Origin of the sequence: Micromonospora sp. NPDC005553 (assembly GCF_042871765.1) — a bacterium.
Classification (GTDB): domain Bacteria; phylum Actinomycetota; class Actinomycetes; order Mycobacteriales; family Micromonosporaceae; genus Micromonospora.
Window position 1 is genome coordinate 227481 of the sequence record NZ_JBIAJD010000003.1, and the last position, 55542, is coordinate 283022.

At 71.7% G+C, this 55542-nt stretch carries 55 protein-coding genes and 1 riboswitch (2 of these 56 running past the window's edge); of the genes, 31 read left to right on the top strand and 24 right to left on the bottom strand.

Features of this window, described 5'->3' with window-relative positions; translation table 11 throughout:
- Window positions 1–161: the 3' end of a hypothetical protein gene (locus ACFYPG_RS13505; protein WP_387352060.1), read on the top strand. 355 nt of this gene lie to the left of the window's left edge; 161 of the gene's 516 nt are visible here — the last part of the coding sequence; its start codon lies off the left edge, out of view; the stop codon is at window positions 159–161.
- A 78-nt stretch (window positions 162–239) separates the two neighbouring features.
- Window positions 240–1850 (top strand): serine/threonine-protein kinase, encoded by a 1611-nt coding sequence (locus tag ACFYPG_RS13510; RefSeq protein ID WP_387352062.1) that lies wholly within the window; start codon window positions 240–242, stop codon window positions 1848–1850.
- Between the two features lie 70 nt (window positions 1851–1920).
- On the opposite strand, the gene ACFYPG_RS13515 is transcribed toward ACFYPG_RS13510, so the two are convergent.
- From ACFYPG_RS13515 to ACFYPG_RS13530, 4 genes are all read right to left on the bottom strand, one after another.
- The gene (locus tag ACFYPG_RS13515; protein ID WP_238676588.1) at window positions 1921–2364 is read right to left on the bottom strand and encodes an HNH endonuclease; all 444 of its coding nucleotides are present in this window, start codon (window positions 2362–2364) and stop codon (window positions 1921–1923) included.
- Window positions 2365–2576: 212 nt separating this feature from the next.
- Window positions 2577–3785: a hypothetical protein gene (locus ACFYPG_RS13520; protein WP_387352065.1), complete on the bottom strand. Its 1209-nt coding sequence runs from the start codon at window positions 3783–3785 to the stop codon at window positions 2577–2579.
- Window positions 3786–3852: 67 nt separating this feature from the next.
- On the bottom strand, window positions 3853–5406 hold the full coding sequence (locus tag ACFYPG_RS13525) for an FAD-dependent oxidoreductase (protein WP_355005890.1): 1554 nt from the start codon (window positions 5404–5406) through the stop codon (window positions 3853–3855).
- Between the two features lie 24 nt (window positions 5407–5430).
- A complete protein-coding gene (locus ACFYPG_RS13530; protein WP_238676590.1) occupies window positions 5431–5919 on the bottom strand; it encodes an MSMEG_6728 family protein in 489 nt (162 codons plus the stop codon).
- Between the two features lie 95 nt (window positions 5920–6014).
- Between ACFYPG_RS13530 and ACFYPG_RS13535 the strand changes: the two genes are divergently transcribed.
- The 6 genes from ACFYPG_RS13535 to ACFYPG_RS13560 all read left to right on the top strand — a co-directional run bounded on the left by ACFYPG_RS13535 (window position 6015) and on the right by ACFYPG_RS13560 (window position 13577).
- Entirely contained in the window at window positions 6015–7985 is a 1971-nt protein-coding gene (locus ACFYPG_RS13535) for a potassium channel family protein (RefSeq protein ID WP_387352067.1), read from the top strand.
- 82 nt (window positions 7986–8067) lie between these two features.
- Window positions 8068–8358: a DUF1778 domain-containing protein gene (locus tag ACFYPG_RS13540; protein ID WP_355005887.1), complete on the top strand. Its 291-nt coding sequence runs from the start codon at window positions 8068–8070 to the stop codon at window positions 8356–8358.
- The gene (locus ACFYPG_RS13545) at window positions 8355–8876 is read left to right on the top strand and encodes a GNAT family N-acetyltransferase (RefSeq protein ID WP_387352070.1); all 522 of its coding nucleotides are present in this window, start codon (window positions 8355–8357) and stop codon (window positions 8874–8876) included. The genes ACFYPG_RS13540 and ACFYPG_RS13545 overlap by 4 nt, the downstream gene beginning before the upstream one ends.
- 43 nt (window positions 8877–8919) lie before the next feature.
- Window positions 8920–11775 carry a BTAD domain-containing putative transcriptional regulator gene (locus tag ACFYPG_RS13550; protein ID WP_387352072.1) on the top strand — a complete coding sequence of 952 codons (2856 nt, stop codon included), beginning with the start codon at window positions 8920–8922 and terminating at the stop codon, window positions 11773–11775.
- A 30-nt stretch (window positions 11776–11805) separates the two neighbouring features.
- Window positions 11806–12795, top strand: a complete 990-nt coding sequence (locus tag ACFYPG_RS13555) for an ATP-binding cassette domain-containing protein (protein ID WP_387352074.1) — start codon at window positions 11806–11808, stop codon at window positions 12793–12795.
- Window positions 12792–13577: an ABC transporter permease gene (locus ACFYPG_RS13560; RefSeq protein WP_355005883.1), complete on the top strand. Its 786-nt coding sequence runs from the start codon at window positions 12792–12794 to the stop codon at window positions 13575–13577. The genes ACFYPG_RS13555 and ACFYPG_RS13560 overlap by 4 nt, the downstream gene beginning before the upstream one ends.
- A gap of 19 nt (window positions 13578–13596) precedes the next feature.
- Here the strand turns inward: ACFYPG_RS13560 and ACFYPG_RS13565 are convergent, their stop codons facing one another.
- Together ACFYPG_RS13565 and ACFYPG_RS13570 are read right to left on the bottom strand one after the other, a co-directional pair.
- Entirely contained in the window at window positions 13597–14832 is a 1236-nt protein-coding gene (locus tag ACFYPG_RS13565) for an APC family permease (RefSeq protein WP_355005882.1), read from the bottom strand.
- 10 nt (window positions 14833–14842) lie between these two features.
- Complete coding sequence (locus ACFYPG_RS13570) at window positions 14843–15580, bottom strand: phosphatase PAP2 family protein (protein ID WP_355006084.1); 738 nt, start codon at window positions 15578–15580, stop codon at window positions 14843–14845.
- 132 nt (window positions 15581–15712) lie between these two features.
- On the opposite strand from ACFYPG_RS13570, the gene ACFYPG_RS13575 reads away from it, so the two are divergent.
- Window positions 15713–16924: a DUF4032 domain-containing protein gene (locus ACFYPG_RS13575; RefSeq protein WP_387352077.1), complete on the top strand. Its 1212-nt coding sequence runs from the start codon at window positions 15713–15715 to the stop codon at window positions 16922–16924.
- Window positions 16925–16945: 21 nt separating this feature from the next.
- Here ACFYPG_RS13575 and nagA read toward each other — a convergent pair whose 3' ends face one another.
- From nagA to ACFYPG_RS13590, 3 genes are read right to left on the bottom strand one after another with little or no spacing between them, the layout of a single operon-like run.
- On the bottom strand, window positions 16946–18055 hold the full coding sequence (gene nagA, locus ACFYPG_RS13580) for an N-acetylglucosamine-6-phosphate deacetylase (protein WP_387352079.1): 1110 nt from the start codon (window positions 18053–18055) through the stop codon (window positions 16946–16948).
- Window positions 18052–19005, bottom strand: a complete 954-nt coding sequence (locus ACFYPG_RS13585; protein WP_387352081.1) for an ROK family protein — start codon at window positions 19003–19005, stop codon at window positions 18052–18054. Before ACFYPG_RS13585 ends, nagA begins: the two co-directional genes overlap by 4 nt.
- A gap of 55 nt (window positions 19006–19060) precedes the next feature.
- Entirely contained in the window at window positions 19061–19990 is a 930-nt protein-coding gene (locus ACFYPG_RS13590) for a sugar isomerase (RefSeq protein WP_357193935.1), read from the bottom strand.
- Window positions 19991–20190: 200 nt separating this feature from the next.
- Between ACFYPG_RS13590 and ACFYPG_RS13595 the strand changes: the two genes are divergently transcribed.
- The 9 genes from ACFYPG_RS13595 (at window position 20191) to ACFYPG_RS13635 (ending at window position 27025) form a co-directional block, all read left to right on the top strand.
- Window positions 20191–20976: a DeoR/GlpR family DNA-binding transcription regulator gene (locus ACFYPG_RS13595; protein WP_091403015.1), complete on the top strand. Its 786-nt coding sequence runs from the start codon at window positions 20191–20193 to the stop codon at window positions 20974–20976.
- A 121-nt stretch (window positions 20977–21097) separates the two neighbouring features.
- The gene (locus ACFYPG_RS13600) at window positions 21098–22108 is read left to right on the top strand and encodes an ATP-binding cassette domain-containing protein (protein ID WP_355005877.1); all 1011 of its coding nucleotides are present in this window, start codon (window positions 21098–21100) and stop codon (window positions 22106–22108) included.
- Complete coding sequence (locus tag ACFYPG_RS13605) at window positions 22105–23121, top strand: ABC transporter permease subunit (protein WP_355005876.1); 1017 nt, start codon at window positions 22105–22107, stop codon at window positions 23119–23121. The genes ACFYPG_RS13600 and ACFYPG_RS13605 overlap by 4 nt, the downstream gene beginning before the upstream one ends.
- Before the next feature lie 110 nt (window positions 23122–23231).
- Window positions 23232–23630 carry a DUF3263 domain-containing protein gene (locus ACFYPG_RS13610; RefSeq protein WP_387352084.1) on the top strand — a complete coding sequence of 133 codons (399 nt, stop codon included), beginning with the start codon at window positions 23232–23234 and terminating at the stop codon, window positions 23628–23630.
- Window positions 23631–23857: 227 nt separating this feature from the next.
- Entirely contained in the window at window positions 23858–24496 is a 639-nt protein-coding gene (locus ACFYPG_RS13615) for a hypothetical protein (RefSeq protein WP_387352086.1), read from the top strand.
- Entirely contained in the window at window positions 24493–24888 is a 396-nt protein-coding gene (locus tag ACFYPG_RS13620; RefSeq protein ID WP_355005873.1) for a phage holin family protein, read from the top strand. Before ACFYPG_RS13615 ends, ACFYPG_RS13620 begins: the two co-directional genes overlap by 4 nt.
- 22 nt (window positions 24889–24910) lie before the next feature.
- Window positions 24911–25510: a DUF3618 domain-containing protein gene (locus tag ACFYPG_RS13625; RefSeq protein ID WP_387352088.1), complete on the top strand. Its 600-nt coding sequence runs from the start codon at window positions 24911–24913 to the stop codon at window positions 25508–25510.
- On the top strand, window positions 25479–26366 hold the full coding sequence (locus ACFYPG_RS13630; protein ID WP_387352090.1) for a hypothetical protein: 888 nt from the start codon (window positions 25479–25481) through the stop codon (window positions 26364–26366). The genes ACFYPG_RS13625 and ACFYPG_RS13630 overlap by 32 nt, the downstream gene beginning before the upstream one ends.
- A 149-nt stretch (window positions 26367–26515) precedes the next feature.
- A complete protein-coding gene (locus tag ACFYPG_RS13635) occupies window positions 26516–27025 on the top strand; it encodes a GNAT family N-acetyltransferase (protein WP_355005870.1) in 510 nt (169 codons plus the stop codon).
- A gap of 52 nt (window positions 27026–27077) precedes the next feature.
- Here the strand turns inward: ACFYPG_RS13635 and ACFYPG_RS13640 are convergent, their stop codons facing one another.
- The 8 genes from ACFYPG_RS13640 to ACFYPG_RS13675 all read right to left on the bottom strand — a co-directional run bounded on the left by ACFYPG_RS13640 (window position 27078) and on the right by ACFYPG_RS13675 (window position 36364).
- A complete protein-coding gene (locus ACFYPG_RS13640) occupies window positions 27078–28010 on the bottom strand; it encodes an SMP-30/gluconolactonase/LRE family protein (protein ID WP_387352092.1) in 933 nt (310 codons plus the stop codon).
- 93 nt (window positions 28011–28103) lie between these two features.
- Complete coding sequence (locus ACFYPG_RS13645; RefSeq protein WP_387352094.1) at window positions 28104–30317, bottom strand: AAA family ATPase; 2214 nt, start codon at window positions 30315–30317, stop codon at window positions 28104–28106.
- Between the two features lie 36 nt (window positions 30318–30353).
- Window positions 30354–30854 (bottom strand): hypothetical protein, encoded by a 501-nt coding sequence (locus ACFYPG_RS13650; RefSeq protein ID WP_355005867.1) that lies wholly within the window; start codon window positions 30852–30854, stop codon window positions 30354–30356.
- Between the two features lie 38 nt (window positions 30855–30892).
- Window positions 30893–31648: an ATP/GTP-binding protein gene (locus ACFYPG_RS13655; protein WP_387352096.1), complete on the bottom strand. Its 756-nt coding sequence runs from the start codon at window positions 31646–31648 to the stop codon at window positions 30893–30895.
- Window positions 31626–32114 (bottom strand): DUF742 domain-containing protein, encoded by a 489-nt coding sequence (locus tag ACFYPG_RS13660; RefSeq protein WP_387352098.1) that lies wholly within the window; start codon window positions 32112–32114, stop codon window positions 31626–31628. The genes ACFYPG_RS13655 and ACFYPG_RS13660 overlap by 23 nt, the downstream gene beginning before the upstream one ends.
- Window positions 32111–32584: a roadblock/LC7 domain-containing protein gene (locus ACFYPG_RS13665; RefSeq protein ID WP_355005864.1), complete on the bottom strand. Its 474-nt coding sequence runs from the start codon at window positions 32582–32584 to the stop codon at window positions 32111–32113. Before ACFYPG_RS13665 ends, ACFYPG_RS13660 begins: the two co-directional genes overlap by 4 nt.
- On the bottom strand, window positions 32581–35199 hold the full coding sequence (locus ACFYPG_RS13670; protein WP_387352100.1) for a nitrate- and nitrite sensing domain-containing protein: 2619 nt from the start codon (window positions 35197–35199) through the stop codon (window positions 32581–32583). Before ACFYPG_RS13670 ends, ACFYPG_RS13665 begins: the two co-directional genes overlap by 4 nt.
- Entirely contained in the window at window positions 35186–36364 is a 1179-nt protein-coding gene (locus ACFYPG_RS13675; protein WP_387352102.1) for a hypothetical protein, read from the bottom strand. The genes ACFYPG_RS13670 and ACFYPG_RS13675 overlap by 14 nt, the downstream gene beginning before the upstream one ends.
- Window positions 36365–36736: 372 nt before the next feature.
- Here ACFYPG_RS13675 and ACFYPG_RS13680 point away from each other — a divergent pair, with 372 nt between their 5' ends.
- A complete protein-coding gene (locus tag ACFYPG_RS13680; RefSeq protein ID WP_387352104.1) occupies window positions 36737–39601 on the top strand; it encodes an alpha/beta fold hydrolase in 2865 nt (954 codons plus the stop codon).
- The gene (locus ACFYPG_RS13685) at window positions 39601–40467 is read left to right on the top strand and encodes an ABC transporter permease subunit (RefSeq protein ID WP_357193983.1); all 867 of its coding nucleotides are present in this window, start codon (window positions 39601–39603) and stop codon (window positions 40465–40467) included. Before ACFYPG_RS13680 ends, ACFYPG_RS13685 begins: the two co-directional genes overlap by 1 nt.
- Here the strand turns inward: ACFYPG_RS13685 and ACFYPG_RS13690 are convergent.
- From ACFYPG_RS13690 to ACFYPG_RS13705, 4 genes are all read right to left on the bottom strand, one after another.
- Window positions 40457–41062, bottom strand: coding sequence for a DUF4232 domain-containing protein (locus ACFYPG_RS13690; protein ID WP_387352106.1), 606 nt, complete (start codon window positions 41060–41062; stop codon window positions 40457–40459). The two genes, ACFYPG_RS13685 and ACFYPG_RS13690, sit on opposite strands and share 11 nt — an antisense overlap.
- A gap of 79 nt (window positions 41063–41141) precedes the next feature.
- A complete protein-coding gene (locus ACFYPG_RS13695; RefSeq protein ID WP_387352108.1) occupies window positions 41142–41396 on the bottom strand; it encodes a hypothetical protein in 255 nt (84 codons plus the stop codon).
- A complete protein-coding gene (locus tag ACFYPG_RS13700; RefSeq protein ID WP_387352693.1) occupies window positions 41384–41632 on the bottom strand; it encodes a DivIVA domain-containing protein in 249 nt (82 codons plus the stop codon). Before ACFYPG_RS13700 ends, ACFYPG_RS13695 begins: the two co-directional genes overlap by 13 nt.
- Window positions 41633–42117: 485 nt before the next feature.
- Window positions 42118–42672, bottom strand: a complete 555-nt coding sequence (locus tag ACFYPG_RS13705; RefSeq protein WP_387352110.1) for a hypothetical protein — start codon at window positions 42670–42672, stop codon at window positions 42118–42120.
- A 197-nt stretch (window positions 42673–42869) separates the two neighbouring features.
- Between ACFYPG_RS13705 and ACFYPG_RS13710 the strand changes: the two genes are divergently transcribed.
- From ACFYPG_RS13710 to ACFYPG_RS13720, 3 genes are all read left to right on the top strand, one after another.
- A complete protein-coding gene (locus tag ACFYPG_RS13710) occupies window positions 42870–43100 on the top strand; it encodes a winged helix-turn-helix domain-containing protein (protein ID WP_355005855.1) in 231 nt (76 codons plus the stop codon).
- A gap of 338 nt (window positions 43101–43438) precedes the next feature.
- Window positions 43439–44080: a hypothetical protein gene (locus ACFYPG_RS13715; protein ID WP_355005854.1), complete on the top strand. Its 642-nt coding sequence runs from the start codon at window positions 43439–43441 to the stop codon at window positions 44078–44080.
- Window positions 44067–44489 carry a hypothetical protein gene (locus ACFYPG_RS13720; protein WP_355005853.1) on the top strand — a complete coding sequence of 141 codons (423 nt, stop codon included), beginning with the start codon at window positions 44067–44069 and terminating at the stop codon, window positions 44487–44489. The genes ACFYPG_RS13715 and ACFYPG_RS13720 overlap by 14 nt, the downstream gene beginning before the upstream one ends.
- Before the next feature lie 180 nt (window positions 44490–44669).
- On the opposite strand, the gene ACFYPG_RS13725 is transcribed toward ACFYPG_RS13720, so the two are convergent.
- Entirely contained in the window at window positions 44670–44933 is a 264-nt protein-coding gene (locus ACFYPG_RS13725; RefSeq protein ID WP_355005852.1) for a hypothetical protein, read from the bottom strand.
- Window positions 44934–45350: 417 nt separating this feature from the next.
- Between ACFYPG_RS13725 and ACFYPG_RS13730 the strand changes: the two genes are divergently transcribed.
- On the top strand, window positions 45351–45806 hold the full coding sequence (locus ACFYPG_RS13730) for a DoxX family protein (RefSeq protein ID WP_355005851.1): 456 nt from the start codon (window positions 45351–45353) through the stop codon (window positions 45804–45806).
- Window positions 45807–46064: 258 nt separating this feature from the next.
- Here ACFYPG_RS13730 and ACFYPG_RS13735 read toward each other — a convergent pair whose 3' ends face one another.
- Window positions 46065–46370 carry an ArsR/SmtB family transcription factor gene (locus ACFYPG_RS13735; protein WP_387352114.1) on the bottom strand — a complete coding sequence of 102 codons (306 nt, stop codon included), beginning with the start codon at window positions 46368–46370 and terminating at the stop codon, window positions 46065–46067.
- Window positions 46371–46461: 91 nt separating this feature from the next.
- Here ACFYPG_RS13735 and ACFYPG_RS13740 point away from each other — a divergent pair, with 91 nt between their 5' ends.
- The 4 genes from ACFYPG_RS13740 to paaN all read left to right on the top strand — a co-directional run bounded on the left by ACFYPG_RS13740 (window position 46462) and on the right by paaN (window position 51935).
- Window positions 46462–47424, top strand: coding sequence for a DMT family transporter (locus tag ACFYPG_RS13740; protein WP_387352116.1), 963 nt, complete (start codon window positions 46462–46464; stop codon window positions 47422–47424).
- Window positions 47425–47492: 68 nt separating this feature from the next.
- Window positions 47493–47628: riboswitch (SAM riboswitch) on the top strand.
- A 10-nt stretch (window positions 47629–47638) separates the two neighbouring features.
- Window positions 47639–48925 carry a threonine synthase gene (thrC, locus tag ACFYPG_RS13745; protein WP_387352118.1) on the top strand — a complete coding sequence of 429 codons (1287 nt, stop codon included), beginning with the start codon at window positions 47639–47641 and terminating at the stop codon, window positions 48923–48925.
- A gap of 266 nt (window positions 48926–49191) precedes the next feature.
- On the top strand, window positions 49192–50211 hold the full coding sequence (locus ACFYPG_RS13750) for a GNAT family N-acetyltransferase (protein ID WP_387352121.1): 1020 nt from the start codon (window positions 49192–49194) through the stop codon (window positions 50209–50211).
- Between the two features lie 50 nt (window positions 50212–50261).
- Window positions 50262–51935 carry a phenylacetic acid degradation protein PaaN gene (gene paaN / locus ACFYPG_RS13755; RefSeq protein ID WP_387352123.1) on the top strand — a complete coding sequence of 558 codons (1674 nt, stop codon included), beginning with the start codon at window positions 50262–50264 and terminating at the stop codon, window positions 51933–51935.
- 166 nt (window positions 51936–52101) lie between these two features.
- Here the strand turns inward: paaN and ACFYPG_RS13760 are convergent, their stop codons facing one another.
- On the bottom strand, window positions 52102–52632 hold the full coding sequence (locus ACFYPG_RS13760; protein WP_387352124.1) for a GNAT family N-acetyltransferase: 531 nt from the start codon (window positions 52630–52632) through the stop codon (window positions 52102–52104).
- A 324-nt stretch (window positions 52633–52956) separates the two neighbouring features.
- Here ACFYPG_RS13760 and ACFYPG_RS13765 point away from each other — a divergent pair, with 324 nt between their 5' ends.
- The 3 genes from ACFYPG_RS13765 to groL all read left to right on the top strand — a co-directional run.
- Window positions 52957–53160, top strand: coding sequence for a cold-shock protein (locus ACFYPG_RS13765; protein WP_355005844.1), 204 nt, complete (start codon window positions 52957–52959; stop codon window positions 53158–53160).
- Window positions 53161–53256: 96 nt separating this feature from the next.
- Complete coding sequence (locus tag ACFYPG_RS13770) at window positions 53257–54408, top strand: hypothetical protein (RefSeq protein ID WP_387352125.1); 1152 nt, start codon at window positions 53257–53259, stop codon at window positions 54406–54408.
- Between the two features lie 269 nt (window positions 54409–54677).
- Window positions 54678–55542 carry the 5' portion of a chaperonin GroEL gene (groL, locus tag ACFYPG_RS13775; protein WP_355005842.1) on the top strand. Its footprint extends 758 nt past the window's final position, so only the first 865 of its 1623 coding nucleotides appear in the window; its start codon is at window positions 54678–54680; the stop codon falls past the right edge of the window.

The window sequence follows — 55542 nt, forward strand, 5'->3', positions numbered from 1 at the left end:
TGACGAGCGTCGGTCAGGTCTTCGTGGGGTTCGCGCCGTTCCACGCGATGATCGGTGGGTTGCTGCTGGTGCTCTGGGTGGTGCTGATCGTGTCGGTCGTGCGAAACGCCCGTCGGGGCGAGGCGTTCCTGCGCGCCCATCCGGATCTGCGCGGACGGTAGCCGCAACCCGCTCCCACCCATCGCAACACCTCGATCCCGGGTATCCAAGACTCAGGTCGGTACGGCAGGCTGTCCGTCGTGCAGCGTGATCAGTTGCTTGCGGGCCGCTACCGGCTCCTCGAGCGCCTCGGCAGTGGCGGCATGTCGGCGGTGCATCGGGCGTACGACGAGGTGCTCGAACGGGACGTTGCGGTGAAGGTGCTGGTCGCCTCGGACACCGACGCCCGGCAGCGGATCCGGGGCGAGGCCAAGGCCGCGGCTCGGCTGTCGCACCCGCACGTCACCAGCGTCTACGACTACGGCGAGTCGGTGGTGGACGGCGCTGAGGTTCCGTTCGTGGTGATGGAGTTGCTCGGCGGTCACACAGTGGAGCGCCGGTTGGTGGTCGGGCCGCTGCCCCCGCGCGCCGGTCTGAGGGTGTGCGCCGAGGTGGCTTCGGCGCTCGCCGCAGCGCACGACGAGGGGTTGGTGCACCGCGACATCAAGCCGGCCAACGTGATGCTCACGCCGACCGGTGCGAAGGTGCTGGACTTCGGCATCGCGGCAGCCGTCGGCGCCCCGGAGATCGACTTCGAGGGGCGGCTGATGGGCACGCCGGCGTACCTGGCGCCGGAGCGGTTGCAGGCTGGCGAGGTGCGGCCGGCCAGCGACGTGTACGCCCTCGGCCTGCTGCTGTACCGGGTGCTGACCGGCCGGTTGCCGTGGCCCGCCGAGGCGCAGACCCGGATGGTCCGCGCGCACACGCCCGTCGAACCGGACCCGCTGCCCGCGATCGACGGCGTGCCGCCCGAGGTGCACCGGCTCTACCGCTGGTGCCTGGCCGCCGACCCCGCCGATCGGCCACCGGCCACCGACGCGGCCCGCATACTGCTCGCCGCCGCCAGCGGGCCCGCCCCCGAGGCGGCTGCCGCCGCCGCCCAACCGGCGGCCGACGTAACCAGGCAGACCGGCCCTACCGGCACCGAGCAGGCCGGCACCGAGCAGGCCGGCACCGAGCTGGCCGGCACCGAGCTGGCCGGCACCGAGCAGACCAGCGCCGAGCAGACCGGGACCGGGCCAACCAGAGCCAGGCCGGAGGGTGCCGGAACGACTGGTGATTCGGCGGTGCGGATGAGGCGCGGGCCGTGGCGTCGAGGGCGAGCCATTCTGACGGTCGGCGGGGCTGTGATCGCCGCCGTGGCGCTCGCCGGGTCGCTCGGTGACTTCAGCAATCGACAGGGACAGAGCGCCACGCCGACCAGCAGCGGCCCCGGCACCACCACGGTGGGGATGCCCCGCACCGAGGACCCGACCGACGTGGCCGATGCCGGACCGGTCGTCGTACCGACGACCAGGAGAAGCTCGCCCGCCGTCCGGACCAACTCTCCGGCCGGTCCGGGCGTGACAGCGGTCCCGGGCCCGACGGCCACCACCGCGGGACCGCCCCCGACCTCGGCCGCGCCGACCCCGACACCTGGCGTCGGCGTACCGGTCGACGCGCTCGGCGGAACGGTCACCGCCCGCTGCGTGGGAAAGTCGGTCGAGGTGCTCACCGTGGTGCTCGCACCCGGTTTCCGGGCCGAGGGGTACGACCCGGGGCCGGCAAAGCAGATCGTGGTCGAGCTGACCTCCCCGGAGCACCGCAGCGAGATCCGGGTTCAGTGCCCCAACGGCCAGTTGAGGGCGAAGGTCAAGGAACGCGCCGCCTGATCGGGGGCCGGCGGGTGCCGCGCCCGGGTCGTACCCGGGACGCGGCCCCCCGTTCCCGCCGGCCGGTCCGTCACCGCCCGGTCAGCGCCGCCCAGCCCGGGTTCACCGGCTCCCGGCGAAGCGGCATGCCCGCCTCCGCCGGCGTCCGGTCCCCCTTGCGCTGGTTGCAGGCGTAACAGGCGGCGGTGGTGTTCCGCCAGGTGTTCCGGCCGCCGCGCGAGCGGGGCAGGATGTGGTCGATGGTGGAGGCCGGGCCGCCGCAGTACGCGCAGCACCTGTCGTCGCGGCGCAGCACACCGGCCCGCGACCAGGCCGGCCCGGAGTTGAACCTCCACCGGGTGACGACGAAGCGGACCAGCCGCACCACCCGGGGCATCGGGAAGACCCCGATCACCCGGTCCGGCTCGGCCTCGTGGATCTCGGCCACCCGGCGGCAGAGCATCCGGACGGCGTGTTGGACGGTGACCCGGTGCAGCGGGCCGAGGTCGGCGTTGATGACGAGGACGGCATCCACCGGGACTCCTTTCCAGATGGTGACGGACAGCAAGAAGCCGCCCGGTCCGGCTGTCGGACGGGGCGGCTCAGCGCGTACGGACGCGCGTCAGTCGGGCCGGCCCGCCCGGGGACCTTCCGCTCGGTAACCGTCACCGGGCAGCGTCGACAGCACGATGCTGATGTGCCACATCGTCATGAGCTGCTCCCGCGGTGGTGGTTGACCTTGCGCGCTCACGGTAGGTCGACCCGGGAGGCACGGGCAACGTATTTCGATCGGCTGGCCCCGTCGGGACGCCGCTGGCGGCGGGTGCGGGGAATTGCTTTGGCCGAGACCTGGGCGGTGGTCAGCGGCCGGTTCAGCCGCAGTGCCATCCGTGCGGTGAGTTCGCTGTCCAGCAGCGGCCGGTTGACCTCACCGGCGACGGACAGCGCGGGCCCGGAGACCGACCGCCAGATCGCGGCCAGCCCGGCGCCGAGGCCCACCAGGGCCACTGTGGCCCGGGTGGTCGGTGAGCCGGCGGCCGCGGCGGCACTCACCCCGACGACCGCGAAGAGCACGAGCAGCAGGGGTACGAGCACCGGCCAGAAGATGCCTCGGGCCGCCTGCGCCACCAGTCGCCGGTCTCGGATGATCAGGTTCCGGGCGATCACCGCGTAGTCCTCCTCGTCGAGCAGGTCGCGCGGGTGCAGGCCGCCGGTGAGCACGTCGCGCCAGAGGTCGCCCTGGCCGCGCAGCGTCCGGCTGAGGGTGGCGGGCGTCGGCTCGGTCGGATCCCCGTGACCGGCGCGGTCGACAGCGCTCGCCCAGGCGGCCAGCGAGCGGCGCACCACAGCGGCCGAGTACGGCGGCAGCACGCTGGCCAACTCGTCCAGCCACCGGCTGATCTGGACCTGCCGGCCGCCGAACTGCCGCAGCAACTGCGTGACGTCGCCGGCTCGGACGGTGTCGGCCACTGACCGGCCCAGTCGGTAGGCGAGCCCGACCCGGTGGTTGGCGGCCATCGCCCAGCGCAACACCTCCACGTTGAGGTCGTCGAGGGCGAGCAGCAGCGGCACCGGGTCGGCGGGGTCGGGCTGGCCCAGGTCGGGGAGCAGGGCCCGGGCGGCCGACGTGTCGGGTGCCGGCCCGGTGTGCCGGGTGAGGTCGGCGATCTGGGCCAGGGCGACGTCCACCCCGTCGAGGTACATCCGCATCCGACGGTGGGCGGACATCTCGGTGAGGTTGGAGAGTTTGGCCGGCGGTACGGCCGGGCGGGCCTCGACGAAGGCGCTGGGCTCCGCGTGCTGCCCGTGGTGGTAGGCGTCCGCCATCCACCAGCCCAGCCGGAGCGCTGTGACGATGCAGGCGCGCTCGTCGCGGATCAGCGGGTACGCGTCGTCGCGGCCGATCTCGTCCGTCGACGAGTCGTTCTCCGCGCCGGCGCGGTGCAGTGGTGACATCTCCCGCTGCCCTCCCGCCCGGCCGATCGACGGTTGATCATTCGAGCGTACGGCAGCGTACCGTGGCTTATGTCATGTTTTGTCGATTTGGCTTCGTGCGGCCGGCCAGCAGGCCACGCGGTCGGATCGAGAGCACCGGCTCGGCCGCGCCACCCTCGGCGCGCAGAATGTGGTTCGCGGCGATGATCCCGGTCGCGGCCGAGCGTTCCATCAACGCGCTCGGGAAGTCCGTGGCGATGCCGTCGCCGGCCAGGTAGAGGCCGGTCGCGTCGGTGCGTACCCCCGGTCGCCAGGCGTGGCTGCCCGGCGTGAAAGCCGGCGCCTGCGCCTCCACCCGGGCCCGCAGCTCGCGGACCCGCAGGTCGCCGGCCTCCGGCCAGAGCGCGACCAACTCGCGGCGCATCCGCTCGGCCAGCTCCTCGGCCGGCACGCCGGGCTCGCAGGCGTACGCGTGCAGCTCGACGACGGAGCCGCCGGTCTGCTGCGCCCAGCGCCGCGACTCGTTCTCCAGCCGGTGGTAGAGCGTCACCGAGTCCAGAGTGGGCTGACGGGACACGCCGCTGAACACCGCCCGCTCGGCGGACACGTCCCCGTCACACCAGTACCGCGCCACCGCGTACGGCGGGCCGGGGGTGCCGAAGGCCGGCATCCGTGCCGCCAGCTCGGGTGCCTGCTCGGCCAGGTCCGGGGAGGCCGCCACCAGCGCGGCGAGCGCCGGCGGGTCGACGGCGAGCACGATGTGACCCGCCGGATGGCTGCCGCCGTCGGTGGTCGTCACCCGCCACCCCTCGCCATCGTGGTGCACCCCGGTGGCGGCGCAGCCGGTGAGGACCCGGCCACCGTGCTTCTCCACGTGCCGGGTCAGCGGCTCCCAGATCGCCGTGGCGTAGTCCTCGTCGGGGCAGTCGAAGGCCAGCCCCTCCGGGTTGCCGAGCAGATAGAAGTGGAACTGGGCGACCATCTCGGCGGCCGACATCTCCGCCTCATGGTTGAAGAACGAGTGCGAGAAGACCTCGAACAGCATCGCCCGAGCCCGGTCCGGCAGTCGCAGCGACGCCAGCAACTCGTCGGCTGTGGTGTCGTCCAGGTCCGCGTAGGTGCGCACCGGGTCGTAGCTGAGCAGCGGCAGCGCCGCGTCCCGGTCCATCAGTCGCAGGTCGGCCAGGCGCAGGCTGGGGCTGCGCAGCAGCAGCGCCAGCAGGTTCGCCGGTGGCGCGGGCGGCAACCTGCCGAACTCCTCGGTCGGCCACTGCTCGCTGAGAATCGGGTAGCCCGGAATCGGCTTGAGGAAGCCCAGGTCACTGTCGACCCGGCGGAGGATGGACCGCCAGTTGTAGTACTGCCGGAAGAACGCGTGGAAGCCGTGCTCGTTCTGCTGGCTGCCGTCGGCGAGCGCCTCGGGCCAGGCGCCCAGCCGACCACCGAGGGTGGGTGCCGCCTCCAGCACTGTGACCGCCACACCCCGCTCGGCCAACACCACCGCCGCCGACATCCCGGCGATGCCGCCACCCACCACCAGCGCCGTGGTCGGTCGCGGCACCCGGTCGGCGCCACCGCCGCCCGGGTCCACCTGGTGCTGCCTTACGCCGATCAGTCGACCTACCACTTGCGACAGCGCCATGGGCCCAGTCTGCCCCACCTCGGCTCAGTCGGCTGGCAAGCAACGGCGGGGACGGTCGGAGGCCGGCCAGACGTACTCCAGGTCCTCCGGCACGTCGTCGCCGAACAGCGGGCGGTAGTGCGTCGGGTCCTTGCGCAGCAGCGACGAGCGGTGACTGAGGTGCAGGTCGTCGCGGCCCAGCCACGGGGGCAGCTCACCCGCTCGGGCCAGCTCGTCCTGGGTGCGTACCACGCCGGCCCCGCAGGCGTCGGCGAGGTCGACGGTCATCGTGGTGGCGCAGGTGTCGGCCCGCCCCGGTTCGGTCCAGACCGCGCACATGTCCAGCCCGTAGCGGACGAGCGCCTCCTCGTACCCGGCCCACATCTTCACGGCCGGGTGGTTGCGCCAGCCGTACCCGGGTCGGGTGAGCCCGCGCAGCACCTGGATGGCCTCCACCCGCTGCTTGCCGAGCCGCTTCTGGTCCAGCGTGCGGGCGCTGGCCAGGAAGCCCGGGTACGGGAGGAACGTCTGCATGCCGCTGCTCTACCCGTCGCCGGGGCGGACATACCTGGCCCGGGGATGATCCGGACGGGGTCGCCCAGGGTGGCCGTGCTGATTACGATCCGGGCATGGCGGAGCCGTGGCGGGACCGGGCGCGACGGGCGGTCGAGTGGAACTGGCGACTGCGGTCCGTCGGTGATCCCCGCCCGCACTACGTGATCTGTGGCAAGGACGCGCTCGCCTACTACGTGGCCCGGGCGATGCTCGAATCCGAGCTGCCGGTCGGTGGGGCCCGGGTGACAGTCGTGGTGCCGGAGCGTTACCGCAGCAACGGGCCGGACGTGGCCGGGCTGCGCGGGGTCCGGGTGGTCCGCTCGGACCGGCTTGACGTGGCCACCTTCGAAGCCGCCGGTCTGGCCGGCGCGACCGGGCTGGCCCTGTTGCACCAGGACGACGTGGGCAACCTGCACGCCGCGCTCTGCGCCCAGGCCGTCGACCAGCGGGTTCGCCAGGTGCTGCGGATGTTCAACGGCACCCTCGCCGACGGCGTGCGCAAGCTGCTCAAGGCCCCGGTCGAGGTGCTCTCCGACGCCGAGATGGCCGCGCCGGCCTTCGTGGCCGCCGCGCTCAACGAGGTCGACCCGAGCTCCTTCCAACACCGGGACAAGACGCTGCGGGTGGCGCGTCGGGCCGACGTCCGACCGCAGGACGTGGTCTGCGCGTTGGCGCACCTCAGCGAGGCGCGGGGGGTGGAGCTGCTGCCGGCCGAGCAGGCCGGGGCCGACCTGGTGCTGGCCGAGGCGACCGGTCAGCCGCCGGGCACCGAGGTCGCCGCCCGCCGGTTGGTCCGGGCGCGTCGGCGGCGTCGTCCGATCTCGGTGGTGGTGGGGGCGGTACGCGGCTTCGCCACCCGAAAGATCGGCATTGCGGTGATGGTGGTGCTCGCGCTGATCGCGGTGCTGGGGGCGCTGATCTCCCGGGCCGAGGACGTCTCTCCGCTGGAGGCGCTGTACCTGACGCTGGTCACCACGCTCAGTGGCGCCGACCCGGACACCACCAAGGCGGCGGACGCCCAGATCATGCAGGTGGTGCTCAACCTGGCCGGCTTGGCGCTGATCCCACTGATCACCGCCGTCGTCGTGGACGGCATCGTCAACGCCCGACTGGCCCTGCACACCGGCCGCCTGCAACCCGCGCGGGTCGGGCACGTGGTGGTGATCGGTCTGGGCAACGTCGGCACCCGGGTGATGGCGCAGCTACGCGAGTACGACGTCGAGGTGGTGGCCATCGACAAGGATCCGGAGCCGCGTGGCGCCGCCCTGGCCCGCCAACTGGAGGTGCCGCTGATCGTCGGCGACGCCGCGTTGCCGGAGACACTCGCCTCCGCCTCGGTGGCCGACTGTCAGGCGCTGGTGGTGGCGTCCACCGACGACGTGGCCAACCTGGAGGCGGCCCTCGCCGCCCGCGACCTCCGCGCCGACCTGCGCGTGGTGCTGCGGCTCTTCGACGGTGACTTCGCCGAACGGGTGGAGGAGACCTTCGCGCTCGGGGTGTCCCGCTCGGTCTCCTACCTGGCCGCCCCGGCCTTCATCGGGGCGCTCACCGAACGCGCCGTGATCAGCACCATCCCGGTCGACCGGCACGCGCTCCCGGTCGCCGAGGTGCCGGTCGCCCCCGGCTCCGAGCTGGACGGTCGACCGTTGGACGCGGTCAACCGGGACGGGCAGGTCCGGTTGATCGCCCGCACCCCGGCCGGCGGTGCCAGGACCATCTGGTGGAAGGACCTCGACCCCCGCCAGGTGATCTTCGCCGGCGACCGACTGACCGTCGTCGCCCGGCGGCGCGGGCTGGACTGGCTGACGCGCCAGTGCGCCCCGCCGGCTCACCCGGAGCCGGTAACCCGACCGGCCGGGTCGGTCCACGGCGGAGTGCACACCCCGGCGGCGGCGTCTCCCGCCGTGCCGGGGCAGACGGGCCCGGGGGCCGGCGCGGCACATCCCGTCCCTTCGGGTGGAGACACGCCCTCGACGACCAACGGTGTTCAACCCGACGAACGTGAGCTGACCCGCCGGCATGACGGGCCCGGCGAGGTGAGCTGACGCCAGCCGGGGGCGGCCGGTGCGGCACGCACAGGTCAGGTAGTCGACTTGCAGTGGCGTACGTTGTGCGTACACTCATGGTGTGAGTGCGAAGGCAGAGCGGCTGCACCTGCGGGTGGATGAGCAGCAGAAAGCGTTGCTGGAAGCGGCCAGTCAAGCCGCCGGGGACAGCGTCTCGACGTTCGTGTTGAAGGCGGCGACCGAGGCCGCGGCGGATGTGCTCGCCGACCGGCGGGCGTTCCTGCTGGACGAAGACGCCTGGCGGGTCTTCGACGAGGCGTTGCAAGGGCCGGCGCAGGACGTGGCCGGGCTGCGGGAACTGTTGACCGGTCCGACGGTGCTCGACCCGCCGACTGATGGTGCGCCACGGTGAGTTCCCGCTTCTCGGCGGTCGAGCCGCTGTCGGCCGAGTTCGCGGTGACCGGGTTCGACTGCGGCTCCCGCGCGCAGTCGGTGTGGTTGGCCGAGCATGCCCTGCAAGCCCACCGGGCGGGCTTGTCCCGGGTGTACGTGGTGCGGGACAACGAGCGCCCCGATCAGCGAGTGGCAGGCTACTACGCCCTGGCTGCCGGCAGCGTCGCCCCCGCCGACGCCTCGCCTCGCCTGCAGCAGGGGGCGGGCCGCTATCACCAACCGGTGGTGATCCTGACTCGGCTCGGGGTCGACCGCAGCGCCCAGGGCGTTGGGCTGGGCCGAGCCCTGGTGGTCGACGCACTGCGGCGGATAGCCGCCGCCTCCGAGGTCATCGGCGTACGCGCGGTGCTCATTCACTGCGAGACAGAAGCCGCCCGCGACTTCTACCAGGGTCTGGCGAAGTTCGAGGCCAGCCCTACCGACCCCATGCACCTGTTGCTGCTGATGAAGGACCTTCGCCGCGCGCTCAGCGGCTGATCGGTCAGCAGGAACCGGCCGGCAGTGGGCGACAATCCATGGCATGCGTTTCCGCATCCTGGGTCCGACCCAGGTCGTGCTGGCCGACGGGCGAGAGGTCCCCGTGGGCGGGCCTCGGCTGCGCGCCCTGCTGGCGTTGCTCCTGCTCGACGCGGGTCGGGTCGTCTCCGCCGACCGACTGATCGACGGCCTGTACGGCGAGCACCCGCCCCGAGGTGCGGCCAACGCGCTCCAGTCCCAGGTGTCGCGACTGCGCCAGGCACTGCCCGCCGGGCACGACCCGGTCGAGTTCCACCCGGCCGGTTACCGCTTGGCGGTGGATCCCGACGACGTCGACGTGTACCGCTTTGAACGGCTCGCCGAGTCGGGACGCCGCGCGCTCGTCGACGGCGACTGGCCCCGCGCGGCGGCGGTGTTGCGCGAGGCGCTGGAGCTGTGGCGCGGTCCCGCCCTGGCCGATGCCATCGGCGCAGCCGGCGCGCCCGCCCAGGCGGCCCGGCTGGACGAGCTGCGGTTGGCCGCCATCGAGGATCGGATCGAGGCGGACCTGGCGTTGGGCGCACAGAGCGCCCTGATCGCGGAGTTGCGGGAGGTGGTCGTCGCGCATCCCCTGCGGGAGCGCTCGCGGGGCCAGCTGATGCGTGCCCTGGCTGCACTGGGTCGGCCGGCGGAGGCGCTGGCCGAGTACGAGGACGCCCGGCACGCGCTGGCCGAGCAGCTCGGCGTCGACCCCTCGGCGGAGCTGGCCGCCGTTCACCTGGCGGTGCTGCGTGGTGCGGAACGCGGGCCGGCCGAACCGGTGCTGCCGAGTCAACTCACCACCTTCGTCGGGCGCGAGGAGGAGCTCAAGCGCGTCGGCGACCTGCTCGGAGAGCGGCGGCTCGTCACCCTCACCGGTCCCGGGGGCGCGGGCAAGACGCGCCTGGCGATCGAGGCGGCTGGCCGGGTCGACGGGGAGGTCCGTCTCGTCGAGCTGGCCGGGCTGGCCGACGGTTCTGATGTCCCGCAGGCGGTGCTGAGCGCCCTCGGCCTGCGCGACGCGGGCCTGCGCGCCCCGGCCGAGCCGGGCTGGCAGACCACCGACCGGTTGATCGAGGCGCTGGCCGAGCGGCGGCTGCTGCTGGTGCTCGACAACTGCGAGCACGTCCTCGTCGACGCGGCCCGGCTGGCGGCCCGGTTGCTGAGCGCGTGCCCGGCGTTGCGCGTCCTGGCCACCAGTCGGGAGCCGCTGGGGTTGGCCGGTGAGGCGCTGTGCCCGCTGTCCGGGCTCAGCCTGCCACCGCTCGGGGCGTCCGCGCCGGACGCCGACGACTACGCGGCGGTTGACCTCTTCGCCCAACGGGCCGCCGACGTCGCGCCCGACTTCACCGTCACGCCGGCCAACGTCGAGATGGTGCTGCGGATCTGCCGAAGCCTGGACGGCCTGCCGCTGGCGATCGAGTTGGCCGCCGCGCGGCTGCGGGCGTTGCCCGTCGCCGAGGTGGCCGCCCGTCTCGACGACCGGTTCCGGCTGTTGTCGACGGGCAACCGGGCCGCGTCGCCGCGACACCGCACCCTGCGGGCGGTGGTCGAGTGGAGTTGGGATCTGCTCGACGACGCCGAACGGGAAGTGGCCCGACGGCTGACCGTCTTCGCCGGTGGGGCCACGCTGGAGGCGGCCGAGCGGGTCTGTGGCCTGCCCACCGCCGAGTTCTTCGACGCGCTCACCGGTCTGGTCGACAAGTCCTTCGTGGAGATGACGGGTGGCCGGTACCGGATGCTCGAAACGGTGCGGGCCTTCTGCGCCGAGCGTCTCGCCGAGGCCGGCGAGGCCGACCAACTGCGTCGCGCGCACACCGCGTACTTCCTGGAGTTCGCCTGGACCGCCAGCGACCACCTCCGGTGCGCGGAGCAACTGCACTGGCTGCGACTGCTGGACGCCGAGCGGGACAACCTGCACGCGGCGTTGCGTCGGGCCACAGCGGCCGGCGACGCGTCCGGCGCGGCCGGGATGGTCGCGGCCCTGTCGTTCTACTGGTGGCTGCGCGGCATGCGCGGGGAAGGGGCGCGGCTCGCCGCGGACGTCCTCGAACTGCTCGGCACCGAGGCACCGCCGGGGATGGGTGAGGAGTTCGCCCTCTGCGTCTACAACGCCTCGCTCGCAGGCGTCGGTCACCTGCCGGCGGTCGGGACGCAGTCGTCCGTGATCCGCAGTCTCGACCGGACGCCGCGACAGCCGTTCCTGCTGTACCTGTCGGGGATCTCGACCGGGCCGCCGTCCGGCGGCGCCGAGGATGTCGACGAGCTGATGGGGGAGCTGCGGCGGCTGGTCGGCCCGGAGGACGCGTGGATCAACGCGCTCGGCGCGATGGGCAGCGGCGCGGCCCTGATGTGGAGCGACCAACGTGACCGGGCCAGGACCGCGCTGACCACAGCGCTCGACGGCTTCCGCGGCACCGGGGACCGGTGGGGCACCATGATCACGCTCGGTGCGCTCGGCGAACTGGCCGCCCTGCAGGGCGATGCGGAGACCGCCGGCGCCCACATGGACGAGGCCATGAGGCTGGTCGAGGCACTCGGATCGGCCGTCGACCAGGCCGACATGCTGCGTACCCGGGGCGAGATCAGGCTGCGCGCCGGTGACCTCGCGGCGGCGCACGACGACTTCACCGGTTCGCTGCTCCTCGCGCAGGGCAGCGGCGCGCCCGAGTTCGTGGCCAGCGCGCGGCTCGGCCTCGCCCAGGTGGCCCGGGTACGAGGGGACCTGGCCGCCGCGAGGCGGTTCTGCGAGGAGGCGTTGGCCGGTGGGCTCACCGGCTGGTACGTCGGCGAGGCCGCCCGCGCGGAGATCGTTCTCGTCCTGAAGGAGATCACCGAGGCGGAGAAGGCCGGTGCGCCGCCGTCAGCGGGCGGTGCGTGACCGGTCAGCGTCGGGCCGCACCGTGGGGGCATGACGACATTCGAGGTGGTCGCCGAGGGTCTGGGCAAGCGGTACGGCCCGACCAGGGCGCTCGACGCGTTCGACCTGACCGTGCCGCCCGGCACGGTCCACGGACTGCTGGGACCGAACGGCGCGGGCAAGACGACTGCCGTACGGATCCTCACCACGCTGCTGCGCTTCGACACGGGAAGGGCCACGGTGGCCGGGTACGACGTGCTGCGCCAGCCGGACGAGGTGCGCGCCCGGATCGGGCTGACCGGGCAGTACGCCGCGGTCGACGAGATCCTCAGCGGCCGGCAGAACCTGGAGCTGTTCGGCCGGCTGTTCCGGCTCGGCCGACGGGAGGCCCGCCGACGCGCCGATGAGCTGCTGGAACGGTTCGGGCTGGACGAGGCGGCGAGCCGGTCCGCCGGTGAGTACTCGGGTGGGATGCGTCGCCGGTTGGACCTCGCCGCCAGTCTGATCCGTACGCCGCGGGTGTTGTTCCTGGACGAGCCGACGACCGGCCTGGACCCGCGCAGCCGCAACCAGGTGTGGGACCTGGTCCGAGGTCTCGTGGCGGACGGGACGACGGTCCTGCTCACCACGCAGTACCTGGAGGAAGCCGATCAGCTCGCCGACCGGATCTCGGTGATCGACGCCGGTCGGGTGGTGGCCGAGGGATCACCGGACCAACTCAAGGCGATGACCGGCGGCGACCGGATCGAGGTGGTGGTCCGCGACGCGGCCGAGCTGAGCCAGGCGGCCCGCCTCGTCGCGCGGATCTGCGGTGCGGAGCCCGAACTCGACAGGGAGGTTCGACGGCTCAGCGTGCCGGTGGTCGATCGCGTCGCCGGCCTGGTCGACGTGGTTCGCGCGCTGGACGACGCCGGGATCGCTGTCGAGGACATCGGCCTGCGGCGCGCGACGTTGGACGAGGCATTCCTGCACCTGACCGGGCACCGGCCGGATGAGGCCCGCGAGCCGGTCGGGGCCGGACGAACTGTGGAGATGGCATGACGACGGCGATCGTCGACGGTTGGACGATGACCAGGCGGAACATGACCCACGTGGTTCGCGCGCCGGAGGAGCTGATCCTCTACTTCTCGCTGCCGATCATGTTCGTGCTGGTCTTCGGGTACGTGTTCGGCAGCGGCATGCAGGTGCCGGGTGGTGGCGACTACCGCGAGTTCCTGTTGCCCGGGGTCTTCGTGATGACGATGCTCTACGGGTTGGGGGCCACAGCGACCGGCGTGGCGCTGGACCTCAGCCGGGGTGTGGTCGACCGGTTCCGGTCGATGCCGATGGCACGGTCCGCCCTGATGACCGGTCGTAGCGCCGCCGACCTGCTGCGCGCCCTGCTGGAGATGTCCACCCTCCTGGTGTGTGGCCTGCTCGTCGGATGGCAGTGGCGCGAGGGTGTGGGCAGGGCGTTGCTCGCCGTCGGGCTCCTCCTGCTGCTGCGGGTCGCCATCACCTGGATGGGGATCTACCTGGCGCTTCTGGTCCGCAATCCGGACACCGTCGGCGTCATCGTCTTTCCGGCGGCGTTTCCGCTGACCGCGATCTCCAACGTCTTCGTGTCGCCCGAGCTGATGCCGTCGGTCATCGGGACGATCTCGGAGTGGAATCCGCTGTCGGCCACCGTCGCGGCGATCCGCGAACTGTTCGGCAACCCGGGCCTGGGTGGTGACTCCTGGCCGGCGGAGCACGCGATGCTGTTGGCGGTGCTGTGGCCGGTGTTGCTGATCGCGACGTTCGCTCCGCTGGCCGTGCGCCGCTACCAACGGTTGAGCCGCTGACTCCGGCCGTCCGCCAGGGTCAGCGGCGGGCCCGCAGGGCGTGGAAGGCGGCACCGACGGCGAGCACACCGAAGCCGGCGATCACGCTGCTCAGCGGCAGGTTGACCGCGAGCAGCAGGCACCCGACCAGCCCGAGAACGGCGAGCACCCGGACCGGCAACCGCCGGTCCGGGTCCCGCCCCAGGGTGAGCGCAGACGCGTTGGTGATCGCGTAGTAGACCAGCACCGTGCAGCTGGAGAAGCCGATCGCGTCGCGTACGTCACCGAGCAGCACCACCACGATCACCACGGCGGCCACCGCCAGTTCGGCGCGGTGCGGCACCTGGTGCACCGGGTGCACCGCTGCCAGCGCACCGGGAAGGTCACGGCGGCGGGCCATGGCGAGGGTGGTCCGACCGACCCCGGCGACCAGGGACAGCAGCACCCCGACGACCGCGATGGTGGCGCCGGCGCGGACCACCCACGCCAGGCCGGGCAGTCCGGCGGCGGTCACCACGTCGACCAGGGGCGCGGCGGATCCGGCCAGCCGGTCGGCGCCGAGCACGCCGAGGGTGACCGCCGCCAGCACCAGGTAGATCACGAGCACCACCCCGAGCGCCAGCGGCACCGCGCGCGGGATGGTCCGCTGCGGATCGCGGACCTCCTCGCCCAGCGTGGCGATCCGGGCGTACCCGGCGAAGGCGAAGAACAGCAACCCGGCGGCGGTGAGCACGCCCCGTGCCGAGCCGCCGGGCTCGCCGAGCCGGCCCAGATGCACCGGCCCACCGACCAGGCCGACGACGGTGACCACTGCCAGCACCGCCAGCACCAGCGCGACCAACGCCCTGGTCACGGTGGCGGTCTTGCCGATGCCGCGCAGGTTCACCGCGGTCACCGCGAGCACCGCACCGACGGCTACCAGTCGGGCCTGGCCCGGCCAGAGGTACGCCCCGACGGTCAACGCCATCGCCGCGCAGCTCGCCGTCTTGCCGACCACGAAGCCCCAACCGGCCAGGAAACCGGCGAAGGGCCCGAGGCGCTCCCGGCCGTAGACGTAGGTGCCGCCGGACTCCGGGTACCGGGCCGCCAGCCGCGCCGAACTGGTCGCGTTGCAGAAGGCCACGAAGCCGGCCAGCGCCAGCGCGGGCAGCAGGCCGGCACCGCCGGCCGCCGCCACCGCCGGGCCGAAGACCACGAAGACGCCCGCGCCCAGCATCGAGCCCAACCCGATGACAACCGCATCGGGTACGCCCAGCCGCCGCGCCAGTTGATCCACGAATCAGAACCTAGGGGTACGAGGTGAACGGCCGGTCCCACGCGCGTAACCGGCCGGGGAGCGGCAGATCGTCCCAGGGCACCCGGTGCAGCAGCCGGTCCAGGAGCAGGCCCAGCAGCAGCCCGGCGACCGAGTCGGTCAGCCAGTGCCAGCCGAGGTAGGTGGTGGTGGTGAGGACGACCAGCGGCGGTACGACGCGGATCACGGTGACGAGCCGGCTCGGGAGTTGCCGGCCGAAAGTGCGGGCCAGTGGGGCGAGCAGCAGCGCGATGACCCCGTACCAGACGATCGCGTTGGCGACGTGGCCCGACGGGTAGGACTGGGCGAACCGCACCGGCAGGTCGTCGTGGAACAGCGGCAGGGTCTGCTCGGGTGCCAGGAACGGCTCCTTGACGCTGGCGCTCGGTGCCGCCCGCGCGGTCCAGACCTTCAGCGGACCGATCGTGAAGGTGGTGATCACGAACCCGACCACCGGCAGCAGGATCGGCCGTACCGACCGCAGCCGGACGGCCAGCAGCACGCCCAGCCCGACGCCGATCAGGGTCAGCGGGGTGCCCTGGCCGAGGAAGTTCAGCACCCGGGCGACCCAGTACGCGGCGGCCGGCCGGTGCCCGTCGGCCCAGTCGGCGACCGCCCGGTCCAATCCGAAGAGCTGGTCGGCGGCGAGCGCCACCGTCAACCCGACCAGACCGACCAGTAGAAGCGCGTCGAACCACCAGCCGGCCGGGCGAACGGGCCGTAGCCGCAGGTCACGTCGTACCGCTGTGGGTTTGAGCACGCGACCACGCTACCGGCCCGGCGCGAGGCCGGGGTGTGCGGCGCTGTGGGCCCAACCACGATCAGAGGCGGATGAGGGGGACGACCAGTCATGCTTGTGCCCGTGCGGATCACGTCTGCTCTCGTGGACCCGGCGCTGCTCGACCTGCCCTGGTCGACACCGCTGGAGGAGTGGCCTGCCCAGCACCTGGTGGCGCTGCCGCAGGGCATCTCCCGGCACATCGTCCGTTTCGTCCGTTTGGGCGACTACGTGTACGCGTTCAAGGAGACCCGCGAGCGGATCGCCGAGCGGGAGTACGACCTGCTCCGGGCCCTGGAGCGGATCGACTTCCCGTCGGTCGAGGCGGTCGCGGTCGTCGCCGACCGGCAGACCGAGGACGGGGAGCCGCTCGAATCGGTGCTGATCACCCGGCACCTGCAGTTCTCGCTGCCGTACCGGGCGCTCTTCTCGCACACCCTCCGCCCGGAGACGATGAGCCGGCTGCTCGACGCGCTCGCCGCCCTGATCGTGCGGATGCACCTGACCGGCTTCTTCTGGGGCGACTGCTCACTGTCGAACACGCTGTTCCGACGGGACGCCGGTGCCTTCGCCGCCTACCTGGTGGACGCCGAGACAGGCGCTCTGCACAACGCGCTCTCCAACGGTCAGCGCGGTGAGGACCTGGAGATCGCCCGGGTGAACATCTTCGGTGAGGCGCTGGACCTGCAGGCCGCTGGCCTGCTGCACGAGTCCATCGACCCGGAGGTGGTGTGCGAGGAGGTCGTGCAGCGCTACGAGCGGCTCTGGCACGAGATCACCTATGAGCAGGCGATCGAGCGGGAGGCCCGGCGCGACATCGAGGGCCGGATCCGCCGCCTCAACGAGCTGGGCTTCGACGTCGCCGAGGTGGCCATGTCGACCATCGACGGTGGGCGTTTCCTGGTTCGGCCGAAGGTCGTCGATGCCGGCTACCACACCCGGCGGCTGCTGCGGCTGACCGGGCTGGACGCCGAGGAGAACCAGGCCCGCAAGCTGCTCAACGACCTGGACGCCTACCGTGCCGAGAGCGACCTGATCGACGAGCAGCAGGCGGCCCACCGCTGGCTCACCGAGGTCTTCGAGCCGGTGGTCCGGGCCGTCCCCGCGAACCTGCGACGCAAGCTGGAGCCGCAGGAACTGTTCGCCCAGATCATCGAGCACAAGTGGCTGCTCTCCGAGCAGGCCGGCCGGGACGTCGGGATGCGCCACGCGGTCCAGTCGTACCTGTCCGACGTGCTGGTCCACCGCCCCGACGAGCAGGCCATCCTCGGCGTGGAAGTCCCCACCCTCAGCTGACACCCAGCCTGGTTCCTGGCGTCACTCCACCCAGGAGCCTGCGCGTAGCACCCGCACCACGTTGAGGTCGTCGTCGAGCACCACCAGATCGGCGCGCAGGCCCACCTGGAGGGCTCCGACCCGGTCGCCCAGACCGATGGCTCGCGCCGGGGTGGTGGCCACCATCCGTGCGGCGTCGGCGATCGGGATTCCGGCGTTCACGGCGTGCCGCAGCGCGGCGTCCATGGTCAGCGTGCTGCCGGCGATCGCGCCGTCGCGGGCGAGTCGGGCCACCCCGTCAGCGACGGTGACGGCCTGGCCGCCCAACTCGTACTCGCCGTCGGGCATGCCGGCGGCGGCCATCGCGTCGGTGATCAGCGCGGCGCGGTCCGGGCCGGCGGTCGCGGTGACGAAGGTCAGCATGCCGTCGTGCAGGTGCACCCCGTCGGCGACCAGCTCGCAGATCACTGTGGGCGCGTCGAGCAGGGCCACCACCGGCCCGGGCTCACGGTGGTGCACCGGTCGCATCCCGTTGAACAGGTGGGTGCCGACGCTGGCGCCGGCGGCGACCGCGGCACGGGTCTGCTCGTACGTGGCGTCGGTGTGGCCCACCGCCGCCACCACCCGCTGCGCGGTGAGCAGCTTGATCGCCTCCAGCGCGCCGTCGCGCTCCGGGGCGAGGGTGACCATCCGGATCGCGCCCCGGCCCAGCTCGATCAGCTCGGTCAGCTCGTCGGTCGACGGGTCGCGCAGGTACTCCGGGTTCTGTGCGCCGCAGCGGGTGGCCGACAGGTACGGCCCCTCGAAGTGGATTCCCGCCAACACGCCCTCCTCGACCAACGGGGCGAACGCCTCGGTGGCCGTCCGCATCAGCGGAAAGGGCGAGCTGACCAGGCTGGCCAGCAGCGTGGTGGTGCCGTGGGCGAGGTGGAAGTCGGCCGCCGCGCGGGCTTCGTCGGCGTCCCCGGTGGTGAAGGTGTGCCCGCCACCGCCGTGCGTGTGCATGTCCACGAAGCCGGGCACGATCCAGTGCCCGTCGCGCACCGACGGATACTCGGCCACCGCTGTGATCCGATCACCGTCCCACTCGACGCAGCCCTGTCGGACGACTCCGGTCGGGGTCACCACTCGGCCGTTCACCCGTACGGTCATCGCTTCTCCTGATGGTCACGGACACCCACGGCGTCCAGGGCGAGCAGGGCGGCACCGAGGCAACCGGCCTCGTCGCCGAGGGCTGCCGCGACCAGTTGCGGCTCCCGGTGGAAGGTCATCCGTTCATGCAGCGCCGCCCGCAGCGGCGTCAGCAGCCGGTCCCCGGCCTGGGCCAGGCCGCCGCCGAGCACTATCGTCGCCACGTCGAACAGCGCCTGCCCGCTCGCGAGGCCATCGGCGAGCGCCTCGATCGCCTCCTGCCAGACCTGGCCGGCGAGTGGTTCACCGGCCGCCGCCCGGTCGGCCACCTCGGCCGCGGTCGCCGGGGCGTCGGCGGTGTCGCCGGCGAGTTCGGCGTAGCGGCGGCCGATCGCGGCGGCCGACGCGACCGCCTCCAGGCAGCCGGGGCGGCCGCAGCCGCAGCGCGGACCGTCGGGCCGGACCAGGATGTGGCCGATCTCCCCGGCGGCGCCGTGGGCCCCCACCGCGGCCGTGCCGTCGACGACGTGCGCGGCGGCGATGCCGGTGCCGATGGCCACGAACAGCACGTGCCCGGTGCCGCGTCCGGCGCCGAGCCGGGCCTCGGCGAGACCACCGACACGCACGTCGTGGCCGAGCGCCGTCGGCAGGCCGAGCCGCTGCACGGTCAGGTCCCGCAGGGGTACGTCCCGGAAGCCCACGTTCGCCGACCAGACCGCGACGCCGCGTGCCTCGTCCACCACCCCGGGCACGGCGATGCCCACCGCGATCGGGGTGAGCCCGTCGGCGCGGGCCTTGTCGGCCAGCCCACCGGCCACGTCCAGGATGGTGCCGACCACGGCGGCCGGGCCGCGTGCGGCGTCGGTGGGGTGCCGTTCGGTGCCCACCACGACGCCGTCCGGTCGGACCAGGGCGCACTTCATGCCGGTGCCGCCGACGTCCAGCGCAACGACCACGCGGTCGTCGCTCACGGCGCCACCTCGGTTCGTGACTGCGGGGCTCGCAACCCCAGCTCACTCCTCGCGCTCACGCCAACACCACGGACCGGGTCAGGTGGCGGGGCGCGTCCGGGTCGAGGCCCCGGCTGGTGGCCAGCGCGACCGCGAAGCGTTGGGCCAGGATCAGGTCGGCCATCGGGTCGACCGGGGTACGGCCGGCAGACCAGCTGCCCAGCACCGTGCGCCAGCCGTGTGTGCGGCTGTGCACGAAGGCCGCCCCGGTGGCGGCCACATCCTCGGGCAGCCCGTCGGGCAGCTCACCGAACGCCCAGACCAGCCGGCCCGGCGCGGCGACTGAGATGGGACCGTGCCGGTAGTCCATCGCCGGGTACGCCTCGGCCCAGAAGGTGGCCGCCTCGCGGCACTTCAGCGCCGCCTCCTGGGCCAGCCCGACCGTCCACCCCCGACCGAGGAAGGTGACCTGCTCGATGGTGGCCGGGTCGATCGGCAGCGGGGACCGCACCGCCACTTCGGCGTCGGCGGCGAGCGCTGTCACCGGGTCGCCGAGCTGGGCCCGGAGCAGGGCCAGCGCGGTGGTCGCGAAGCGGGTCTGCACCACCGACCGTTCGTCGGCGAAGGGCAGGGCGACGGTGGCGGTGGCCAGCTCGACCGCTGGGGACGCGGGGTCGCCGACGATCACTGTGGTGGGTGTTTGTCCGCGCAGCGCGGCGAGCAGCTCCAGCACCTCGGTGGTGGTGCCGGAACGGGTGATCGCGATCAGCCGGTCGTAGCGGCGGCCGGCGGGGAACTCGGACGCCTGGAACGCGTCGGTCTCACCCTGGCCGGCCTGCTCGCGGCGGGCCGCGTACGCCATCGCCATGAACCACGACGTGCCGCAACCGACGACGGCGACCCGCTCCCCGGGGCGCGGCAGGTCACCGCGCACGACCTCGGCCAGCCGGGCCGCCTCCCGCCAGCAGTCGGGTTGGCTCGCGATCTCCGCGTCCACGTACGCCATGGGAAACTCCTCGCAGGGCCGATCGGTGCGCAATACGGCTCGTTAGACCCGCATTTCGCGCGTTATTCTGCGCGAACGCGGGTGACCATGGCAACCGGCCGGCCGATCGCGCAGGTCAGTCTTTTGCGCCAGCCTAGTTTCGCGCACTAGTGTGCACGCAATCAATCACCGTCCGTGCAGTTGCTGGGAGGGCCCCCGCGGTGGACCGGTACGCCAGATGGAACGCCCTGCTCGAAATGCTGACCGACAACGGCCGGGTCAGCGTCGAGGCGGCAGCCGAGCGGCTGGACGTCTCCCAGGCCACCATCCGGCGTGACTTCGACCAGCTCGCGCAGCAGCAGATGATCACGAGGACCCGGGGCGGCGCGGTCGCCAACGGCGTGTCGTACGACCTGCCGCTGCGCTACAAGACGGCCAAGCACTCGGCCGAGAAGCAGCGGATCGGGGCTGCCGCCGCCGCGCTCGTCACGCCGGGCACCGTGGTCGGCCTGAACGGCGGCACCACCAGCACCGAGGTGGCGAGGGCGCTCGCCGTCCGACCGGATCTGAACACCAGCGCCGAGGGTGCCCAGCTCACCGTGGTGACGAACGCGCTGAACATCGCCAACGAGCTGCTGGTCCGGTCCCGGATGAAGGTCGTGGTGGCCGGCGGCGTGGTGCGGCCGAAGTCGTTCGAACTGGTCGGGCCGCTGGGTGGGGCGCTGCTGCGCGAGGTCACCCTGGACGTCGCCCTGCTCGGCGTGGACGCGATCGACCCGCAGCTCGGCGCCGCCGCCCACCACGAGGGGGAGGCGGCGATGAACAACCTGATGGTGGCCCGCGCCAAGCGGGTGGTGATCATCGCGGACTCGTCCAAGCTGGGCGGTCACGCCTTCGCCCGGATCTGCCCGGTCGAGCGGGTGGAGACGCTGGTGACCGACTCCGGTGCCGCGCCGGAGGTGGTGGACGCGTTCCGCGCTGCCGGCGTACAGGTCATCTGCGCCTGAGGGGTCACGCTCCGTCGATGAATTAGCCTGATCGGCGAGTCGATGCATACCGCGTATTGCGCGCTCCTGCATACCGCGTATGGTGTCGGCTGTCACGCCCACACATCGGGGGAGGTGCAGCTTGCCAGCTGTCCTGGAGATCGAAGGTCTACGTAAGACGTACAAGAGTCGTCGACGCGGCACCCGCAACGCGCTCGACGGCTTCGACATGCGGGTCGACGCGGGGCAGGTGCACGGCTTCCTGGGTCCCAACGGGTCCGGCAAGACCACCACGCTGCGTACCCTGCTCGGCCTGATCCGACCCGACGGCGGCCGGATGGCGCTGCTCGGGCACGAGGTTCCCGACGCGCTGCCCGCGGTCGCCGGCCAGGTCGGCGCGATAGTGGAGAGCCCGCAGTTCTTCCCGCACTTCACGGCCCGGGACACACTGTCCCTGCTCGCCGGTGCGGGCGAGGTGCCGGCCGTCCGCGTCGACGAGGTCCTGGAACTCGTCGGGCTGCGTGACAGGGCCGGCGAGCGGGTCAAGACGTACTCGTTGGGCATGAAGCAGCGGCTCGCCGTGGCCTCGGCTCTGCTGAAGAACCCGAAGCTGCTCATCCTCGACGAGCCGGCCAACGGCCTCGACCCGGGCGGCATCCGGGAGATGCGCACGCTGATGCGCACCCTCGCCGAGTCCGGAATGACTGTGGTGCTGTCCAGCCACATCCTCGGTGAGATCCAGCTGATCTGCGACTCGGTCACCATCATCTCGCTGGGCCGGCGGGTCGCGTTCGGTCCCGTCGACGAGGTGCTCGCGCAGCACTCGTCCGGCGCGGTCCGGATCCGGCTGGAGGCGGTCAGCGACCTGCCGGTGGCCACCGAGGCGCTGACCCAGGCGGGAATCCGGGTCACCGGTCACCCGGACCACCTGATGCTGACCGGCGTCGACAAGCCGGCTGCTGTGACGCGGCTGCTCGCCGAGAAGAACCTCTACGTCAGCGAGTTGGCGCCGATCGCCGTCGATCTGGAGAGCGTCTTCCTCGAACTGACCGCCACCGCGCCGGTACCCGGTCAGCACCGGCAGGTCGACGAGTCCACGAAGGTTGGCGGGACGGGTCAGCCCGGTCCCGCCGGGGGAGGGTGGGGCGCGTGAGCCTCTTTCGTACGGAGCTGCGCCGGCTCACCAAGCGGCGCTTCACCCGCTACTCGACGCTGCTCGGCCTGCTGGTGCTGGTCGCGGTGGTGGTCGGGGTGTTCTTCACCAACCAGAAGATCGACGCCGCTCAGCTCGCTCGGGCCGAACGTCAGGCCGACCAGCAGTACCAGGAGCAGGTGCGCTGGAGCGAGCAGGAACGCGCGGAGTGCGAGAAGGCCAAGACGGCCGGTACGGCGACTGACGGCCGCTACCCGGACGACTGCTCGGTGATCACCGCCCCGTCCCGGGACCAGATCCAGGCCGACTGGTTCCTGCCCTCGACGTTCGACTTCAAGAAGACGTTCGACGAGACGTTGATCCCGTTCGCGGCGATCCTCGCCCTGGTCGGGTTCGTCATCGGCGCGTCCTTCGTCGGGGCCGAGTGGAGCACCGGCGGCATGATGAACCTGCTGCTCTGGCGGCCGAAGCGGCTCACCGTACTGCTCACCAAGCTGGCTGCGCTGCTCACCGGCATCCTGGCGGTGACGCTGCCGGCCGCGGTGCTGTGGTTCGCCGGGTTCTGGGCGGTCGCCACGTTCCGGGGCAGCACCGAGAAGATGACCTCCGGGGTCTGGCAGTCGTTCCTGCTGACCGGTCTGCGCGGAGTGGCGCTGGTGCTGGTGATCACCACCATCGGCTTCGCCCTCGCCTCGTTGGGTCGGCACACCGCGATGGCCCTCGGTGGCGTGGTGGCGGTGATGGTCGTCGGCCAGTTCGGTCTGGGCATCCTGCTGGGAATGGCGGGCGTGCGGTTCGCCGAGGCATGGCTGCTGCCCACGTACATCCTGGCCTGGATGACGAAGACGGTCACGCTGCAGGACTGGAACTCCTGCAACGCGACCTACTACGGGGAGTGCAAACCGGCCACGATGGACATCACCTGGCAGCAGTCCTCGGTCCTGCTCTCGGTCTCGGTGCTGGTGATCCTCGGGGCGGCGCTCTGGACGATGCGCCGCCGCGACATCACCTGACCGGACCGAAGTGACGCGGCGCGGCCGGCCCGGCCGTCGGGGTTCCCGGCGGTACGGACCGGCCGCGCCGCCTGCTGCGTCCCTGGTCGCCGCTGACTAGGCTGAACGACATGTCCGCCGACACCTCCCCGGCCGCCCCCGAGCCGTCCACCGACGCTCGTCCGGGTGAGCCTGCGGGTGCTGCCGGGCCGACAGTCCCGAACCCCCGACCGGCGCCGTCCATCGAGACCGCCGACGCGCCCCCCGCCGCCGAGGCGGCGCCGCCCGCCGATCCGGCGGCGGGGCTGACCGAGCGGGAGCGGGCCATCCTCGCCTTCGAGCAGCAGTGGTGGCGGCACGCCGGTGCCAAGGAGCAGGCCGTTCGGGACACCTTCGGAATCTCGTCGACCCGGTACTACCAGCTGCTCAACGGCCTGCTGGACAATCCGGCAGCCCTCGCTGCCGACCCGGTGCTGATCAGCCGCCTCCGTCGCCTGCGCTCCTCCCGAGCCCGCAACCGCCGCCGCTAACCCCCCCCGCCCGGCCTCACCCCTCACCCCGTTGCCCCGGCGATCTTGCACTTGCTGTTGTTGATTAGCGGCCTTTGGGGTTTTTGTCGGGACAGAAAATGCAAGATCGCGGAGGTGGTCGGCGGGTCGGGGCGGGCCTGTTGCGGTCGCATGGCGGGTGGCCCGGCGGGTACGCGGGAGGAGTTCCGGGGTCGCACGCGACCTCGGGCTCAGGAAAGGAGCGGGGTATGACGGCAACGAACCAGAGCGGCACAGGACAGCAGGCCCGCCAGGAAGCGTCGCGCGTCGGCCAGCAGGCCGCCCAGGCCGGGGGGCAGGTCGCCCATACCGCAGCTGAGCAGGGCGGTCAGGTGGCCGCGGAGGCGCGGCGACAGGCCCAGCAGTTGACAGGCGAGGCCACCGGGCAGCTTCGTGATCAGGCACAGACGCAGCAGCGGCGGGCCGCCGCGGGCCTGCGTGACCTGGGTCAGAACCTCAGTTCGATGGCCGAACGGGACGGCGACTCCGGGTTGGCCGGTCAGGTGGTACGCAAGGCGGCCGACGCCGCCCAGCAGGCCGCCGGTTGGCTCGACGAGCGCGAACCCGGCGAGGTGCTCGACGAGGTGCGCACGTACGCGCGGCAGCATCCGACGACGTTCCTCGCGGGCGCGGCGGTGGCCGGGCTGCTGGTCGGGCGGCTCACCCGTGGCCTGACCGCACCGGCCTCGGGCAACGGTCAGTCCGCAGGTCCGTCCCGTGCCCCGTCATCCGGGCAGGGTGTACCGGCGGACGCCGGTCAGCAGCCGTACGTGGGTACGGCGCGGGCGCAGAACGTCTCGCCTCCCGGTGCGCAGGCGCGGGACCTGCCCGGCGGGGTGGCACCGTGAGCGCCCCGGAGAAGGAGCGGACCCAGGCGTCGGTCGGCGACCTGATCGGCGACGTGACCCGGGACATGTCCACTCTGGTGCGCAAGGAGGTCGAACTGGCCAAGGCCGAGCTCCGCGAGGAAGCCACCCAGGTGGGCAAGTCGGGCGGAATGTTCGGCGCCGCCGGGCTGGCCGGATTCCTGGCTGTGCTCTTCGTGTCGTACGCCGTCTGGTGGGGGCTGTCCAACACGATGGACCAGGGGTGGGCGGCGCTGATCGTCGCGGTCCTCTGGGCCGCCGTGGCCGGTGGCCTCTTCATCAACGCCCGGACCCAGCTGAAGCGGGCTCGTGCGGTTCTGCCCCGGACGAAGCAGACTGCCCGGGAGCTGCCGGACGCCCTGCGGGGTCGGTGAACGAGTCGGGAGGGAACAGGTCATGTCCAGTGATCCGGATCGGATCCGGCGGGAGATCGAGACCACCCGCAACGAGTTGAGCAGTGACGTCGACGCGCTGACCGACAGGGTCAACCCGCGTCGGATCGCCGGTGACCGCGTCGGGCAGGCCCGCGGGGCTTTCACCCGAGCGAAGGAGAAGATGATGGGCAGCTCGAACCACCTGGGCCAGGAAACCGGCCAACGGATGTCGCACGCGGCCGGTTCGGTACGCGACGAAACCCGTTCACTCGGGCAGCAGTCCCGCGAGCAGGCGCAGGGCAACCCGGTGGCCGCCGGCCTGGTCGCCTTCGGAGTCGGTCTGCTGGCGGCTTCCCTGATCCCGCCGAGCGGACGTGAGCGGCAACTCGCCGGGCGCGCGCGGAACATGGTGAGTGAGCATTCCGGTGAGCTGCGCGAGCAGGCGAGCCAGGTTGGCCACCAGATGCAGGACAACCTGCGGGAGCCCGCGCAGCAGGCGGCGCAGTCGGTCCGGTCCAGCGCCCAGCAGGGCGTGTCCGCGGTACGCGACCAGGGCCGTTCGGCCGCCGGTCAGGTGCAGGGAGAGACGCATGCGGCCGTCGACGACTTTCGACAGCGTTGACCCGACCGGTCTGCCGGGGCCGGCGCCGGTGATGCGGGTACGTTCCGCGTCCGCGCCGGCCCCGGGCCGCCCGGTCAACGAGGACCTGGTCTTCCGGTTCGGCCCGCTGGTCGGTGTCCTGGACGGCGCGACGGTGCCGGACGGCTTCGAGACCGGCTGCGTGCACGGGCCAGAGTGGTACGTCCGGCACCTGGCGGCCCGGATCGGCGTCGCCGAGGCGGTGCGCCCGGCGGCCCGGCTGACGAGCAACCTGGCGGCGGCCATCCTCGCCGTACGCGCCGACCACGGCGGGCAGTGCGACCTCGACCACCCGGGCACCCCGTCCAGCACGGTCTGCCTCCTGCGGGACTGTGGCGACCAGGTGGACTACCTGGTGCTCTGCGACAGCCCGCTGGTCCTTGACGTCGGCGGGCAGGTCAGCGCGGTCACCGACAACCGATTGGACGCGGCGATGGCGGAGCTGCGGGAGACAGTGGCCGTCCTGCCGGGCGGTGCGGCGGACCCGGTCACCCGGTTCCGGCACGCTGTGAGCGTCCAGCGGGAGCGGATGAACCGCACCCACGGCTACTGGGTGGCGGCCTCCGACCCGGACGCTGCCTTCCACGCTGTCACCGGGACCGCGCCCCGGCGTGGTCCCGGGGCGCTGCGGCGGGCGGCGCTGCTCAGTGACGGCGCGTCCAGTGCGGTGGAGCAGTTCGCGCTGACCGACTGGGCTGGTCTGCTCGACCTGCTGAGCGCCGACGGTCCGGGGGCGTTGATCGACCGGGTGCGCAACGCCGAGCGCGACCACCCCGACCGACTGCGCCGACACAAGTCCAGCGACGACGCCTCGGTGGTGTTCTGCGAGTTCGGGTAGGCGTTTTGGGCCTGGGACACCCGGTCGGGTGACAACAGAGCGTGATGTGGAACACCGTGGCCGCCCGACCGGCCGGTACCGCTGTCCGGACCGCCAGTGGATGGCCAATGGGGTGGACTTCGGCCGATGAGGGCGGCAGACTGCGGCACGTGGCGGGTGCGGTCCGGCTGGAGCCGGTGGACGAGAGCAACCTGGAGCCGTTGCTCTCCGTAGCGGCGGCGGAGGCGGAGCCGGGTGACGTGATGCCCCCGGTCGAGGCACCCGCCGGCTGGTCGCTCGCCCGTCGCGAGGCGTTCCGCGAATTCCACCGGGCGAGCTACGGCGGGCTGGATGGCCCGACCGGTTCGCAGATGTACGCCATCCTCGTCGGCGGCGAGGTGATGGGCATGGTGCGGATGACGCGCTGTGACGAGCCCGGCACTGTGGAGACCGGGATGTGGCTCGGGCGCTCGGCACGGGGGCAGGGGATCGGCGCGGCCGCCCTGCGGGAGCTGCTGAACGCCGCCGCGCGGGCTGGTATGCAAGCGGTCGTCGCCGAGACGACCCCGGACAACATCGGCGCGGTCGCGGTCCTGCGGAAGTGTGGCGCGAAACTGCGCGAGGACGACGGCAAGGTACGCGCCGAGATCTGCCTCGATTCGACGCCGCCCGCCTTCTGAGCTGGCCGTCGGGCCGGCGACGACCACAACGGGTCGCCGCCGACCGCCTGGGTCAGGCCGGCAGCCGAACGATGTCGTAGTCGGTGCTGGGCGTGGACTCCACGTCGAACCGACCGTTCACCACGTACAACGCCGAGCCGAGCAGGTCGCCGGTGGCCGGCGAACGCAGCTGCGGGCCGGTGATCTCCCGCTGCACCACTCCGGCGGTGTAGCCGGCGTTCAGCCGGACCACAGCGATGACGTTGGTCAGGTTCCGGATCACGTAGAGGGTGCGTCCGCGCAGGACCAGCCCGTCGGCCCGGTCCACCGAGTAGCCGCCCAGGTCGACGAGGCGGCTGCCGCCGGTACGCGGGTCGACGCGCACGAGCTGACCGGCGAGCATCTGCGCGACCAGCAGGTCGCCGTCCGGCAGCGCCACGATCCCGTTGTGGTAGACGTCTGGAGTGCCCGCCGGACCGCTGAGCTGCAGCACCCGGGAGGCGGTGGGGGCTGGAAGGCGACCACCCGGGCCCAGGGGCACCACGTACAGCACCTGCCGCGCGGAGTCGGTGAAGTAGACCGCTCGCTGGGTGATCACGAGGTCGTTGACGTAGCTGCCCGGAACATCGGTGAACTGGTAGTGGGCCAGCCTGGTGCCGGTGTCCGCGTCGTACACGCTCGCGCCCCCGCCGGAGAAGTCGGCGGTCCAGAGCCGGCCCTGCGGGTCGAGCTTGAGGCCCGCCTTGTCGGTGCCGGGTGTGCCGGGGATCAGCACCGAGCCGCGCCCGGTGCGTAAGTCACCCCGCCACACGGCACCGTCAAGAATGGACCCCACGAAGACGGTGGTGCCCCGACCGATCGTCAGTCCTTCCGGGGTGAACCCGTTCGGCAGCGCGATCCGGGCGGGGAACGGCTTCGTCGGATGAGCCGCCGCCGGTGCACCGACCGAGACCAGGGTCGCCGCCGCCACGAGGGGGACGATGAGAAGAGAGAGCAGCTTGCGCAAGGAACACCACCTGACGTCGCAGTGGACGACTCCACTGAGGAATGTGACGTCTTAGGAACGTTCTGGGCGCGACGAAAGGTTGTGCCGGCCTGATCACTCCCGGTTGGCGGCGTAGTCGGCGAGCCACTTGACCTGGACCGGGTCCAGCGATGGTCGTACCCGGGCCCGCGCGGTCGACACGTGCTGGGCGGTGACCGTGGCGGCGGCGAGCGACTCCCGCATCGCGGCGAGCGCCGCCTCGCGGATCAGCGCCGCGCAGTCCGCGGCGGAGAAGCCGGTCAGCTCGTCGCCGAGAGCCGGCAGGTCGACGTCCGGTGCCAGCGGCACCTGCCGGGACGCGGCCCGCAGGATCTCCGCGCGGGCGGGCCCGTCCGGGGGTGGCACGTAGACCAGCCGCTCCAACCGGCCCGGCCGCAGCAGCGCCGGGTCGACCAGGTCCGGCCGGTTCGTCGCACCGACCACCACCACGTTGCGCAGCGTCTCCACCCCGTCCAACTCGGTGAGCAGGGCGGCGACCACCCGGTCCGTGGTGCCCCCGTCGGTGGCCTGGCCGCGTACCGGGGCCAGCGCGTCCACCTCGTCCAGGAAGATCAGCGTGGGGGCCGCCTCCCGGGCCCGACGGAACAGTTCGCGGACCGCGCGTTCGCTCTCACCGACCCACTTGGAGAGCAGTTCGGCCCCCTTGACCGACAGCACGTTGGCCCGCCCCGACCCGGCCAGCGCGGTGACCAGGTAGGTCTTGCCGCAGCCCGGTGGCCCGTAGAGCAGCACACCGCGCGGCGGCTGCACGCCGAGCCGGGCGAAGGTGTCCGGGTAGGTCAGCGGCCACAGCACCGATTCGGTCAGCGTCTGCTTGACCTCGTCCAGGCCACCCACGTCGTCCAGGGTCACCGAGGCCAGATCCAGTGTGGAAGCCGCCATCGTGGTGGGCCGGACCACCTCCCGGGCGGCGGTGAAATCGGCCATCGACACCGTCGGCGTCTCGGCGGACTTCTGCCGCAGCGCCGCGCGTACCCCGGCCTCCCGGACCAGCGCGGCCAGGTCCGCCGCGACGAACCCGGGGGTACGCGCGGCCACCTCGTCCAGCCGGACGTCGTCGGCCAGCGGCACCTGCCGGGTCAGCACTGTGAGCTGTTCGCGGCGCAGTGCCTGATCCGGGAGCGGGACGCTGATCCGCAGCGACAGCAGGTCGGGCGCGCGCAGTGCGGGGTCGACCGCCTCCGGTCGGCCGGTGGTGCAGACCACCGCGACGCCGGCCCGGATGCTCTCCGCGAGCACCTGCCGGAACACCGTCGCCACCGCACCCGGATCGTCGGCCGGCGCGAGCGCCTCGACGTCGGTGACCAGCAGTACCGCGGGCCCTTCGGCCCGGGCCGCCGATGCCGCGACGCGCAACCGCTCCGCGGCGGCCTGACTGGCCAAGGCGGCCACCTCCGGCGCCCAGAGCGGGTGGACGCGGGCACCGACCCGGGCGGCCACGGCTCGGACCAGGGCCGACTTTCCGGAGCCCGCCGGACCCACGAGCAACACCCCCAACGAGATGGTGGTGCCGAGCCGACCCAGCACCTCCCGGTGGTGGAAGCCGAGGTCCAGCAGCTCGGTCAGCTCCTCGGCCTGGGCCCGCAGCCCGGGCAGCTCGTCCACGTCGGGCGTGTCGTCCGCCGCAACGGCGTCGGCGCTCGCAACCGGCCGGGTCGACGCGGTGCCGGCCGGGGCGGGCCCGCCGTGGGTCGTCGCACCGTGCTCCCAGGCGACAGCTGTGCCCATGGTGACCAGCGCGCCGGCCGCCGGCTCGACCTCGACCACGCTGAGCAGCGTGCTGGTCCAGGCGAAACCGACGGTGTTGGCGAGGCTGCGTCGCGCCGCCTCGACCAGGCTGCGGACCGAGGCGTCCGGCAGTACGTCCTGCGGCAGCAGCGACACGTCGTCCCCGGCGGTGAGCACCTTGCCCAGCAGGGCGAGCCGGAGCATCTCCGGGCTGACCGCCGCGACGACCCCCACCGGCCCGGCCAGGACGACCCGGCTCGCCGGGACCAACGGCGCGGGGCTCACCCGCACCTGACCGCCGTCGCGCAGACCCAGGTTGCCCAACGTCAGGTCGTCGGCGTACAGCAGGGCGCTGCTCGCGCCCGGCCCGGCCGCCGCCGCGATCCCGGCGGTCTCCCGGCGGCCGACAAGGCGGACCGGGTCGCCGGGGCGCAGCCCCAGCGCTGTCAGTGCCTCCGGGTGCAGGCGCACGATGCCCCGTCGGGCGTCCAGCGCCGCCGGCCGCAGGCTCGCCGTCAAGGTCAGGTCGGGTTGCGCCACTGCCCGACCGTAGCCGCCGTCAGCCAGCCCCGCCGGTCAGCGCCGCGGATCCAACTCGTCCAGCAGCGTCGGGTCGCTTCGGATCAGCTCGGCCAACCGGGCCGCCGGGTCCGGCGTCAACCCGTCCGGACCGGGCGCCCAGGCGGGCACCGTCCGGCCGGAGAGCGGCCAGACCGGCGGGGGTTCCACCGGAGTCGGCGGGGGAACCGGTCCGACAGTGACGGCAGGCCCGTCCCAGGAGACCCGCATCGGGTACGTCCGACCGGCGTGCTCCACCTGCACTGTCACCGCCAGCCCGGGGTAGGCCCCGACGACCTGGCGGACCGCCTCGGCCACCTCCTCGACAGGCCCCCATCCGGCCACCTCGCTCGGCGTCTCCACCCCCGCGTGCCGGCCCGACCGGGCGTTGCGGGTGTCGCCGCCGAGGCCGGGCGGGCCCGACGGTGCTGTGGTGTCGTCACGGTCGGCGGCCCGACGGCGCGACGCCTCCTCACGTCGGGCCAGCCGCGCCAGCGTCTCGTCCAGGTCGCCCCTCATCAGATCACCTCTTCCCGCCACGGCCGGAGCTGGTCGGCTCAGGCCCTCCTGTCCCGGGTGGCGCGGTCCAGCGCGCGGTCCAGGACGACCAGTAGTGCGTCCCGCACCGAGAGCCGGTCGCGGGCATCGAACTGCACCAGGGGCACATGATCACCGATGGCCAACGCCCAACGGATCTCGCCGAGCTCCAGGGCCAGTCGCCCGTCGAAGGCGTTGACCCCGACGACGAACGGCAGACCGGCCCGCTCGAAGAAGTCGATGGCCGGGAAGGAGTCGTCCAGCCGGGCGCTGTCCACCACCACCAGCGCGCCGAGCGCACCCCGGGCCAGGTCGTCCCACATGAAGCCGAACCGGGTCTGCCCCGGCGTGCCGAACAGGTAGAGCTTCAGACTGCGGTCGATCGTCACGCAGCCGAAATCCATCGCCACAGTGGTGGTGGTCTTGGTGGACCGGGCACCCGGGTCGTCCACCCCGATCCCGGCGGTGGTCATCTCGGCCTCGGTGGTCAGGGGCGCGATCTCGGAGATGGCACCCACTGTGGTGGTCTTGCCCACCCCGAACCCGCCGGCGACCAGGATCTTGACCGGGATCGGCGGTGCGGCCGGCTTACCTGTCGAAGGGCTGGACCCCGCCCCGGACGGGGGCCGGTACGGAGGCGGTGCGGTCGGCGGCGGGCCGGCCCGCCCGACTATCGGCCCGGTGCCCGGGGACATGCCGTAACGGGCGGTGGCGCTGTTCGCGGCGACCCCGCCGAGCGGGGCGACCGGCCATTCAGGAGATCGCACGGAGTCCATCAATCACTCGCAGGATGAGATCGGGGTCGACAGCGTCGTCGGTGTCGGTCACGTGCACGTCCAGGTGCCCGGCGGCGCGTAGGTCGCCGACCAGGACCCGCGTCACGCCGAAGTGCAGTCGGGCGCGGGCCGAGATCTCGGCCACCGAGATCGGCTCGGCGCAGAGCGCGATGATGGTCTGAAGTTCCGGTGCCAGCAGCGCGCCCGGTGGGCCGGCCCACCAGCCGCTGTCCATGCGGGCGGTCACCTGGGTCTCCAACCCGATCGCCGGGTCGGCACCCGCGACCCGCCCGGAGGTGAGCACGAACGGACGGGGACCGCTCGGCTGGTCCGCGTCCGGCTCCGTCTCGGGCAGCGCCGGTGTCGCCGCCGCGCCCACCCCGGTCGGGGGTGACGTGCGCAGGTACGGCCGGATCCGAACTCTCGGGTCCGGATCCGGATCCTCACCGGCGACGTCGGGGGTCACTGCTGAACGGCGTTCTTCAACTCGACGATCAGTCGCGGGGTCAGGGCACCACCGGCCCGCCCGGCGAAGAGCGTCATCTCGTACGCGACGGTGCCCAGGTTCGCCGAACGGTCGGCGACCACCCCGAGCACGGAACCGCTGCTGATCGCGCTGATCAGCAGGTAGCCGTCGGCCATGTCGACGATCACCCGGTTCAGGCCGCCGAGGGCGTACCAACTGGCGGCACCACCGGCGAGGCTGGTCATCCCGGACACGACGGCGGCCAACCGCTCCGCGTTGGACCGATCCTTGATCGCCGACATGGCCATCAGCAGGCCGTCCGAGGAGACGGCGATCGCCTCCAGGACCCCGGCGGTGCTGGAGGTGAAGGAGTCCAGCAACCAGTTGAACGTACGGGCCTCCGGGCTGAGGTCCCCATTGGCGCTGGGCTGACTCTGTTCGACGTTGTCGTGCAGGAAGGGGCTGGTCACCGTGATGATCCTTCTTCGTTCCGGTGGTCGGGGCTGACTTCGCGGAGAGCGCGGGCGACGCCCGCCTCGAACTCGCTGATGAGGTCGCGAACCTCGGCCGGGTCACCGAGGTCGGTGCTGGGCGGCTGGCAGACCGGGATGGCCGTGAGGTTCGCTCCCGGCACCCGTCGGCTCAACAGGGGCCGCTCCGGTGCGGCATCGGTCGAGCCACCACCACGCGGCACCATGGGGCCGGCGCCTCCCGGGGTGCTGGGCAGGTCGACGGTCGAGCCCAAGTCCACCACGGCCGCCCCGGCGCCGGCCGACGGGTCGCCGGCCGTCCGCGTCGACGCGCGGTCGAGGCCCGGTGCCACGAGCAGTTCGGCGCGGCGTACACCGGCTTGGAAGGCCTCGACCAGCGCACGGGCGGCGGCGGGGTCAGCGCTGGTGGCGTCCACCGGCCGGGTCGCCGGAGCGGTGGCGTGCAGCGTGGCGCCGGGCACCCGCTGCCGCACCCGTGGCCCGCCCGGCTTGCTCACCGGCTCCGGGTCCGGGGGTTCCGGGGCGGCCTGCTCCGGCTGACCCCGACCGAACGCGTTCCAGGACGGGCCGGTGTCCAGGCTGAGGGTGGCCCGGCTCAGCAGGTCCGAGTCGAAGCGGGCCGGCGCGGCGATGGCCACCGCGCTGGGCCGCGCTTCGTGCTCGGGGTTGGGCGTCGCCGTCGTACGCCGGTCCCGGTCCGGCACCACGGCGCGGGCCACAGTGGCTCCGGCGCGGTCGGCACGGCGCAGCACCAGCGACGTCGACGGGATCTCCAGCTGTGCGGTCACGCCTCCGCCGCCGGTGGCGGCCAGGGCGACCTGCCAGCCGTGCCGACGGGCCAACCGGCCCACCACGAAGAGGCCGAGCACCTCGGTCGGGGCCAGGTCGAGACGTTCCCGGCGGGTCAACCGGGCGTTCTCCTCGGCCAGGCGTTGCTCGCTCATGCCGATGCCGTGGTCCACCACTGTGAGACGTACGCCGAGGCCGGACGTCTCGGCGGCCACCAGCACCCGGGTGTGCGGCGGGGAGAAGACGGTGGCGTTCTCCATCAGCTCGGCCAGCGTCAGGACGAGGTCACCGACCACCGCCGGCGCGGCCGAGACGCCCGCCGGGACCTGCACCTCCACCCGGGTGTAGTCCTCGATCTCACCGAGCGCCAACCGGACCACGTCGGCCAGCGGCACCGGCGCGGTGTGCGCGTCGGCCCCGGCCGAGCCGGAGAGCACCACGAGGCTGCCGGCGTTTCGCCGCAACCGGCTGGAGATGTGGTCGAGTCGGTACAGGTGCTCCAGGCGGCCCGGGTCGGCCTCCTGCTGCTCCAGCCGGTCGATCAGCGCGATCTGCCGACCCACCAGGTTCTGGGTACGCCGTCCGACGTGGCCGAACATCTGCGCCACGTTGCGTCGGCCGGCGACCTGCCGCTCGACCAGCTGCGCCGCGGTGTTCTGCACCCGGTCGAAGGCCCGCGCCAGGTCGCCGATCTCGTCGTTGGCGCGGATGTCCACCGGCTCCAGCCGGACCGCCTGGTGTCTCTCCACCTCGTCGTCGGTGACCCGGACCAGCTCCGCCTCGGCGACCCGGGCGACCCGGTCGGCCGAGCGGGTGAGTCGGGTCAGTGGTCGGGCCACCGTCCGGGCCACCGCCACGCTGAGCAGCACCACCAGCGTCAGGATCAACACCGCCGCGGCACCGACCAGGTACGCGGCGGTCAGCGCGCGCCGCTGCTCGGCCGTCACCTCGGCGAGCACGTCGGCGATCAGCTTCTTCTCGACGAACTGACCGAGCCGGATCATCGTGCGGACGGCCGGGAAGAGCGCCTCCATCGGTACGGGACGGACAGCGGCGGCCGGATCCCGAGCGCTCCTGACCAGGAAGTCGGGGCTGGTACGCGCGGCCACGGCGGCGTCGTTGAGCTGGGCCACCTTGAGCTGCTCGGGCGTGATCAGGCTGCGGAAGCGCGAGTTGTCGACCATGAGCGCGGCGATGCACGCCACGTACCCGGCAGTGGTGTCCGGGGTGCCGATCGCCTTGACCAACAGGCTCAGGGTGGCGCAGGTGCCCAGGCCCTCGTCGGAGCGGAGCAGCCCGTCGAGGGCGAGCACCTGACGGCCCGGCAACGTGTCGGTGTCCACCCCGACCACCAACCGCAGCGACTCGATGATCCCCTTGTTGACCGGGCCGAACGCGTCCATCACCTGCATCGGCTTGGCGGCACCGGCCAGGACGGCGGTGCGCAACTCGACGAGGCGGGACACGCCGTCGAGGGCGCGGTCGACCTGCTCGGTCAGCGCGTCGCTCCGCGCCGCCCGCAGGTCGGCCACCCGGTCGTCCACGTCGGCGGACTTACGGACCAGCTCACCGCGCTCGACCCGGCCGAGCAGGAAGCCGACGGAGAGGATGCGTTCCTGCTGGAGGTCCTGGACCAGGCTGCCGACCCGGCTGGCGAGCCGGACCCGTTCGGCGGTGTCGCCGGCCCGCTGTGCCGCGGCGACGCGGTCGAGCATCACCGGCACGGCCAGACCGACCATGCTGAGCAGCGGAATCACCACGAGCAGCGCGAGCTTGCCGCGGATCCGGAGCCTACCGAGCAGCATCGAACGCCCCCCACTGTGCGGTCTCCGGGTCACGGGTCGCGCCTACCGGTTGCAGCGCACGCGCCTCGTCGGCCGGCGGTTGCCACGGGTCGCGCTGCGGCGGGGTGTCGGGACTCTCCGCGTGGGTTGCGGCCAGGGCGGCCCGCCGTTGTGCCCGGCGACGGGCGGCGACCAGCAACGCGGCGAGCCAGCCCAGCAGCAGGACGGCGACGACACCCGCCCCGGCGGTCAGCCAGCGGTCCCGGTCGAGCCGATCGATGCGCTCGGCCAGCAGGGAGTCCAGTTCGGTGAGGATGACCGGCTGAAGCTGGCGGGCGGAGCGGTGCGAGCTGAGCGCGGCGGCACTCAACTGGCCCGGGTCGACCACGCCGGTGTCCTTGGCCGGCAGGCTGTACCCGGCGAGCGCCTCCACTGAACGCTGGTAGGTGTCCAGTGGGGTCAGCACGTTGGCACCGAGGTCGGTGCTCTCCGAACCGTCCACTGCCGAGCGCAGGTTGTCGACGAGGTCCGCGGCGGGGGTCAGGGCGGACACCCGTAGGCCGGTCAGCTCCAGCAGGCCGCGCGGTTGCTCGGCGGCGGGCCGGCGGGCGACAAGCGTGGACAGGTCGGCCAGCCGACCGGCGCCGATCACCGCCTCGGGAAGCTCCTGGCCGGCGCTGTCCTGGAGGAAGAACGAGTCGGCCTCAGGGTCACGGACCAGCCCGGAACTCTCCCGGACCTTCCGGTGCAGGGCCAGCAGCAGGTCGGAGACCTCGCCGTACGCGGTGTAGGCGGCCTCGGGGTCGGTGGCGCTGCGGCCGCGCAGCGCCTCCAGCTTGGCCCGTACGCCGGCCCAGCGTTCCTGGCTGAGCAGCTCCTTGCCGATACGGGCGTCCACCGCGGCGACCTTCTCGACAGCCTCGTTCAACGCCTCCCCGGCGACGGGGCGACCGTTCACCGCGTTGGACTGGGCCTCCACGAGGGCGTCGGTGACCGCCGCCAGCGCGGTGAGGTACTGCACGCCGAGCCGTTCCCGGGCGGCGAGATCCCGGTCGTCGGTGACCTGCCGCCAGTTCGACGTGACGAGCAGGCCCAACGGTGCCAGCAGCGCTCCGATGAGCAGCAGGGGCAGCAGCCGGCCCAGCGTGGACGGCCGTCGACGGGCCCGCGGCGCGGGGACTGTCATGTGTGTCTCCTCCGGCGTGGGGCGCTGATCGGCGCGGCGTCGGGCTGGCCGACAAGTCCCGTGCACCGGACCGGAAAACTAATCGAACCGCCGCCTGGTCAGACCTCACTCGGGGAGTCAGGTTCGCGTCACTTCGAGTCATGTCACCATTTGTCCGCGTTACCGCCACGCTCCGTGTCCGCTGTGGGTGTGACATGGAGGGATCGAGGTGGATATCTGCGGAAGATCGGAATTCACGGGATCCGAACTCAACTCACTGTGCCGCGTCGGACGGTGCGCGCTCGCACCCCGTCGGGCACCGATCGGGGCAACCGGACGGACGTACGGCGGATCTCAGCCAACGCTCAGGCTGTGGGCCGTACCGTGTGCCGCATGACATCGCCGTCGCCGGCCGCGTGGTTCCGGCGTGCCCTGCCCACCCGCCGCCGGGCGATCGCCGCCGCGGTGGTCGTCGTGCTGTTGGCCGCCGCCGTGACCTGGGCGGTGTGGCCGCAGGGACCGGGCGTACGCACCGAGAGCGCGATGCTCACCGTCCGCTCCGGACCGTCCGGTGACGAACCGGTGAACCTGGACACCACCTTCTATCTGCCGGACGACGCCTCGTCCGGTCGGAAGGTGCCGGCGGTGCTGCTGGCGCACGGGTTCGGCGGCACGAAGGAGTCGGTGCGCTCCGACGCGGAGGAGTTCGCCGGGCGCGGCTACGCGGTGCTCACCTGGACCGCGCGGGGTTTCGGCCGCAGCGGCGGTGAGATCCACCTGGACAACCCGGACTACGAGGTGCGCGACGCCGAGCGACTGCTGGACTGGCTGGCCGCCCGGCCGGAGGTGCGCACCGACGCGGCCGGCGACCCGAAGGTCGGTGTGGTCGGCGGCTCGTACGGCGGTGGGTTGGCGTTGTTGCTGGCCGCCCAGGACCGACGGGTCGACGCGATCGTGCCCATGATCACTTGGAACGACCTGTCCCGTGCGTTCCTGCCGGAGAGCACCGGCGGAGCGCCGACCGAGGGCGTGTTCAAGAAGGGCTGGGCCGGCCTCTTCTTCGGCGGGGGCGGCAACGTGGGCTCCGGCCCGGCGGGGCTCTCCGGAGCGGTCGCCGCCCAGCCACAGGGCGCACCGGCGTCGGCCGGCCCGCCCAGCCCCGGGCCGGGGGCCGGCCCTGGCACCGGTCCCGGTGGCGCCCCGGCGGGTGCCGCCGACCCGTCCTGCGGTCGGTTCGCCGCCGACGTCTGCGCCGCGTACCTCCGGATCGCCACCACCGGTCGCGCCGACCTGGCCGCCGTGGACCTGCTGCGCCGCTCCAGCCCGGCCGGTGTGCTGGACCGGATCAAGGCCCCCACCCTGCTGGTGCAGGGCGAGGCGGACACCCTCTTCCCGCTCGGTGAGGCGGACGCGAACGCGCGGGGCATCGCCGCCGCCGGCACCCCGGTACGGGTCGCCTGGTTCACCGGCGGGCACGACGGCGGCAGCGGGCCCCGGTCGGACTCCGACCGGGTGAAGTTCCTGACCGTCCAGTGGCTCGACCACTACGTCAAGGGCGAGGGGGACGCGCCCGGCGACGACTTCACCTGGTCGCGGATCGCCGGCTTCGACGCGCTCGACAGGGGTCTCGTCGCCACCGGTTTCCGCCGCGCCGACTACCCGGGCCTCGCCGGCAACGCCCGCCGGGAGGTGACGGTCGCCGGCCCGGCGCAGCCGATCGCGAACCCGCCGAACGGCAACCCGGCCGCCATCTCCTCGATTCCGTTCGCGGGCGGGCTCGCCTCGCTGCTGGACGGCGTGGCCGGTGACGTGCCCGGCCAGCACGCCCAGTTCGAGTCCACACCGCTGACCGAGGCCGTGGACGTCGCCGGTGCGCCCACAGTCACAGTGCGGGCCGCGTCGCCGACCGGCGAGGCGGTGCTCTTCGTGAAGCTCTACGACGTCGACAAGGACGGGGCGGCCACCCTGCCGAACGGCCTGGTCGCCCCGATCCGGCTCACCGGCCTGCCGCAGCAGGTGCAGGACGCCCGCCCGGTCACCGTGACGCTGCCCGGGATCGTCCGCCGGGTGGAGGCCGGGCACCGGCTGCGCCTGGTGGTGGCCACCTCCGACCAGGCGTACACCACGCCGGCCGCGCCGACCGTCTACACGGTTGCCGCTGACGGTGCGGTCAGCCTGCCCACGGTCAGCGGTGAGCCGATCCCCACCGCGGCGACGATCTGGCGCTGGGTGCTCGCCGGTCTGCTCGCCGCCATCGTGATCGGGCTCGTCGTGGTCGTCGCCCTGGTCCGCCGCCGGCACCGCCGCCAGGACCGCTCGGTGCACCCGGAGTACGCGGACACCCCGCTGGCCGTGCGCGCGCTGCGCAAGGAGTACGCGGACGGCTTCGTCGCCGTGTCGAACGTAGACTTCGAGGTGCACCCGGGTCAGGTCGTGGGTCTCCTCGGGCCGAACGGTGCCGGTAAGACCACCACCCTGCGGGTGCTGATGGGGCTGACCCAGCCGACCGCCGGGGAGATCTACGTCTTCGGTCGTCGGCTGGTGCCCGGCTCGCCGGTGCTGTCCCGGATCGGGGCGCTGGTGGAGGGGCCGGGCTTCCTGCCGCACCTGTCGGGCCTGGACAACCTGAAGGCGTACTGGCGGGCCACCGGGCGGCCGTGGGAGGACGCCCAGTTCGACGCGGCGCTGGAGATCGCCGGGCTGGGTGACTCGGTGCACCGGAGGATCAAGAACTACAGCCACGGTATGCGCCAGCGGCTCGCCATCGCCCAGGCCATGCTCGGTCTCCCCGAACTGCTGGTGTTGGACGAGCCGACCGACGGGCTCGACCCGCCGCAGATCGCCGAGATGCGCCGGGTGCTCCAGCGGTACGCCACGGACGGCCGGGCGGTGCTGGTCTCCAGTCACCTGCTGGCCGAGGTGGAGCAGACGTGCACGCACGCGGTGGTGGTGAACAAGGGTCGGATCGTGGCGTCCGGGCCGGTGGAGGAGATCGTGGGCGAGTCGCCGAGCGTGCTCTTCGACGTCACCGACCCGGTGGCGGCGCGGGCGGTGCTGGACCGGCTGCACGGGGTCACCGTGTTGCCGGAGAGCGACGGCCAACTGGTTGTCGACACCAACGGCACGGCCCGCAGCGAGGTGGTGGCGGAGCTGGTGCGCGCCGGCATCGGGGTGGACCGGGTGGTGCCCCGGCGGCGCCTGGAGGACGCGTTCCTCGCCCTGGTGGGCGAGAACTCTCGGGGAAGCGGTGACCGGTGATGGTTGTTACTGACGCGGGTGAGGCCCGTGGCTACCGGCCGTCGGCCACCATGCCGTTCGGGGCGGAGTTCCGTCGGCAGGCGTCCCGGCGGCGGACCCAGCTGGCGCTCGGGTTCATGGTGTTGCTGCCGCTGATCATCCTGATCGCGTTCCAGTTCAACTCCGGTGGCGACGACGACAACGGCAACAACGAGTTCGCCAGCCTGGTCGACCTGGCCACCTCCGGCGGCCTCAACTTCACCCTGTTCTCGATCTTCGTGTCGGCGTCGTTCCTGCTGGTGGTGGTCGTCGCGCTGTTCTGCGGCGACACGGTGGCCAGTGAGGCGAGCTGGGGCAGCCTGCGGTATCTGTTGGCGATCCCGGTGCCCCGGGCGCGGTTGTTGACGGTGAAGCTGGTGGTCGCGCTCGCGTACTCGGGGCTGGCCCTGCTGCTGTTGGCAGGCACCGCGTTGCTGGCCGGCACCCTGCGCTACGGCTGGTCGCCGCTACGCAGCACAGTCGCCGCCGAGTTGGAACCCACCGAGGGGTTGCTCCGGCTGATGGCCGTGCTGGGCTACCTGGCGGTCGTACTGCTGGTGGTGGCCGGTCTGGCGTTCCTGCTGTCGGTGATCACGGACGCGGCGCTGGGCGCGGTGGGTGGTGCGGTCCTGCTCTGGATCCTGTCCAGCATCCTGGACCAGATCACCGCCCTGGGTGCGCTGCGTGACTTCCTGCCGACCCACTTCAGCACCGCCTGGCTGGGTCTGCTGTCGACTCCGGTGCAGACCGACGATGTGGTGCGCGGCTGCATATCGGCGGTCAGCTACGCGACGCTGTTCTGGGGGCTGGCGTTCTGGCGCTTCACCCGCAAGGACATCACGTCGTAGCCTTCTTCCAGGCGCTGACGCCGATCCGGCCGGTGTTGCCGAGGTCGATCGGCCCGTCCGGGTCGACCTCCTGCTCCGGCTGCCCGGCGGCGGGCGCCACCGTCAGGAACTCGCCGTTGGTGGCCACCACCGTCGAGTCGGTGACCAGGTTGCGCCAGAGCACCACGGCGGTGGCCCGCTCGTCCGGGGCGAGGGTGACCGGCCGGGCCGGCTGGTCGAAGCCCGAGGTGATCTCCTTGGCGCCGTTGACCACCCGCAGCATGACCGGCTCGCGCTCCTCGTCGAACACGTGCAGCACCGGGTACCCGTTGAGCTGGTAGGGGCTCTCGCCGCAGTTGACCAGTTCCAGACCGAGGGCGCGCAGGCCCATCGCGGCGTCCCCGCCGGTCGACCGGATCCGGACGCCGCTGGCCGGGCACCCGGCCGGCGGCTCGGTGCTGACGGTCGGGCCTGCTTCCGACCTCGACGCGGCGGGCGGCGGTCCGCTCGGGTCCCCACCCTGGCCTTCATGGTCACGAGTGCAGCCGCCGAGCACGAGAGTCGCCAAGACCGCTGCGCCGAACCGTGACCCGGCCGGGGTGCTGGGAGAGATCATCCACCGATCCTCGCGTATGGAGGCGTCTCGCTGGCGCCCGGCGCCGATCCGGCCCAGAAACGACCCGCCGAGGCCCGCCTCACGGTGCCAGGCAGGGTCCGTCGTGGTTGGCCGGGTGCCCGCAGCGGCCTGTCCCGTCGAGCCTGGTGTCGCACCAGACCCGGGTACGCACCAACTGCCGGTCCTCCTCGCTGAGCGTCGTCTCGCCGAAGTCGATGGCGAGTACATGGCCGAGGGAGTGGCGCAGCGCCATGGCCAGCGCCGCAGCGTCGTCGACCCGCCGCAGGGTGGTCGGCAGGTGGATGATCCAGTGCGGTTCGGTCACCGGGACCACCTGCTGTTGGGGGCGGTCGAGGTGTGCCGACAGTCGGTGTGCCGTGACTGCCACTGCCGCAGGGCCTGGCGGATGCGTTCACCCTCGGCGTGTGCGGTGGCGAGATCCCGGGTGAGCCGTTCCAGTTCGTCGGCGACAAGGGTGAGGTAGCCGTACACCTGTGTGGGGTCGAGGCCGCGCCACCGGCGGACGTCGAAGGTGGCAGCACGGACGTGCTGGGGGAGCAGGCGCCGCATGGTCTGGTAGATCACTACTGAACCGCCTTTCATCACCGTTGCCGTAGGGCGTGAGGCGTAGCGGCAACCCCTGCCGAGACTGGGAACAGGTTTCCTGGTAGATCAATGTGTACCGAGCCGGAGGGTCCTGCCGATCTTGCGTTTTCGGCAGTCGATACAGGCGGGATGCCCCCTTTGCCAGGACAGAAAGTGCAAGATCGCGGAGAGGTTGCCCCCGACCTTGTCGATCATGGAGTTTTGGTGCCTGATTTGCTCATCTTGAGGATTATTTGTCACCCACCACAACTCCACGATCGACAAGGCAGTGCGGGTTGACGAACGGCCGCTCGGCCTGACGCAACGGTGTTGACCTCTTTTCGTTCGATGCTGGTACCAGGCGGCACCGGGGCGGGCGGGGTCGGCCGGCACGACCGCGCGTGACGTACCGGCCGGAGCCCGGCACCCACCCCGGGCCTTTTCCTCCCACGGAGGTCCGCGGGCAGGTTTCAGGTGGTGGCGGGTTCCGCGCCGGACAACCCGCCGGTGTACGACGTGAGCGCGGCGACCGCCGTTGACAAGCTCTCGGTCATCAACCCGAGCTGATCGGCGGCCCGGTGCCACTGCCCGGCTGCCGTCTCGGTCGCCGGGTCGCTGGGCCGGTCGTGCTGTTCGGGGCCGATCAGCTGCTGCCCGGCGCTGGCGATCCGGGCCGGGAGCGCACCGATCCGGGCGCGTGCGCCAGCCAACTGCTCCCGCACGGTGTCCAGCACCTCGACCAGAGCGCCGATGGTGGCCCGATCCTGGTGGCCGGCGTCGGCCCGGAGCAGGTGAACGCCGTCGCTGAGCTGCCGCTCGGCGTCGCCGGCCAGGTCGAGTGCGTCCTCGCCGCTGCGGCGCGCCAGCCGGATCGCCGGATGAGCGCAACCCGCGCCGGTCCGTTCCAGCAGCACAGCAGCGGCGGCGACGGCGAGGTACGTCTCGCGCAGCTCGGCCGTCACCTGCTCCACGGACCAGATCGCGCTCGCGGCCGGCACTTCCGTCTCGGTCTCCGACACGGTCACGGATGGACTCCTCTCAAGGGCTAACGGGGGTGCCGGGGCAGCACAGGGGGGGTGCCGCCCCGGCGGGGGAACCACCCAGTGCCTAGCTGGAAGCTCCATCCGCAGCTTTACCGATAATGCCAGTAAAGTCAACGATGCGCTTGAGGTATCTCGCGTGGTTGTGGTCAGATGGGCGTGCCTAGCTGGGAGTACCTCGCATGCCCTCACCACGAAAGTTCGAGCCGCACTACCGACGGATCATCGCTGACATCAGGAAGCGCATTGCCGACGGCGAGTGGCCGCCAGGTCACAAGCTGCCCTCGACCAAGGAGTTGGCGGATATCTACGAAGTGCGTAGCCAGTCGACGGTCCGGCAGGCCATCACGATCCTGATCGAGACTGGCGAGTTGTACGGCCATCAGGGGCTCGGTGTCTTCGTGGCTGATTAGGGTGATTGATTCGGGACTGCGATATGCGTCGATCTCCGATACCGTATCCCCGATGTGCTTCGAGCGGGGACGGGTGGCCAGATGAGCATCGCAGATCTGAAGGCGACCCTTGGTGCTGCCATCGAGTCGGCCCGCCAAGGTCGCCGAACCCTCGATCGAGCGATTACTCAAGCTGAATCAGCCACCGGTGAAGCGGCCCGAGTCCTTCGGGGCAGCCAGCATGCTGAGGTAACCCGCACTCACAGCGCGCTCAGTTCCGCCCAAGCTGAGGTCGGACCGACTCGCCGACGCTTCGATGCCGTTGTCGAGAAGGTAGGCGACTACCGCTCTCAACTCGGGTGACCAGCGTTGGCGAGGTAGTCGCGCACCTTGTGGCGATACGAGCGAACCTCGACAGCGCTGCTGTGACTGCATCTCGTGCACAGGCAGACGCCGAACAGGCGCTCGCGCATCTAGCCGAGGTTCGTCGAGGCGGCACCAACCAACGGCTGGCGGACGCCGCCGCAGATGCCGAAGTCGCCAGGGACAAAGCGGGTCGGTACGCGCGGTTGCTGGCGGATGCCGCCCGGCACATCAGCGCCTACGTGAACGTCATCGCCCCCGGGGTCGCACCCATCGAACCGTCTGTCGACGCTTCCGCGCCCTCGGGCGAGCGCCTGGTCACCGAGGCGGAAGCCCGCGGTAGCAAAGCCGACATCCTGTGGCGGCGGCAGGTCCAGAAAGCGGACGACACCGAAGACGCCTTGAAAAGCAGTGAAAGTGGCGCGAACCAGTTCTACAAGTTCCTCAGACAGGACAATCGCGGCGGATCAAGCACTAGCACGGCCTCGCACGGACCAGCTCAGGAGTCTGCTCAGATCGACAACCCTGTGACGGCGTTGGTGATGGCGGCGGGTGCCCTGGCGGTGATCGCCAAGGCGATGTGGAACTATGGCCAAACTCGACGAGCGAGGAGACGGGACAGCGATGATCAAGCCTGACCTGATCGATTACGTCCGGACGATGATCCGGAGTGACTACGCTGCCAACGAGTCCGTCGGTGCCCGGCTCGATGCCGACGGCTGGGACGGCTTCCCCAGGTTCCTTGCCGCTTTGTTCTTCGTTGCGGTCGACCGACGATTTGGCGAGACCGCAGACCCAGCCGGAGTGATCCGGTTTGTCGCAGATCTGCGTGCCCAGTACGAGGGTGGCCCTGAGATTCGAGCTGAGGACGCCGAGTCGTTGATCCTCTCGACCATCGACCCCTCGCGTGACTATGCGATCAGTCAGGAAATGATCGGACGGATCCAAGCGGCAACGGTCCAGAAGGTCTTCACTGACGAGGCTCTTGCTGACGCCGAGTTGGAGGCGCTGCTCGCGGAGGCAGCCCAACTCGCGTCGCGGGACTGAGGAAGGCCAGCGACAAAAACAACCCACAGTGGCTTCGTCGGAGAGCTGACGACCAGCTACGCCCGCAGTGCAGGCTGCGGTGGGGCACCACCTTGTCGAGCTAGGGTGCTCAGGTTGTCAGCAGTCGAGACTTCTGGTGAATCGCAACCTCCTCTTCTTCTAGGCTCGCGGGTCCGTTGATCAGCCAAGTACATTCATGTAGTTGCGCGCGGCCTGTGAGCTGCCTTGGAGCAGGACCATCGCTTCGACGAGACGTTGCTTGCTCTGCTCGCCACGCGAAATGGCCTCGGCGATCGTCGGGTGGCCGGTGCCAGCGGCAACCGCTCGTAGCCGGGCCAGCGTCTGCTCAGTCGCCTCGATGGCCGCGCGGATCTGCTGCTGGGTGCTGTTGCCCTGCTCGGCGGCCTGAGCGAGTGCGGCCTTGACTTCCTCAATGCTCGCCATGTGGCCCCTCCGGCTGACAGGCGAGAGGCTCTCGCTCCGTGTGTTTGGCCGGACACTATCGGACACCGTCGCCTCGTCGCTGCCCCGCAAAATTGCCACAGTCCGCGAGACGACACCACATCAGAGTTGCCGCCCCGCGTTCGTCGGATGAGCCGATGCGTAGGCGCCGATCTGGAACGCCTCTGCGCGCGAGAATGCGCTTCTGCGGCGATCTTGCAGTTTCGGCTGTCGGTATGAAGCGATGCGTCCCTTGTGTCGGGACAGAAAACGCAAGATCGCGGAGAGAGGGCGGGCCGGGTGAGGAAACGTCCTACCATTTTCAGGAGGGATTTTCCCACCAGCAAGGAAGTTATGACTTTCGATGCCCGCTTGCCTCAGGATCGTGGAGACCCATTCAATCTCCTCGATGGAGGTGCTATGAACGTCTCTCGGCTCGGCGGGCCGACCCTGTCCCTGTTCCGCATCGTGATCGGTCTGCTGTTCACGTTGCACGGCCTGTCCTCGGTGTTCGGGTTGTTCGGCGGCAACCCGATGACTGGCAAGGCGGTACCGTTCGGCACCTGGCCGGGCTGGTGGGCCGCCCTGATCCAGTTGGTCTGCGGCGTACTGGTGCTGGTCGGGCTCTTCGCCCGCCCCGCCGCGCTGCTCGCCTCCGGCTCGATGGCGTACGCCTACTTCGTTGTGCACCAGCCGGATGCCCTGCTGCCGCTGCACAACGGAGGCGAGCTGGCGGCGCTCTTCTGCTGGGCGTTCCTGCTGGTCGCGGCGCTCGGCCCGGGTGCCTGGGCCCTCGACACGCTGCTCGCCCGGCGTCGTACCGACAGCCCTTCGGTCTCGGCTTCGGCGGCCGAGCCCGGCAGGGTGTCCGTCTGATCAGACCCGAACCGCGCGCCGCCGAAGCCTCGACGAGGCGGCTTCGGCGGCGCGCCCGGTCACTGTCGGCCGATGTGCCCCGGCCCGGGGCCGCCCCGACACTCCCGGTCGCGGCGCCACCTCTTCGCTGATGTCGTAGACGATTCAGCTCCACAGCGGCCGTCGGAGATTTGTCCCCGACCGCCGAGGTCACGTGCCGCCGCCAACCGGCTGGTGCGGCCACGCGGACCGCAGCCGCCGAGCGAAGGCGGGGCGGGGTCAGGCCGGCGGGCGCTGGGTGAGGACCGCCTCCAGCAGGCCGGGGTAGAGCTTGTCCAGCTCGTCCCGGCGGAGCCGGACCAGTCGGCTGGTGCCGGCCGCCCGGGTCCGGGTCAGCCCCGCCTCGCGCAGCACCTTGAGGTGGTGGCTGCGGGTCGCCTTGGAGACGCCGAAGTCGAAACTGCCGCAGGCGGACTCGCCGCCCTCGGCGAGCGCCCGGACGATCTGTAGCCGCACGTCGTCGGCGAGTGCGGCCAACACGTTGGTGACCGGTACGGCGGTCAGGTCGGGTTCGTGCGGCTCCATGTGACCAGTGTAACCCTTGTTCGACAACCATCGAACGACGCCCTATGGTCAGTCTCGTTGGTTCGACGATACTCGAACATTGGAGTTGCCGATGCGATCCCGCGCCACCGCGTACCCACTGGTCGCCGTGCTCGGCTGGGGCGTGATGTTCCCGATCCTGGCCAGCGCGCTTCACCGGGTCGACCCGCTCAACCTGACCACCGCGCGCTACCTGCTGGCCGCCGTCGTCCTGGTCGCCATCCTGCTGCTCCGCGAGGGTGCCGGCGCGCTCCGCCACGGCGGCCGGGCGCTGGAGGTGGTGGTGCTCGGAGTGGTCGGCTTCGCGGGCTTCAACCTGCTCACCAACCTGGCGCTCGAACACGCCGCCCCGCAGCAGATCTCCCTCTTCGTGGCCACCACCCCGGTGATCACCCAGCTGGTCCGCTGGGCTCGCGACGGCGTACGCCCGAAGCCGCTCCTGCTGGCCCTCTCCCTGGTGGCGCTCCTCGGCGTCGGCCTGGTGATCACGCGCGGGAGCCTGGCCGGGCTCGGCCAGTTCGGCCTCGGTGGGCTCATGATGATCGGCGCGGTGCTGGGTTGGGGCATCTACACCCACGGCGCCAGCCGGTTCGGTGAGTGGTCGCCGCTGCGCTTCACCACACTGACCGCGCTCGCCGGCACTGCCGCCATGCTCGTCCTGAGCATCGGCGCCGACGCCGTCGGCTGGCAGCACGCGCCGGCCGCCGCCGACCTCGTGGCGGTCGCCCCGCAACTGGCGTACGCCGTGCTGGTGGGCGCCGTGATCGCGGTCCTGGCCTGGAACACCGGCGTGCAGCGACTCGGTGCCGCCAACGCCGCGCTGTTCATGAACCTGGTTCCGGTGACCACCTTCGCGGTGCAGATGGCCCGCGGCTACCGCCCGGAGCCCGTCGAACTGGTCGGGGCCGCCATCACGATCGCCGCCCTGATCGCCGCGAACCTCGCCGCCCGCCCCCGGGCCACGGCGCTGCCCCAACCGAGCGCGGTGACGGACCCGATCGCGGTGACCGACCCCGTCGCGGTGAGTTTCCGCTGACCCAATACCTGGGATCAGTGGTAGCAGCGGCCGACAGCGTTGTCCTAGACTCGACGGCACAACTGAATACCTCATCCAGAGGGGCTGAGGGATACGGCCCGACGACGCCCCGGCAACCACCCCGCGCGCTCACCGCTGAGCGACCCGCGGGGCAGGTGCCAATTCCGTCCCCGCCGCACCGTGCGATGCGGGGAAAGATGAGAGGACTCTCGACATGACGTCGACGCTCGTCGCCTCCGGCATCGACACCGCTGCCAGCCCCGCCCGCGCCCTGGTCTGCCGTGCCTGTTCGGCCCGCTACCCGCTCGCCGCCCAGCACGCCTGTTACGAGTGTTTCGGCCCGCTGGAAGTCGACTACGACACCGCCGCGCTGGCCACCGTCACCCGCGAGCAGATCGAGGCCGGCCCGAACAACATCTGGCGGTACGCCGCACTGCTCCCCGCCGGTCAGGACCCGGCCACCCGGGTCACCCTCGACCCGGGCCTGACCCCACTGGTGGCGGCCCCGCACCTCGCCGCCGAGCTGGGCATCACCGCGCCGCTCTGGGTCAAGGACGACAGCGCCAACCCCACCCACTCGTTCAAGGACCGGGTCGTCTCGGTGGCGCTCACCGCCGCCAAGGCCCTCGGCTTCAGCCGGTTCGCCTGCGCGTCGACCGGCAACCTGGCCAACTCGGTGGCCGCCCACGCGGCCCGCGCCGGGGTGCCCTCGGTGGTCTTCATCCCCAGCGACCTGGAACAGGGCAAGGTCATCACCACCGCCGTCTACGGCGGCGAACTGGTCGCCATCGACGGCTCGTACGACGATGTCAACCGGCTCTGCGGTGAGCTGGTGGAGACCGACGAATTCGAGGACACCGCGTTCGTCAACGTGAACGTCCGGCCGTACTACGCGGAGGGCTCCAAGACCCTCGGCTACGAGGTGGCCGAGCAGCTCGGCTGGCGGATCCCGGCGCAGGTGGTCATCCCGATGGCCAGCGGCGAGCTGCTCACCAAGATTGACAAGGCGTTCTCCGAGCTGGTGGAGATCGGCCTGGTCGAAGCGCCCGCCGACGGCTGGAAGGTCTTCGGGGCGCAGTCCGCCGGCTGCAACCCGATCGCCGTCGCACTGCACGCCGAGACCGACACGATCGTTCCGGTCAAGCCCACCGGCATCGCCAAGTCACTCAACATCGGCGACCCGGCAGCCGGCCTCTACGCCCTGGAGGCGGTCCGCCGCACCGGCGGCTGGATGGAGTACGTCGACGACGACGAGATCCGCGCGGGCATCCGCGATCTGGCCCGTACCACCGGGGTCTTCGCGGAAACCGCTGGTGGGGTCACAGTGGCGGTGCTGCGCAAGCTGGTCGAGTCCGGTCGGCTCGACCCGACGGCCGAGACCGTCGTGTTCAACACCGGCGAGGGTCTGAAGACCATCGACGCGGTGGCCGGCCAGGTCGGGCCGACCCACCACATCAAGCCCTCGCTGCGGGCGGCCCGCGACGCCGGCCTCCTGGGCTGAACGGCCCGCCCGGCACCGGGGCCGAGTGGATCAGTCGGTAACTGGGTTTTCGCTGTGAGTGTGGAAAACCCGCCGCTACGGACTTGACGGCAGGAACCGGACGGCGCAAGATGCTCCGTGCGGGAGGGCATTTCGCCGAAGACTTTTGAAGTTCTTGCGACCCAACGCCGGAGGCGTTGTGCGAGTGTCCCTCCCGACCAACGTTCGATCGGGCCAGCGAGTAATTCGCTGGCCCGATCGCTTTTGTACGGTGCACGCTCACCGGCATGAGCATCACCATCGCGCCGTTCGACGGCGCCGACCGGACGTCGGTCGACGAGGCGTACCGGATCGGGTCGGCGGCCAACGACGCCGACCTGCCGGACTTCCCGCCCTCCTGCCGGCGCCGCTTCGACGCGCTGTTCCACACTCCGATGCCCGGCACCCGGTCGCTCTGGGCGCTGGCCCGTCTGGACGGCGTGCCGGCCGGCTACCTCCAACTGGACCTGCCGCAGCTCGACAACACCGACAACGCCACCGCCGAGCTGCTGGTGCATCCGCAGCTGCGGCGCCGGGGCGTTGGCCGTGCCCTGCACGAGTACGGGCTGCGCCTGCTCCGTGAGCACGGCCGCAAGCGGGTGGTGGCGATGACCGTCTCCGCGCTGCCCGGCGGGCCGGCCCGAAGCGTGGCCGGTGACGCGTTCGCCGCCGCGACCGGAGCCCAGCCCGCTCTCGCCGAGGTACGCCGACGGCTCGACGTCGGCGACATCGACCGGGTCGCTCTGCGGGCGGCGCTCGCCGAGGCACAACCCCGAGCCAAGGGCTATCACTCGGTCTGCTGGCAGGGCTCCACCCCACAGGAGTACGTCGGCGACATCGCCTACCTGGACGGCCGGTTGCTGATGGACGCGCCCATGGGCGACGTGCAGTGGGAACCGGAGCAGGTGGACGCCGAGCGGATCCGCGGCAACGAACGGGCGCTGGACGCCCGGGGCCGGCGGCGCTACCACCTCGGGATGCGACACGAGGCGTCCGGCCGGCTGGTCGCCTGGACCCTGCTGGACGTGGGCGCCGCCGCCGGTTGGCACGCGTTCCAGCAGATCACCATCGTCGACCCGGCCCACCGTGGGCACCGGCTCGGCCTCATCGCCAAGGCGGAGAACCTGCACCACCTGCTCACCCACGAGCCGGCGGTACAGGTGATCGACACCTTCAACGCTGCCAGCAACAGCTACATGGTGTCGATCAACGAACAGCTCGGCTTCCGACCGGTGGACCAGTGGACCGACTGGCAGCTCACCCTCTGACGGGTATCGGCGCTACTGCTCGCGGACCTGACTCAGGCATGATGGCGCACATGACGGAGACCCCGCATCCCCTGTACGACAGGCACGCCGACACCCTCAACCGTGCGCTGACCGCGATCACGGAGCGGGGCTACTGGTCCGCCTATCCCGAATCCCCCAGCCCCCGGGTGTACGGCGAGACCGCCGCCGCCGACGGTAAGGCCGCCTTCGAGGCGTACCTCGGCGGTGACTTTCCGCTCGACCAACCCGGCGCTGGCGTTCGGGTCGCCACCGAGACGAGCCCGTTCGGGGTGGAGTTGGCGGTGCGTTACCCACACGCCGGCCCCGGTGAGCTGATCGACGCCGCCTCCGCCGCGCTGCCGGCGTGGCGCGACGCCGGCCCGCAGGCCCGGGTGGGCGTCTGCCTGGAGATCCTCGACCGGCTGCACAAGCACATCTTCGAGCTGGCCAACGCTGTGCAGTTCACCAGCGGGCAGGCGTTCGTGATGGCCTTCCAGGCCGGTGGCGCGCACGCGCTGGACCGGGCGCTGGAGGCGCTGGCGTACGCGTACGCCGAGATGACCCGGCACCCGGGCACGGCGGGTTGGGAGAAGGCCGCCGGCAAGGGTGACCCGCTGCGGATGACCAAGACGTTCCACGTGGTGCCGCGTGGGGTGGCGCTGGTGATCGGCTGCAACACCTTCCCGACCTGGAACTCGTACCCCGGGCTGTTCGCCTCGCTGGTCACCGGCAACCCGGTGATCGTCAAGCCGCACCCGCGCGCGGTGCTGCCGTTGGCCATCACCGTGAAGTACGCCCGGGAGGTGCTCGCCGAGGCCGGGTTCGACCCGAACCTGATCATGCTGGCGGCCGAGGCGCCCGGTGAGAAGCTCGCGAGTGACCTGGCTCTGCACCGGGCCATCCGGATCGTCGACTTCACCGGCTCCACCGAGTACGGCGACTGGCTGGAGACGCACGCCCGGCAGGCATCGGTCTACACCGAGAAGGCCGGCCTCAACACCGTCGTCGTCGACTCCACCGACGACTTCGCCGGCATGTGCCGCAACCTCGGGTTCACGCTGACCCTCTACAGCGGGCAGATGTGCACCACCTCACAGAACATCCTCATCCCGGCCGGCGGCATCGAGACCGACCAGGGGCACAAGAGCTTCGACGAGGTGGCCGGCGGGATCGCCGCCGCCGTCGGCAAGCTCACCGCCGACCCGGCCCGGGGTGTGGAGCTGACCGGCGCCATCGTCAACGACGGGGTGCTGGAGCGGCTGGCCGAGGTGACCAAGGTCGGCGAGCCGGTGCTGGAGTCGCGGGCCGTGGCCCACCCGTCGTACGCCGACGCGGTGGTGCGTACCCCGACGATCGTGAAGCTGACCGCGGACGACTCGGAAACGTACGGCCGGGAATGGTTCGGGCCGATCTCGTTCGCCATCGCCACCGACTCGACCACGCACAGCCTGGAGCTGCTGCGCCGGACGGTCGGCGAGAAGGGCGCGCTCACCGCCGGTGTCTACTCGACCGACGAGGCGGTGCTGGACGCCACCGAGGCGGTGGCGGTCGAGGTCGGGGTGCACCTGTCCTGCAACCTCACCGGCGGTGTCTTCGTGAACCAGTCGGCGGCGTTCTCCGACTTCCACGGCAGTGGAGCCAACGCGGCGGCCAACTCGGCGCTGACCGACGGGGCGTACGTCGCCAACCGGTTCCGGATCGTTCAGTCGCGGCGTCACGTGTAGTGGTTGCGGTGGGGGTTTCCGGGGCAGCCCGACCCGCTCCGGGCGGTCAGGCTTGATCCCTGCGCGGGTCGGGCTGCCCCGGAAACCCGTTGTGGGCACGGCGGTGGCGTCGCTGCCGGCTTTTTTAGGGCATCTCAGTGGTTCTGCCTTGGGATGGTTCTCTGTTCTAGGCGGGTCGGCGCATCTGTAGCTCGGTTAGGGCTGGGATGTTCGGGTGGGGGACCCGTACCCCGGTGTCCTTGAAGCCCAGGCGCTGGTAGGCGCGGTAGGCGCGGTCGTTGCCGACCACCACCTCCAGCAGCAGTTCCGGCCGGCCACAGGCCCGCGACCAGGCGGCCACCCCGTCGATCAGCTCGCCGAGCAGGCCACTGCCGCGCCAGGTCGGCGTGACGTACACGGCGTAGATCACGGTCAGTCCCGGTTCGTTCGGGTGGGTCGTACCACCGGCGTGCCCGACCAGCCGGCCGCCAGGGTCGGCGACGAACTGCGCGTTACCGGCACCGGCCGAGGTGTACGCGACCCGGGCGGCGAACTCGTTGTGCGGTCGGGCCGCCGCGTCCGCCAGGGTCTCCAGGAAGGCCAACGGCGCGTCGGCCAGCATCTCCAGGCGCAGCGCCCGCATCCGGGCGGCGTCCTCCGGCCGGACCCGGCGGATCTCCGCGAGCCGCACTGTCGGCGAGCCCATGTCGGTGGTCATGTCCGCATGCCTACCACAGGGCAGGGATGGCGTTTCGCGGGCTGGGCCCGATCGCCGTCATCTCGGGGCCGCCGGCGACCGTCCCTCCATTTCGCAATGACGCGGGCGAATCCGGTGGCTCGGGAACCCGGCCGATCAGCGCGGCCGGTGCGCCTCGGAGTGTGTCTGTTTTGTGGCCGTGCGCGGCCGTCAGTCCTCGTGTAGCGTGCGATTTCGGTCACCTTCTTCAATGGCGGTCATCGATCGCTGAGTCGGTGGTCCGGGGCGCCCGGCCGTGCCGTGCGCCGAGTCAGGCAACGCCGGGCAGAGTGAGGGAAGTGCACAGTGGCACAGGGCTCCGTGAAGTGGTTCAACGCCGAAAAGGGCTACGGCTTCATCGCCGTCGACGGCGGGCAGGACGTTTTTGTCCACTTCTCCGCGATCGAAATGGACGGCTACAAGGCGCTGGACGACGGTCAGCGGGTCGAGTTCGAGATCACCCAGGGCCAGAAGGGCCCACAGGCAGAGCACGTACGCGTCATCGACTGAGCTTTCCTGGCCGATCGGCCCCGTGAGTCGGGGCTGCGGCAGGGGCGCGCACCCGGGAAGATCGTGAACCGTTCCAGCCGATGCTGAGGAGCGTTCATGACCGACCAGCCACCCCCGCACACTCCGTCCTCCGGGTCGGGGGAGCCGGACCCGTCCTCGCCCGCCGGCAGCCCCGGTCACGCCGGTCCGCCGCCCGGCTGGGGGCCGGGCACGCCCCCGGCCGGCCCCGCCGGTCCGCAGCCCGGCTGGGATCCCGCGCAGGGTGCCTGGGGTGCGGCCCCGCCACCGCAGGGCTGGGCGTTCCCGCCCACCGGGGGCTACCCGCCCGGGTCGGGTCCCTACGGCGGGCAGCCGTGGTACCCGGGGCCGCCGGTCGGCTGGTATCCGCCCGGTTACGGGTCCGACCCGAACGACGCCCTGGTCACGCCGCCCGGCGCGGGTATCGGCGGCTGGTTCAACCGGTGCGGCGGAGCGCTGCGCCGGGGCTGGCGGCAGTTGGTGCCGATCATGCTGCTCACCCAGGTGCTGCCCGCGGCGGTGCTCTCGGTGGTCTCCCTCGGGCTGGACCCGTCGGCGAAGTGGGCCGCGCAGGCCGAATCGACGTCGACCCCCGCGCTGCCGGACAATTTCGTCGCCGAACTGCTGAGCCTCCTGGTCCTGTTGCTCGGCGGCAGCCTGGTCGTCGGGTTGGTGCAGGCCGTCGGGTGGGCCGCCGGCACCTGGGTGATCACCCAGCAGGCGGCCGGTCAGCCGGCCAGCCTGGAGTCCGCGTTGCGCTACGGCCTGCGCCGGGCACTCGGGCTGTGGGCCTGGACCCTGCTGGTCAGTCTGCTCATCGGCGTCGGTGTCTGCTTCTGCGTGCTGCCGGGCATCTACCTGGCCTTCGCGCTGAGCATGGCCGGCCCGGTCTATCTCTTCGAACGGCACAACCCGATCGGTCGATCGTTCCGGATGTTCCACGACCGGCTCGGCCTGCTGCTCGGACGGGTGGCCCTGGTGGCCGTGGCGGTGATCGTCGGCACGCTGATCCCCGGTGCCCTGGAAGGGATCGGCACCGGCGCGCTCGGAACGGACCCGTTCTCCTCGGCGGGTACCGCGGCCGGGGCGGTGGTGGTGATCGCTATCACCGCGGTGTTGGCCCTGCCGGCCCACCTCGCCCAGATGATCGGTCTGCTGGTGACGTACGTCGAGCAGCGTGCCCATGAGGCGCCGGTGAACAGCGCTGGACTGGCCGCGGAACTCGGCTGAGCGGCGGCATCGTGCTTGCACTCGGCAGGGGAGAGTGCTAAACAAGTCATTGGCACTCGCGTACCGTGAGTGCCAACGGTCGGGACGGTGGGGCCAGGTTGTGCCGGTGTGGAGACACCGGGGCAGCACATGGCCGGTCGTCGCGGGCTATCCGGCCCGGCCGAAGGACGTCGTCGTCGCCTGGTGGCGACGTCCCGAGTGTGTACACCAGGCGGCCCATCCGGGACACACACTCGGGTGGCCGTGAGTGTCCAGGAGGACAACACCGTATGGCAAAGATGATCGCGTTCGACGAAGAGGCGCGCCGCGGCCTCGAGCGTGGCATGAACCAGCTCGCTGACGCCGTAAAGGTGACCCTCGGCCCCAAGGGCCGCAACGTCGTGCTCGAGAAGAAGTGGGGTGCCCCCACCATCACCAACGATGGTGTGAGCATCGCCAAGGAGATCGAGCTCGAGGACCCGTACGAGAAGATCGGCGCTGAGCTGGTCAAGGAGGTCGCCAAGAAGACCGACGACGTTGCCGGTGACGGCACGACGACGGCGACCGTCCTGGCCCAGGCCCTGGTTCGCGAGGGCCTGCGTAACGTGGCCGCCGGCGCCAACCCGATGGCCCTGAAGCGGGGCATCGAGGCTGCCGTCGCGAGCGTCTCGGAGGAGCTGTCCAAGCTCGCCAAGGACGTCGAGACCAAGGAGCAGATCGCCTCCACCGCCTCCATCTCCGCTGGTGACAGCACCGTCGGCGAGATCATCGCCGAGGCGATGGACAAGGTCGGCAAGGAAGGCGTCATCACCGTCGAGGAGAGCAACACCTTCGGGCTGGAGCTGGAGCTCACCGAGGGCATGCGCTTCGACAAGGGCTACATCTCGGCCTACTTCATGACCGACCCGGAGCGTATGGAGGCCGTCTTCGACGACCCGTACATCCTGATCGCCAACAGCAAGATCTCGTCGGTGAAGGACCTGCTCCCGATCCTGGAGAAGGTCATGCAGTCGGGCAAGCCGCTGCTGATCATCGCCGAGGACCTGGAGGGCGAGGCCCTCGCCACCCTGGTTGTCAACAAGGTCCGTGGCACCTTCAAGTCGGTCGCCGTCAAGGCACCGGGCTTCGGTGACCGCCGCAAGGCCATGCTGACCG

What these genes read in the sequence shown, in the direction of transcription:
- ACFYPG_RS13520 (WP_387352065.1), bottom strand. Translation starts at nt 3,785, where the DNA reads ATGTCACCACTGCACCGCGCCGGCGCGGAGAACGACTCGTCGACGGAC.
- ACFYPG_RS13770 (WP_387352125.1), top strand. Translation starts at nt 53,257, where the DNA reads ATGACCGACCAGCCACCCCCGCACACTCCGTCCTCCGGGTCGGGGGAG.
- ACFYPG_RS13555 (WP_387352074.1), top strand. Translation starts at nt 11,806, where the DNA reads ATGACGACATTCGAGGTGGTCGCCGAGGGTCTGGGCAAGCGGTACGGC.
- ACFYPG_RS13720 (WP_355005853.1), top strand. Translation starts at nt 44,067, where the DNA reads ATGATCAAGCCTGACCTGATCGATTACGTCCGGACGATGATCCGGAGT.
- ACFYPG_RS13590 (WP_357193935.1), bottom strand. Translation starts at nt 19,990, where the DNA reads ATGGCGTACGTGGACGCGGAGATCGCGAGCCAACCCGACTGCTGGCGG.
- ACFYPG_RS13675 (WP_387352102.1), bottom strand. Translation starts at nt 36,364, where the DNA reads ATGACAGTCCCCGCGCCGCGGGCCCGTCGACGGCCGTCCACGCTGGGC.
- nagA (WP_387352079.1), bottom strand. Translation starts at nt 18,055, where the DNA reads ATGACCGTACGGGTGAACGGCCGAGTGGTGACCCCGACCGGAGTCGTC.
- ACFYPG_RS13650 (WP_355005867.1), bottom strand. Translation starts at nt 30,854, where the DNA reads ATGAGGGGCGACCTGGACGAGACGCTGGCGCGGCTGGCCCGACGTGAG.
- ACFYPG_RS13760 (WP_387352124.1), bottom strand. Translation starts at nt 52,632, where the DNA reads ATGACCACCGACATGGGCTCGCCGACAGTGCGGCTCGCGGAGATCCGC.
- ACFYPG_RS13560 (WP_355005883.1), top strand. Translation starts at nt 12,792, where the DNA reads ATGACGACGGCGATCGTCGACGGTTGGACGATGACCAGGCGGAACATG.
- ACFYPG_RS13670 (WP_387352100.1), bottom strand. Translation starts at nt 35,199, where the DNA reads ATGCTGCTCGGTAGGCTCCGGATCCGCGGCAAGCTCGCGCTGCTCGTG.
- ACFYPG_RS13535 (WP_387352067.1), top strand. Translation starts at nt 6,015, where the DNA reads ATGGCGGAGCCGTGGCGGGACCGGGCGCGACGGGCGGTCGAGTGGAAC.
- ACFYPG_RS13550 (WP_387352072.1), top strand. Translation starts at nt 8,920, where the DNA reads ATGCGTTTCCGCATCCTGGGTCCGACCCAGGTCGTGCTGGCCGACGGG.
- ACFYPG_RS13740 (WP_387352116.1), top strand. Translation starts at nt 46,462, where the DNA reads ATGCGATCCCGCGCCACCGCGTACCCACTGGTCGCCGTGCTCGGCTGG.
- ACFYPG_RS13530 (WP_238676590.1), bottom strand. Translation starts at nt 5,919, where the DNA reads ATGCAGACGTTCCTCCCGTACCCGGGCTTCCTGGCCAGCGCCCGCACG.
- ACFYPG_RS13625 (WP_387352088.1), top strand. Translation starts at nt 24,911, where the DNA reads ATGTCCAGTGATCCGGATCGGATCCGGCGGGAGATCGAGACCACCCGC.
- ACFYPG_RS13690 (WP_387352106.1), bottom strand. Translation starts at nt 41,062, where the DNA reads ATGATCTCTCCCAGCACCCCGGCCGGGTCACGGTTCGGCGCAGCGGTC.
- ACFYPG_RS13680 (WP_387352104.1), top strand. Translation starts at nt 36,737, where the DNA reads ATGACATCGCCGTCGCCGGCCGCGTGGTTCCGGCGTGCCCTGCCCACC.
- paaN (WP_387352123.1), top strand. Translation starts at nt 50,262, where the DNA reads ATGACGGAGACCCCGCATCCCCTGTACGACAGGCACGCCGACACCCTC.
- ACFYPG_RS13730 (WP_355005851.1), top strand. Translation starts at nt 45,351, where the DNA reads ATGAACGTCTCTCGGCTCGGCGGGCCGACCCTGTCCCTGTTCCGCATC.
- ACFYPG_RS13655 (WP_387352096.1), bottom strand. Translation starts at nt 31,648, where the DNA reads ATGGACTCCGTGCGATCTCCTGAATGGCCGGTCGCCCCGCTCGGCGGG.
- ACFYPG_RS13710 (WP_355005855.1), top strand. Translation starts at nt 42,870, where the DNA reads ATGCCCTCACCACGAAAGTTCGAGCCGCACTACCGACGGATCATCGCT.
- ACFYPG_RS13700 (WP_387352693.1), bottom strand. Translation starts at nt 41,632, where the DNA reads ATGCGGCGCCTGCTCCCCCAGCACGTCCGTGCTGCCACCTTCGACGTC.
- ACFYPG_RS13735 (WP_387352114.1), bottom strand. Translation starts at nt 46,370, where the DNA reads ATGGAGCCGCACGAACCCGACCTGACCGCCGTACCGGTCACCAACGTG.
- ACFYPG_RS13750 (WP_387352121.1), top strand. Translation starts at nt 49,192, where the DNA reads ATGAGCATCACCATCGCGCCGTTCGACGGCGCCGACCGGACGTCGGTC.
- ACFYPG_RS13630 (WP_387352090.1), top strand. Translation starts at nt 25,479, where the DNA reads ATGCGGCCGTCGACGACTTTCGACAGCGTTGACCCGACCGGTCTGCCG.
- ACFYPG_RS13725 (WP_355005852.1), bottom strand. Translation starts at nt 44,933, where the DNA reads ATGGCGAGCATTGAGGAAGTCAAGGCCGCACTCGCTCAGGCCGCCGAG.
- ACFYPG_RS13525 (WP_355005890.1), bottom strand. Translation starts at nt 5,406, where the DNA reads ATGGCGCTGTCGCAAGTGGTAGGTCGACTGATCGGCGTAAGGCAGCAC.
- ACFYPG_RS13615 (WP_387352086.1), top strand. Translation starts at nt 23,858, where the DNA reads ATGACGGCAACGAACCAGAGCGGCACAGGACAGCAGGCCCGCCAGGAA.
- ACFYPG_RS13685 (WP_357193983.1), top strand. Translation starts at nt 39,601, where the DNA reads ATGGTTGTTACTGACGCGGGTGAGGCCCGTGGCTACCGGCCGTCGGCC.
- thrC (WP_387352118.1), top strand. Translation starts at nt 47,639, where the DNA reads ATGACGTCGACGCTCGTCGCCTCCGGCATCGACACCGCTGCCAGCCCC.
- ACFYPG_RS13610 (WP_387352084.1), top strand. Translation starts at nt 23,232, where the DNA reads ATGTCCGCCGACACCTCCCCGGCCGCCCCCGAGCCGTCCACCGACGCT.